58 protein-coding genes (2 of these 58 cut by a window edge) are annotated in these 55556 nt (G+C 71.8%); 22 read left to right on the forward strand and 36 right to left on the reverse strand.

Translation table 11 applies throughout. From position 1 onward, the window contains the following. The 7 genes from cobT to AVL59_RS34320 form a co-directional block, all read right to left on the reverse strand. On the reverse strand, window positions 1–1331 hold the start of the coding sequence (gene cobT / locus AVL59_RS34290) for a nicotinate-nucleotide--dimethylbenzimidazole phosphoribosyltransferase (protein WP_067312539.1). It extends 3178 nt beyond the left edge of the window; only the first 1331 of its 4509 coding nucleotides appear in the window; its start codon is at window positions 1329–1331; its stop codon lies off the left edge, out of view. A 394-nt stretch (window positions 1332–1725) separates the two neighbouring features. Then, window positions 1726–2970, reverse strand: a complete 1245-nt coding sequence (gene cbiE / locus AVL59_RS34295) for a precorrin-6y C5,15-methyltransferase (decarboxylating) subunit CbiE (protein WP_067312541.1) — start codon at window positions 2968–2970, stop codon at window positions 1726–1728. A 136-nt stretch (window positions 2971–3106) separates the two neighbouring features. Then, window positions 3107–3745 carry a GNAT family N-acetyltransferase gene (locus AVL59_RS34300; protein ID WP_067312543.1) on the reverse strand — a complete coding sequence of 213 codons (639 nt, stop codon included), beginning with the start codon at window positions 3743–3745 and terminating at the stop codon, window positions 3107–3109. A gap of 142 nt (window positions 3746–3887) precedes the next feature. Further along, window positions 3888–4718 carry a MetQ/NlpA family ABC transporter substrate-binding protein gene (locus AVL59_RS34305; RefSeq protein ID WP_067312545.1) on the reverse strand — a complete coding sequence of 277 codons (831 nt, stop codon included), beginning with the start codon at window positions 4716–4718 and terminating at the stop codon, window positions 3888–3890. A 59-nt stretch (window positions 4719–4777) separates the two neighbouring features. Further along, on the reverse strand, window positions 4778–5506 hold the full coding sequence (locus AVL59_RS34310; RefSeq protein WP_067312547.1) for a methionine ABC transporter permease: 729 nt from the start codon (window positions 5504–5506) through the stop codon (window positions 4778–4780). Further along, entirely contained in the window at window positions 5503–6537 is a 1035-nt protein-coding gene (locus AVL59_RS34315) for a methionine ABC transporter ATP-binding protein (RefSeq protein ID WP_067312549.1), read from the reverse strand. The genes AVL59_RS34310 and AVL59_RS34315 overlap by 4 nt, the downstream gene beginning before the upstream one ends. A 390-nt stretch (window positions 6538–6927) precedes the next feature. After that, entirely contained in the window at window positions 6928–7578 is a 651-nt protein-coding gene (locus AVL59_RS34320; RefSeq protein WP_067312550.1) for an HAD family hydrolase, read from the reverse strand. Between the two features lie 69 nt (window positions 7579–7647). Between AVL59_RS34320 and AVL59_RS34325 the strand changes: the two genes are divergently transcribed. Both AVL59_RS34325 and AVL59_RS34330 read left to right on the forward strand, forming a co-directional pair. Continuing rightward, window positions 7648–8007: a hypothetical protein gene (locus AVL59_RS34325; protein WP_067312552.1), complete on the forward strand. Its 360-nt coding sequence runs from the start codon at window positions 7648–7650 to the stop codon at window positions 8005–8007. Between the two features lies 1 nt (window position 8008). Further along, a complete protein-coding gene (locus tag AVL59_RS34330) occupies window positions 8009–8428 on the forward strand; it encodes a hypothetical protein (RefSeq protein WP_067312554.1) in 420 nt (139 codons plus the stop codon). Between the two features lie 95 nt (window positions 8429–8523). Here the strand turns inward: AVL59_RS34330 and AVL59_RS34335 are convergent, their stop codons facing one another. The 3 genes from AVL59_RS34335 to AVL59_RS34345 form a co-directional block, all read right to left on the reverse strand. Then, entirely contained in the window at window positions 8524–9021 is a 498-nt protein-coding gene (locus tag AVL59_RS34335) for a GNAT family N-acetyltransferase (protein WP_067312556.1), read from the reverse strand. 45 nt (window positions 9022–9066) lie between these two features. Next, entirely contained in the window at window positions 9067–9573 is a 507-nt protein-coding gene (locus AVL59_RS34340; RefSeq protein WP_067312558.1) for an RNA polymerase sigma factor, read from the reverse strand. A gap of 100 nt (window positions 9574–9673) precedes the next feature. Continuing rightward, entirely contained in the window at window positions 9674–10849 is a 1176-nt protein-coding gene (locus tag AVL59_RS34345; protein ID WP_067312560.1) for a glycerophosphodiester phosphodiesterase, read from the reverse strand. 367 nt (window positions 10850–11216) lie between these two features. Here AVL59_RS34345 and AVL59_RS34350 point away from each other — a divergent pair, with 367 nt between their 5' ends. Next, window positions 11217–11888: a lysophospholipid acyltransferase family protein gene (locus AVL59_RS34350; protein WP_067312562.1), complete on the forward strand. Its 672-nt coding sequence runs from the start codon at window positions 11217–11219 to the stop codon at window positions 11886–11888. Window positions 11889–11995: 107 nt separating this feature from the next. Here the strand turns inward: AVL59_RS34350 and AVL59_RS34355 are convergent, their stop codons facing one another. The 5 genes from AVL59_RS34355 to AVL59_RS34375 all read right to left on the reverse strand — a co-directional run bounded on the left by AVL59_RS34355 (window position 11996) and on the right by AVL59_RS34375 (window position 18029). Next, entirely contained in the window at window positions 11996–13519 is a 1524-nt protein-coding gene (locus tag AVL59_RS34355) for an MFS transporter (RefSeq protein ID WP_067312564.1), read from the reverse strand. After that, entirely contained in the window at window positions 13516–14082 is a 567-nt protein-coding gene (locus tag AVL59_RS34360) for a TetR/AcrR family transcriptional regulator (protein ID WP_208870489.1), read from the reverse strand. Before AVL59_RS34360 ends, AVL59_RS34355 begins: the two co-directional genes overlap by 4 nt. 83 nt (window positions 14083–14165) lie before the next feature. Then, the gene (locus tag AVL59_RS34365) at window positions 14166–15137 is read right to left on the reverse strand and encodes an aldo/keto reductase (RefSeq protein ID WP_067312567.1); all 972 of its coding nucleotides are present in this window, start codon (window positions 15135–15137) and stop codon (window positions 14166–14168) included. Between the two features lie 161 nt (window positions 15138–15298). After that, window positions 15299–16732, reverse strand: a complete 1434-nt coding sequence (gene argH / locus AVL59_RS34370; RefSeq protein WP_067312569.1) for an argininosuccinate lyase — start codon at window positions 16730–16732, stop codon at window positions 15299–15301. Window positions 16733–16835: 103 nt separating this feature from the next. Beyond that, a complete protein-coding gene (locus tag AVL59_RS34375) occupies window positions 16836–18029 on the reverse strand; it encodes an argininosuccinate synthase (RefSeq protein ID WP_067312571.1) in 1194 nt (397 codons plus the stop codon). 167 nt (window positions 18030–18196) lie between these two features. Here AVL59_RS34375 and AVL59_RS34380 point away from each other — a divergent pair, with 167 nt between their 5' ends. From AVL59_RS34380 to AVL59_RS52780, 3 genes are all read left to right on the forward strand, one after another. After that, window positions 18197–18784, forward strand: a complete 588-nt coding sequence (locus tag AVL59_RS34380) for a pyridoxamine 5'-phosphate oxidase family protein (protein WP_067312573.1) — start codon at window positions 18197–18199, stop codon at window positions 18782–18784. A gap of 3 nt (window positions 18785–18787) precedes the next feature. Then, a complete protein-coding gene (locus AVL59_RS34385; RefSeq protein WP_067312575.1) occupies window positions 18788–19489 on the forward strand; it encodes a L,D-transpeptidase family protein in 702 nt (233 codons plus the stop codon). Between the two features lie 478 nt (window positions 19490–19967). Beyond that, window positions 19968–20162 (forward strand): wHTH domain-containing protein, encoded by a 195-nt coding sequence (locus AVL59_RS52780; RefSeq protein WP_159400176.1) that lies wholly within the window; start codon window positions 19968–19970, stop codon window positions 20160–20162. Here the strand turns inward: AVL59_RS52780 and AVL59_RS34390 are convergent. Both AVL59_RS34390 and AVL59_RS34395 read right to left on the reverse strand, forming a co-directional pair. Then, the gene (locus tag AVL59_RS34390; protein ID WP_067312577.1) at window positions 20134–21603 is read right to left on the reverse strand and encodes a sensor histidine kinase; all 1470 of its coding nucleotides are present in this window, start codon (window positions 21601–21603) and stop codon (window positions 20134–20136) included. The two genes, AVL59_RS52780 and AVL59_RS34390, sit on opposite strands and share 29 nt — an antisense overlap. Beyond that, window positions 21600–22340 carry a response regulator transcription factor gene (locus tag AVL59_RS34395; protein ID WP_067312579.1) on the reverse strand — a complete coding sequence of 247 codons (741 nt, stop codon included), beginning with the start codon at window positions 22338–22340 and terminating at the stop codon, window positions 21600–21602. The genes AVL59_RS34390 and AVL59_RS34395 overlap by 4 nt, the downstream gene beginning before the upstream one ends. Window positions 22341–22494: 154 nt before the next feature. Between AVL59_RS34395 and AVL59_RS34400 the strand changes: the two genes are divergently transcribed. The 8 genes from AVL59_RS34400 to AVL59_RS34435 all read left to right on the forward strand — a co-directional run bounded on the left by AVL59_RS34400 (window position 22495) and on the right by AVL59_RS34435 (window position 30497). After that, window positions 22495–23841 carry a ferredoxin reductase family protein gene (locus AVL59_RS34400; RefSeq protein WP_067312581.1) on the forward strand — a complete coding sequence of 449 codons (1347 nt, stop codon included), beginning with the start codon at window positions 22495–22497 and terminating at the stop codon, window positions 23839–23841. Window positions 23842–23849: 8 nt separating this feature from the next. After that, on the forward strand, window positions 23850–24299 hold the full coding sequence (locus tag AVL59_RS34405; protein WP_067312582.1) for an FMN-binding protein: 450 nt from the start codon (window positions 23850–23852) through the stop codon (window positions 24297–24299). Window positions 24300–24358: 59 nt separating this feature from the next. Then, on the forward strand, window positions 24359–25741 hold the full coding sequence (locus AVL59_RS34410; protein WP_067312584.1) for a ferredoxin reductase family protein: 1383 nt from the start codon (window positions 24359–24361) through the stop codon (window positions 25739–25741). Between the two features lie 17 nt (window positions 25742–25758). Beyond that, window positions 25759–26568 carry an FMN-binding protein gene (locus AVL59_RS34415; protein ID WP_208870490.1) on the forward strand — a complete coding sequence of 270 codons (810 nt, stop codon included), beginning with the start codon at window positions 25759–25761 and terminating at the stop codon, window positions 26566–26568. Beyond that, window positions 26561–27364 carry an FAD:protein FMN transferase gene (locus tag AVL59_RS34420; RefSeq protein WP_237281763.1) on the forward strand — a complete coding sequence of 268 codons (804 nt, stop codon included), beginning with the start codon at window positions 26561–26563 and terminating at the stop codon, window positions 27362–27364. Before AVL59_RS34415 ends, AVL59_RS34420 begins: the two co-directional genes overlap by 8 nt. A 105-nt stretch (window positions 27365–27469) precedes the next feature. Continuing rightward, window positions 27470–27664: a hypothetical protein gene (locus AVL59_RS34425; RefSeq protein WP_067312586.1), complete on the forward strand. Its 195-nt coding sequence runs from the start codon at window positions 27470–27472 to the stop codon at window positions 27662–27664. A 74-nt stretch (window positions 27665–27738) separates the two neighbouring features. Next, the gene (locus tag AVL59_RS34430) at window positions 27739–29574 is read left to right on the forward strand and encodes an ABC transporter ATP-binding protein (RefSeq protein ID WP_067312588.1); all 1836 of its coding nucleotides are present in this window, start codon (window positions 27739–27741) and stop codon (window positions 29572–29574) included. Further along, the gene (locus tag AVL59_RS34435) at window positions 29571–30497 is read left to right on the forward strand and encodes a serine/threonine-protein kinase (protein WP_079147151.1); all 927 of its coding nucleotides are present in this window, start codon (window positions 29571–29573) and stop codon (window positions 30495–30497) included. Before AVL59_RS34430 ends, AVL59_RS34435 begins: the two co-directional genes overlap by 4 nt. 43 nt (window positions 30498–30540) lie before the next feature. Here the strand turns inward: AVL59_RS34435 and AVL59_RS34440 are convergent, their stop codons facing one another. The 11 genes from AVL59_RS34440 to AVL59_RS34490 form a co-directional block, all read right to left on the reverse strand. Continuing rightward, entirely contained in the window at window positions 30541–31311 is a 771-nt protein-coding gene (locus AVL59_RS34440) for a hypothetical protein (RefSeq protein WP_067312590.1), read from the reverse strand. Further along, window positions 31301–31888 carry an RNA polymerase sigma factor gene (locus AVL59_RS34445; RefSeq protein ID WP_067312591.1) on the reverse strand — a complete coding sequence of 196 codons (588 nt, stop codon included), beginning with the start codon at window positions 31886–31888 and terminating at the stop codon, window positions 31301–31303. Before AVL59_RS34445 ends, AVL59_RS34440 begins: the two co-directional genes overlap by 11 nt. 96 nt (window positions 31889–31984) lie before the next feature. Further along, window positions 31985–32530 carry an arginine repressor gene (locus tag AVL59_RS34450; RefSeq protein WP_067312593.1) on the reverse strand — a complete coding sequence of 182 codons (546 nt, stop codon included), beginning with the start codon at window positions 32528–32530 and terminating at the stop codon, window positions 31985–31987. A gap of 7 nt (window positions 32531–32537) precedes the next feature. Continuing rightward, window positions 32538–33755, reverse strand: coding sequence for an acetylornithine transaminase (locus tag AVL59_RS34455; protein WP_067312595.1), 1218 nt, complete (start codon window positions 33753–33755; stop codon window positions 32538–32540). Beyond that, window positions 33752–34678 (reverse strand): acetylglutamate kinase, encoded by a 927-nt coding sequence (gene argB / locus AVL59_RS34460; protein WP_067312597.1) that lies wholly within the window; start codon window positions 34676–34678, stop codon window positions 33752–33754. Before argB ends, AVL59_RS34455 begins: the two co-directional genes overlap by 4 nt. Further along, window positions 34675–35826, reverse strand: coding sequence for a bifunctional glutamate N-acetyltransferase/amino-acid acetyltransferase ArgJ (argJ, locus tag AVL59_RS34465; RefSeq protein ID WP_067312599.1), 1152 nt, complete (start codon window positions 35824–35826; stop codon window positions 34675–34677). The genes argB and argJ overlap by 4 nt, the downstream gene beginning before the upstream one ends. A gap of 88 nt (window positions 35827–35914) precedes the next feature. Further along, window positions 35915–36943 carry an N-acetyl-gamma-glutamyl-phosphate reductase gene (argC, locus tag AVL59_RS34470; protein ID WP_067318092.1) on the reverse strand — a complete coding sequence of 343 codons (1029 nt, stop codon included), beginning with the start codon at window positions 36941–36943 and terminating at the stop codon, window positions 35915–35917. A gap of 56 nt (window positions 36944–36999) precedes the next feature. After that, window positions 37000–37383, reverse strand: a complete 384-nt coding sequence (locus AVL59_RS34475; RefSeq protein ID WP_067312601.1) for a GtrA family protein — start codon at window positions 37381–37383, stop codon at window positions 37000–37002. Further along, a complete protein-coding gene (locus AVL59_RS34480) occupies window positions 37383–38333 on the reverse strand; it encodes a glycosyltransferase family 2 protein (RefSeq protein WP_067312603.1) in 951 nt (316 codons plus the stop codon). The genes AVL59_RS34475 and AVL59_RS34480 overlap by 1 nt, the downstream gene beginning before the upstream one ends. 21 nt (window positions 38334–38354) lie before the next feature. Continuing rightward, a complete protein-coding gene (locus tag AVL59_RS34485) occupies window positions 38355–40970 on the reverse strand; it encodes a YfhO family protein (RefSeq protein WP_067312605.1) in 2616 nt (871 codons plus the stop codon). A gap of 248 nt (window positions 40971–41218) precedes the next feature. Next, window positions 41219–41821 (reverse strand): ABATE domain-containing protein, encoded by a 603-nt coding sequence (locus tag AVL59_RS34490; RefSeq protein ID WP_237281764.1) that lies wholly within the window; start codon window positions 41819–41821, stop codon window positions 41219–41221. Window positions 41822–41903: 82 nt separating this feature from the next. On the opposite strand from AVL59_RS34490, the gene AVL59_RS34495 reads away from it, so the two are divergent. The 4 genes from AVL59_RS34495 to AVL59_RS34510 all read left to right on the forward strand — a co-directional run bounded on the left by AVL59_RS34495 (window position 41904) and on the right by AVL59_RS34510 (window position 44710). Continuing rightward, the gene (locus tag AVL59_RS34495) at window positions 41904–43136 is read left to right on the forward strand and encodes a cysteine desulfurase (protein WP_067312608.1); all 1233 of its coding nucleotides are present in this window, start codon (window positions 41904–41906) and stop codon (window positions 43134–43136) included. Between the two features lie 51 nt (window positions 43137–43187). After that, window positions 43188–43613 (forward strand): MerR family transcriptional regulator, encoded by a 426-nt coding sequence (locus tag AVL59_RS34500; protein WP_067312610.1) that lies wholly within the window; start codon window positions 43188–43190, stop codon window positions 43611–43613. After that, entirely contained in the window at window positions 43610–44053 is a 444-nt protein-coding gene (locus tag AVL59_RS34505) for a carboxymuconolactone decarboxylase family protein (RefSeq protein WP_067312612.1), read from the forward strand. The genes AVL59_RS34500 and AVL59_RS34505 overlap by 4 nt, the downstream gene beginning before the upstream one ends. 213 nt (window positions 44054–44266) lie before the next feature. Further along, on the forward strand, window positions 44267–44710 hold the full coding sequence (locus AVL59_RS34510) for a DUF6314 family protein (RefSeq protein ID WP_067318096.1): 444 nt from the start codon (window positions 44267–44269) through the stop codon (window positions 44708–44710). Here AVL59_RS34510 and AVL59_RS34515 read toward each other — a convergent pair. The 3 genes from AVL59_RS34515 to AVL59_RS34525 all read right to left on the reverse strand — a co-directional run bounded on the left by AVL59_RS34515 (window position 44692) and on the right by AVL59_RS34525 (window position 47300). After that, on the reverse strand, window positions 44692–45285 hold the full coding sequence (locus AVL59_RS34515) for a histidine phosphatase family protein (RefSeq protein ID WP_067312614.1): 594 nt from the start codon (window positions 45283–45285) through the stop codon (window positions 44692–44694). The two genes, AVL59_RS34510 and AVL59_RS34515, sit on opposite strands and share 19 nt — an antisense overlap. Window positions 45286–45358: 73 nt before the next feature. Beyond that, window positions 45359–45796 carry a GNAT family N-acetyltransferase gene (locus AVL59_RS34520; RefSeq protein ID WP_067312616.1) on the reverse strand — a complete coding sequence of 146 codons (438 nt, stop codon included), beginning with the start codon at window positions 45794–45796 and terminating at the stop codon, window positions 45359–45361. A gap of 46 nt (window positions 45797–45842) precedes the next feature. Next, window positions 45843–47300, reverse strand: a complete 1458-nt coding sequence (locus AVL59_RS34525) for an aminotransferase-like domain-containing protein (protein WP_208870491.1) — start codon at window positions 47298–47300, stop codon at window positions 45843–45845. Here AVL59_RS34525 and AVL59_RS34530 point away from each other — a divergent pair. Next, on the forward strand, window positions 47299–48210 hold the full coding sequence (locus tag AVL59_RS34530; protein ID WP_079147152.1) for a DMT family transporter: 912 nt from the start codon (window positions 47299–47301) through the stop codon (window positions 48208–48210). The genes AVL59_RS34525 and AVL59_RS34530 overlap by 2 nt on opposite strands. 16 nt (window positions 48211–48226) lie before the next feature. Continuing rightward, on the forward strand, window positions 48227–48424 hold the full coding sequence (locus AVL59_RS34535) for a DUF1918 domain-containing protein (RefSeq protein ID WP_067312622.1): 198 nt from the start codon (window positions 48227–48229) through the stop codon (window positions 48422–48424). A gap of 2 nt (window positions 48425–48426) precedes the next feature. On the opposite strand, the gene AVL59_RS34540 is transcribed toward AVL59_RS34535, so the two are convergent. Then, on the reverse strand, window positions 48427–49671 hold the full coding sequence (locus AVL59_RS34540) for a glycoside hydrolase family 10-like protein (protein ID WP_208870492.1): 1245 nt from the start codon (window positions 49669–49671) through the stop codon (window positions 48427–48429). 170 nt (window positions 49672–49841) lie between these two features. Here AVL59_RS34540 and AVL59_RS34545 point away from each other — a divergent pair, with 170 nt between their 5' ends. Continuing rightward, complete coding sequence (locus AVL59_RS34545; protein ID WP_079147153.1) at window positions 49842–50717, forward strand: 3-hydroxybutyryl-CoA dehydrogenase; 876 nt, start codon at window positions 49842–49844, stop codon at window positions 50715–50717. Between the two features lie 194 nt (window positions 50718–50911). Then, window positions 50912–51169, forward strand: a complete 258-nt coding sequence (locus tag AVL59_RS34550; RefSeq protein ID WP_067312628.1) for a hypothetical protein — start codon at window positions 50912–50914, stop codon at window positions 51167–51169. Here AVL59_RS34550 and AVL59_RS34555 read toward each other — a convergent pair. The 4 genes from AVL59_RS34555 to pheT all read right to left on the reverse strand — a co-directional run. Continuing rightward, window positions 51166–51702, reverse strand: a complete 537-nt coding sequence (locus AVL59_RS34555) for an NUDIX hydrolase (RefSeq protein ID WP_079147154.1) — start codon at window positions 51700–51702, stop codon at window positions 51166–51168. The genes AVL59_RS34550 and AVL59_RS34555 overlap by 4 nt on opposite strands. A 65-nt stretch (window positions 51703–51767) precedes the next feature. Continuing rightward, entirely contained in the window at window positions 51768–53108 is a 1341-nt protein-coding gene (locus AVL59_RS34560; protein ID WP_067312632.1) for a transcriptional regulator, read from the reverse strand. 166 nt (window positions 53109–53274) lie between these two features. Further along, complete coding sequence (locus tag AVL59_RS34565) at window positions 53275–54321, reverse strand: PP2C family protein-serine/threonine phosphatase (RefSeq protein ID WP_067312634.1); 1047 nt, start codon at window positions 54319–54321, stop codon at window positions 53275–53277. Window positions 54322–54570: 249 nt separating this feature from the next. Next, on the reverse strand, window positions 54571–55556 hold the end of the coding sequence (pheT, locus tag AVL59_RS34570) for a phenylalanine--tRNA ligase subunit beta (protein ID WP_067312635.1). 1528 nt of this gene lie beyond the right edge of the window; 986 of the gene's 2514 nt are visible here — the last part of the coding sequence; the start codon falls outside the window, past its right edge; it ends in the stop codon at window positions 54571–54573.

Here is a 55556-nt window from a genome sequence, read left to right on the forward strand (position 1 = left end):
ACAGCCCCAGCCGCAACCGCGTCCACTGTCTGAGGCAGAACCCCAGCCGCAACCGCGTCCGCATCCTGCGGCACGGCATCGACCGGCACGGCGCCGGTCGGCGCGTCCGTGCCCTCGGCGCCCTGTGTCTGCGTGGCGTCGGCGGGCTCGGCGCCTTCGACCGGCTGCGGCTGCACGTTCTCGCTCGGCGCGACGGGCTCGGCCACCCGGACCGCGTCCGGGGCCTGTACGACCGGCGCCGCCTGTACCGGTACGGCCTCCTCCTGCGCCTGCTGGACCGGGACAGGAGTCACCTGGGCACCGGCCGGAGTCTCCGCGCCGCCCACGGCCTCGGCACCCGGGTCGGCAGCTGCGGCCTGCGGGGCCGGTACGACGCCGTCCGCCTGCTGTCCGGCCTCGGGCGCCGTCGGCGTCCCGGTCACGGGCGCGGCCCCGCCGTCGGCGGCGGTCACGGCCTCGGCCGGCTCCTGCGCGACCGGCGCGGGCGGCGCGACCGGCGCCTCCTGCCCGGCCTCCGGCGGAACGTGGACGCCCTCGGGGGCCTGCCCCGCCGGGGCGGTGTACACACCGTCGTGGCCGTGCTGCACCGGCTGTGTGCCGTCATGGCCGTGGACGACCTCGGCCCGGGCCGGCTCCTGGACGCCCTCGCCCGGCGCCTGCGCCACCGCCTGTACCGCCAGAGGGGGCGCGGCGGCCTGGGCGGCGACGGCCGCGTCGGCGAAGGGAGTGACGGCCGGACTAACCGTTTCCGCAGCCTGGGCCCCTGCACCGACCTGGGCCACGGCCGCGGGTGCGGCGCCCCAGGGAGCCGCGCTCTGCGGGGCCATGTCGCGCAGCGGCTGGGCGTCGAGGTACTCGGGCCCGGTCGTGGGCGGCCCCGGCTGCCGTACCGGCGCGCCCGCGGGACCGCGGTCGGCGAGGGAGCGGACCGGGCTGGCGGAGGTGTCGGGGATCGGCGGCCCGAGGTGCAGCGGCCGACGCGGCTGGGCGGCCACCGCCGGATCGTGCGGGGCCGAGAGAATGGGAGACGGAGGCACGGACGGCGGCGCCGGATTCGGCAGCCGGACACCGTTGAGGTCGACGGAACCGCTGTCCCGGCCGCCCGTCTCGTGCGCGCCCGGCTCGTGGATGGCCTCGACGACCGGTTCCGGGGCCGGCGGCTGCACTTCGTTGCCCCACGCGCCCTGGGCACCCGGCAGCAGCAGCTCTTCGTCCTCGGCGGGTGCTTCGGAGAGGTAGGTGTACGCGCCGTGCGCGGGGGCGCCCGGCTGTTCCACCATGCCTACGCTCTCCGGCTGCCCCTCGGCCGGGACCTGGCCGGTGTCGGTCATGCGTACCCCTCGCCCATCGGTTAGTGCTCCTACGACCTGCATCACCCGGGACGGCGCACCGACCGCCCCGTAGTGAAGAACGAGCGTGCGTGCCCAGCGGCACGAACGACCCGCCCCAAAAAGGCGACAAAGCCATTCGGTGGCATTGTCCCGGCCGTTCCGCCATCGCGACAGCATGATCCGCGACAGCCCGCTGTGGACTGCGCCACGTTGCGCGTCCTCGGGTTCCGCCGTACCACACCCACCCCAAAACGGGCGCGTTTTCCGGACATTGGCGAACGAAGTTCCGGGCCACCGGTGCGGTACAACGATCGGCCAGCCTACCGCGCGCGGTACGACAACAGGATCACGGGGCGCCATCCGGCAGGCCCTCCCGTCGCCCGGCCACCACCCCTCAACGAGGCGCTTCGCGCCGCAGCAATTCCCCCGTGAGCAGGAACGCAACGTTCCGCTCGGTCTCCCTCCAGGCCCTGGTGTCGAGTTCCACGGACTGCAGCAGGGCGCACTCGACCCGGTATCCGTGTTCGCTCAGACCGCGGCCGACGAGTTCGGCCTCGTCGCGGGTCGCGGCGTGGGTGACGATGCGCTGCGGGCGCCGGTCGGCGACCGCGGAGACCACCGGCGCTCCCCCGCCGCCGACCCGTACGACGTCCGGTTCGGGCAGGTTCTCCAGGACATGCGGGGCGGTGCCCTCCACGATCTGGAGCTGGACGCCGTAGCGGCGTGCGGCCGATTCGGTGCGTGCGCAGGCGCCGGGATCGCGGTCCACGGCGATGACGGCCGCTCCGGCGCGCGCGGCCTCGGTGGCGAACGCTCCGCTGCCCGAGCCGATGTCCCAGACGAGGTCGCCGATCCGGGGTCCGAGGCGGGCGAGTTGGGCGGCCCGCAGCAGCCCCGTCTCCCCTTCGCCGAGGCCGCCGCCGTATCCCGCGTGCTGGGCGTAGTCGGCGTCGGGCTGCACCCAGCCGCGGGGGCCGGCGCCCGGGTCGCGCCCGGCGATCCAGCCGCCGCCCTCGGCCCCGGCACCCGGTCCGGCGGGTCCGCCGATGACGATGACGACGTTCGGGTCGCGCCAGGTGTGGTCGGCGGCCTTGTCGGAGGTGACGACGGTGACCTGCTCGCGGTCGGTGCCCAGTTCCTCGCAGATGACGAAGGTCCGGTGGACCCCGTCCAGGAGCAGCCCGAGTTCGGCGGGCCCGGCGCCGGGTGAGGTGAGGACGGCGACCTTGGTGTGGGCTCGGCACACGTTCACGGCCCGGCGCAGGGTGCGCGGGTGGGCGACGACGACCTGGGCGTCGTCCCAGGGCATACCGGCGCGGGCGAAGGCGCCGGCGACGGAGGAGACGGCGGGGACGACCTCGACCTCCAGGCCGAACTCGGGTGCGCGCAGGGTCCGTACGACACCGAAGAAGCCGGGGTCGCCGTCGGCGAGCACGACCGCGGTGCCGCGGTGGGCGGCGATCCGGCGGGCGGCGAGCGCGAGGCTGCCGAGCCGGATGCGTTCGGCGGCGGGCGGGACCTCGGGCAGCGCCAAGTGGTGGGCCGCGCCCGCCACGAGCGTGGCGGCGCCGAGGGCGGCGCGTGCCGCGTCGGTCGGCGGCGAGCCGTCCCAGCCGATCACCGTGACCCGGTCGGCCATCGTCGTCAGTCTCCAGGTTTTCGCAGGTCGTCAGGGGTGCGGGTGCCTTGGGCGGGCTCCGTGAGCGTACCTGGTGAAGGTAGCGGGCGCGCGGTGGGGCGGGTCCGCGGAAGGTGCCGGGGGCGCCTCGCGGACGTCAGTTCCAGCTGGAGTACGACCCGAAACCGCTGCTGTCGGCGAACTGCTCGTCGGCGCCCTCCAGGTCCTCCGGGAGCAGGCTCCACACGATGTAGTCGGTCCGCACGTCGGCCCAGGTGCCGTTCTCGGTGCGGTGGCGGACTATGCAGGCGTTGCGCAGCACTCCCTCGCTGATGCAGCCGATCTTCTGGGCGACCTGCTGGGAGGCGGTGTTGTCGGCGGCGGTACGGATCTCGACGCGCTCGAACTTCTGGTCGCCGAAGACCCAATGCGCGGTGGCGAGCGCGGCCTCGGAGGCGTAGCCCTCGCCGCGCGCCCAGGGGGCGATGATGTACGACAGCTCGGTGGACCGGATGTGCCAGTTGGTCTTGGCCAGCTGGACGACGCCGACCAGGCGTTGGGTGAGGAACTCGGTGACGGCGAGGTCCAGGCTCCGGCCGGCGGCGCGCTCGGTGGGCGCGTACTCGGTGATCCAGTGCCGGGCGGCGTCCTCGGTGAACGGCTGGGGGACCGAGGTCCAGGCGGCGACCTGCTCGTCGTTCATCATCTCGGCCAGGGCGGGCACGTCGTCCTCGTCGAGGGGACGCAGCACCAACCGCTCCGTGCTGATGGAGATGGTGGGGAAGGTGCTAGTCATGCGCCGCTCCGTAACCTTCGGAAAACCTTCAGGGCCTGCTGAACTGCCCAGCATGCAGCATGAAACCACTGAACGGCACAACAGGGCCCACCCCCCGTGAGGGAGTGGACCCCGTGCGTGGCGATACGCGGTATACGCCCCGTCAGAAAGAGGGGATGACCGAGCCCTGGTACTTGTCCTCGATGAACTTCTTGACCTCGGGCGAGGTGAGGAGCTTCGCGAGCTTCTTGACCCGCGGGTCCTTCTCGTTGCCCTTCTTCACGGCGAGGAAGTTGCCGTACGGGTTGTCCTTCGCGGACTCCAGGACGAGGGCGTCCTTCGCGGGCTTGAGGCCCGCGGAGATCGCGTAGTTGCCGTTGACGACGGCCGCGTCCACGTCGTCCAGGGAGCGCGGGGTCTGGGCCGCCTCGACCTCCTTGAACTTGAGGTTCTTGGGGTTCTTCGCGATGTCCTGCGGGGTCGCCTCGTTGCCCGCGCCGGACTTGAGGGTGATGAGCCCGTTCGCGGCGAGCAGCTTGAGGGCGCGGGCCTCGTTGACGGCGTCGTTCGGGACGGCGACGGTCGCACCGCTCTTCAGCGCGTCGGCCTTCTTGACCTTGTGGGAGTAGAGGCCGAGCGGCTCCAGGTGCACCGTGACGACGGGCACGATGTGGGTGCCGCGCTTCTTGTTGAAGTCGTCCAGGTACGGCTGGTTCTGGAAGTAGTTGGCACCGACCGAGCCGTCCTCGGTCGCCGTGTTCGGCGTGATGTAGTCGGTGAACTCCTTGACCTCCAGGTCGAGGCCCGCCTTCTTCGCCAGGTTCTTCTTGACGAAGTTCAGGATCTCGGCGTGCGGGGTCGGGCTCGCGGCGACGACCAGCGGGCCGCTGTAGTCGTGGGAGCCGGAGGAGTTGCCGGAGCCGCAGGCGGTGAGCCCGAAGGTGAGGGCTCCGGCGGCGAGGACGGCGGTGGTGAGCTTGGCGGTGTTACGCACGAAAAGTGCCTTTCCTTAAAGGTGGTGCGACCCCGGATTACGGGGAGTCCTGGTGGCGCTCAGGCGGCCTTGCCGAGGTCGGTTTCCTCGGTCTTCAGCAGGCGCAGCTTCGGAGCGGGGCCGGAGCGGGCGCCGCGCTTGTGCAGGGAGCGGGCCGCGTAGTCGCCGGCGAACTGGATGAGGGAGATGACGACGGCGAGGACCGCGACGGTGATCCACATCAGCTGGGTCTCGAACCGCTGGTAGCCGTAGCGGACGGCGAGGTCGCCGAGGCCGCCGCCGCCGACCGTGCCGGCCATGGCGGAGTAGCCGATGAGGGCGATGATCGTGGTGGTGGTGCTGGCGATCAGCGAGGGCAGCGCCTCGGGGACGAGGACCTTGCGGACGATGGTCCAGGTGTTGCCGCCCATGGCCTGCACGGCCTCGACGAGACCGTTGTCCACTTCGCGGACGGCCGTCTCGACCAGGCGGGCGAAGAACGGGATGCCGCCGATGGCGAGCGGCACGATCGCGGCGGTGGTGCCGATCGTCGTGCCGGTGACCCAGCGGGTGAAGCTCATCAGTGCGACCATCAGGATGATGAACGGCATCGACCGGCCGATGTTCACGATCTGGCCGATCACCTTGTTGGCGACGACGTTCTGCAGCAGGCCGCCCCGGTCGGTGAGGACGAGGAGGATGCCGAGCGGAAGGCCGACGGCGACGGCTATCAGGGTGGACCACAGCACCATCGAGAGCGTCTCGGAACACGCCTGCGACAGCAGCGGCTGCATCTCGGACCAGGTCACTTGGCACCTTCCTTCACCAGCGGAGCCGCCTGGCCCACCACGTCGATCTGCAGGCCCTGTTCGCGCAGGAAGCCGATCGGCACCACGTTGTCCTCGTAGCGGCCGGGCAGTTCGATGCGCATGCGGCCGATCTGGAGACCGCCGACGGTGTCGATGGCGGCGCCGAGGATCGAGATGTCGATGTTGTAGGTGCGGGAGAGCTGGGAGATGACCGGCTGGGTGGCGGCCTCGCCGTGGAAGGTGACGTCGAGGACGGTCCGGTCGTCGCCCGTGCGCTCGCCGCTCACCGGGAACAGCGCGGCGGCGAGCTCCGAGCCCGGGGTGGCCAGCAGTTCGCTGACCGTGCCGGACTCCACGATCCGGCCCTGCTCCATGAGGGCGGCGGAGTCGCAGACCGACTTCACCACGTCCATCTCGTGCGTGATGAGCAGGACGGTCAGGCCCAGCTGCCGGTTCAGGTCGCGCAGCAGCTGGAGGATGGAGCGGGTGGTCTCCGGGTCGAGGGCGCTGGTGGCCTCGTCGGAGAGCAGCACCTTGGGGTCGCCGGCGAGGGCACGGGCGATGCCGACGCGCTGCTTCTGGCCGCCGGAGAGCTGGGCGGGGTAGGCCCCCGCCTTGTCGGCGAGGCCGACCAGGTCGAGCAGTTCGAGCGCCTTGCGGGAGCGCTCCTTGCCGGACTTGCCGAGGATTTCGAGCGGCAGCTCGACGTTGTCCCGCACGGTCCGTGAGGAGAGCAGGTTGAAGTGCTGGAAGACCATGCCGATCCGGCTGCGCGCCTGCCGGAGTTCCCGGCCGGCGCGCGGGCCGCGCCCGGCGAGTGCGGTGAGGTCCTGTCCGGCGACGCTGACCGTCCCGGAGGTCGGACGCTCCAGCAGATTGACGCAGCGGATGAGCGAGGACTTGCCGGCGCCGGACTGGCCGATGACGCCGTAGACCTCGCCTTCGCGGACGTGGAGATCGACGCCGTCGAGGGCGGCGACCTCGCGGCCGCGGGAGCGGTAGACCTTGGTGAGGCCCGATGTGGTGATCACTGGGGTTTCCGTCACTGTCGAGTGCGCGGGCGTGGGTGTGCCCGGGCACGGGTGCATGCGTTGCATTCGTTCAGGGACGCGGCACGGTTCTCGCTGGGGCGGCGAACCGGGGAGAACGTCGTGTGCGCGGGGCGGCCGTCGGTCACAGAGGCCGGGGATCCGGCGTCGGACAGGCCACGGCTCTCGCTTCGGGGCGCGAGGCTCAGGTGGTGCTGGGGCCCTCTAGAAGGCGCACATTCGGCGCGGACACAGACAACGAGCACCGGGCGTCATGGTCGCCTCGGTCGTCGCAAGGGTGCGGCTGCTCGTCGTGGTCATGCGATCAGTAAAGCAGACCCATGGTGCTGACCGGCCGCCGCTGTCCGCATGCTGGACAGCGGCGGACAGTTCTCAGCCGCGAACGGAGATCTCCACTCCCGCGTCGGTGACCAGTGCGGACAAGCCCGACAGGTCGTCGACCACCAGGTCGGCGTCGAGCTCCTCGGCCCGGTGGGTTGTGGCCAACGCCACGGTGGTCATACCGGCCGCTCGGCCCGCCCGGAGTCCGGCCGGGGCGTCCTCGAAGACGACGCAGCGGGCCGGGTCCACACCGAGCTGCCGGGCGGCGAGCAGATAGGGCTCGGGGTCGGGCTTGCCGCGGGTGATGTCGTCGGCGGTGATCAGGGTCTTGGGCAGGATGCCGACGGCGTCGAGGCGGGCCTCGGCGAGCCGGCGGGTGGCTGAGGTGACGACGGCCCAGCGGTCGGCCGGCAGCGCGTCGAGGAACTCCCGTGTCCCGGGCAGAAGCCGCACGCCCCCGTCGGGTACGTCCTCCACCTCCAGCTGTTCGACCCGCGCGACCGCCTCGGGCACGAGGCGGGCGGGCAGCAGATCGGCGACTATCTCGGCCGCGGGCCGGCCGTGCAGTGCCACACGCCGGAACTCCTCGGCGGTGATGCCGTACTCCCGCGCCCAGCGCGTCCAGCAGCGCTCGACGGAGTCGAGGGAGGAGACGAGGGTGCCGTCGTTGTCGAACAGGAGGGCGTGCGCGTGGATCGTCATGGTCTAGACCCTACGGCGTACGGCGGGGTCGGCGGCGTCGGGCCATTTCGGCCGTAATAAGGTCACCGCATGCTCAATGCCCTGACGCTGGTGACCGGGGTCGCCGCGCTGCTGCTCGCCGCCTGGTGCGGCTGGGCCGCCTACCGGGACCAGCCGACCAAGGACTGGCACTTCATCGGCATGGCCGTGGTGTCGCTGCTGGCCGTGATCCAGCTGGTGGTCGGGATCGTGCAGCTGGCGCGGGGCGAGAAGCCGGAGCAGGGCACGACGATCTTCGTGGCGTATCTGCTGGGCGCGTTCGCGTGCGTGCCGACGGCGGGCTTCATGTCACTGGCCGAGCGCACGCGCTGGGGTTCGGTGACGGTGGCGGCCGGCGGTGTGGTGCTGGCCGTGCTGGAGGTGCGGCTCTATGACATCTGGGGAGGCTGAGATGACGGCGGTGGAGGAGAAGCCGACCCGGTTGATCAGCGGGCCGGGGATGCTGCTCGTCTGGTTCTACGGCGTGATGGTGGTGGGCGCGGTGTCGCGTTCCGCGTACCAGATCGCCACGGACTTCCAGCGGGCGCCGCTGGCCTATGCGCTGTCGGCCGTGGCCGGTGTGGTGTACGGGTTCATCACGTACACGTTGATCCGGGGCGGGGAGACCGCCCGCAGGGCGGCACGAGTCTGCTGCGCGGCCGAACTGGTGGGAGTGCTGGTCGTCGGCACGTGGACCCTCGTGGAACCCTCGGCGTTCCCCGACGCAACCGTGTGGTCGGACTACGGCATGGGCTACATCTTCATTCCGGTTCTGCTGCCGCTTTCCGCGATGTACTGGTTGCGGAAGACGGCCACCGGGCGGGTCGCCTGAGGCACGCCCGCGGGCGCGGGGGTGGCGTGGTTGCTCGCGCCCACACGGCGAAGCCGCATACGGGCGCTGCCCCGCGCCCCTTCAGGGCGCTTCCCTCACGCCGTTTGAACGAACGCCCCCGCCTGCTTCTCCAGGACGATCATCTCCACGCCGTCGGCGCCCTTGGACCTGCCCACCGTCTGGTAGCCGACGCGGCGGTACAGGCGGAGGTTGCCCTCGCTGCGGTGGCCGGTGAAGAGGCGGAACTTGGTGGCTCCCCGCTCCTCGGCCAACGCCGCTTCGGCCGCGCGCAGCAGCCGCGCGCCGATGCCGTGGCCCTGCAGGCGCGGGTGGACGCAGAGCCTGCCGATGGCGGCCGCTCCGTCCTCGGTCACCTTGCCGCGCACCGAGCCGACCACCTCCTCCCCGAGGCGGGCCACGAAGACACAGTCCGAACCGACCTCCTCGCGCACCGAGTCGAGGGTTTGGACGAGCGGGTCGATGCGGTAATTGCCGTACAGCGCCGCCTCGCTCTGGAAGCACAGGTACTGGAGCTTGAAGATCTGCTCCGCGTCCTGCTCGGTCGCCACCGAGATGGTCACGCTCATGCCCATGTGCGCATGCCTCCCGCTCACCTGATCGCCTGTTGTTCCCCACTCCTATCCCCGCGCTTCGCGAGCCGCAACCTCCGGTGTGAGCAAACGCCGCAGACATCCAAGACATCTGGAACGTTCCGGTCCGAGACTGCCCTGTGAGATACCCAACTCCCCCGCGATCTCCCGGTATGTCAGGTCTTTCGGAGAGAGCAGCGCCTCCATGAGGCGGGGGCATCGGCCGGGCAGGCGCCGGACCGCCTCGCGCAGGGCGCGATGGCGAGCGGCGGTGAGGGCGAGCTGCTCGGGGCCGGGGCGGATGACATCGGCCGGCTCGGTGCCGTAGGGGCGTTCCAGGCGAGCGGTGCGGCGGCTGCGGCGGGCCTCCGCGCGGACGGCCTTGCGCAGCCAGCCCTGCGGATCCGGCGGCGGCCCCTCGGACGCCATCCGCTCCAGGAGGCGGAGCCAGACGGCCTGTTCCAGGTCGCCCGGCTCCCCTCCGGAGGCATATGCCTCGGCGGAGGCCTCGGCGGTGAGCAGCGGGTGCAGGTCGGCCACCAGGTCGTACGTCATATGCGGAACGACGCGCCGCCCCGGCGGCGGGTTTCCGGGGCGGCGTCGAGTCAGCCCGAACGGGGTGCCGTACGGCCCCGCCGTTGACGGGCGGGCGGGCTCAGCCGGCCAGGAAGTCGGCGCGGGCGAGCACGCCGGTGTCGGCGTTGTCGGTGAAGACGCCGTCGATGCCGGTCGCGAAGTACGTCTTGAAGGCGCCGAAGACGTCGCCGTAGGCGTCCGCCGCGGTGCCCTTGCGGTACTCGGCCGGGAGGAAGGGGTTCTCGTTGCGCATGGTGTAGGGGTGCAGGATCAGGCCCACCTTGTGCGCGTCGGCGACGAGCGTGGTCGGCTCGGCCAGGGTGCCGTCGGCGTTCTTCGGTATGACGAGGTCCAGCGTCGGGCCGATGCCGTTCGCGTAGCCGGCCATCTCCCTGAGGCCCTTCGGCGTGATCAGGTCGGCGACCGTGCGCGGGTCGCCCGCCTCGACGAAGTCGTAGGGGCGGCTGTCCGCCGTGGAGAGCAGGACCACCAGCGGGTTGTCGATCAGCTGGTTCAGCTTCTGGATGCTGCTCGGCTCGAAGGACTGCAGGATGACCGGCGAGTTCCGCTCGTCCTTGCCGTACTTGCGCAGCAGCTTGGCCACCCGCTCCTCCAGGCCGAGGCCCAGCTTGCGGAAGTAGGTGGGGTGCTTGGTCTCGGGGTAGATCCAGACCTGCCGGCCGCGCTTGCGGGTCTGCTCGTCCTGCCACTTGAGGACCTCTTCGAACGTGGGGATCTCCCAGCGCCCGTTGTAGAGGGTGTTGTGCGGCCGGTTGGCCGGGATGCGCTCGACGGCGCGCAGCGTCTTCAGCTCGGCGAGGGTGAAGTCCTCGGTGAACCAGCCGGTGGTGGGGACGCCGTCCAGGACCTTGGTGGTCTTGCGGCCGGCGAACTCGGGGTGCGAGGCGACGTCCGTGGTGCCGCCGATCTCCGGCTCGTGGCGGCAGACGAGGTGGCCGTCCCTGGTGGGCACCAGGTCGCCCGCCTCGACGACGTCGGCGCCGAGGTCGAGGGCCAGGTTGTACGAGCCGAAGGTGTGCTCGGGACGGTAGCCGCTGGAGCCCCGGTGGCCGATGATCGTCGGCTTGGGCAGGCTCTTCAGCCCGCGCCCGCCGTGCGCGGCGGTGCGGGGCTCGGCGGCTCTGGCGGCGCCGGGCAGTCCGAGGACCGCTCCGCCCGCGCCGAGGACCGCGGCGCCGAGGAGCGCCCGCCGTCCCGTTCCCTGCGTCTGCCCGTTCACCTGGTCGCTTTCCATCAGCGCTCTCCTGCCGTCTGCCCTTTCGATGCGCGTCGATCTTAGAGGGGTGCACATGACGGAGGAGAGACCCTGGCTCGAACACGCGGGTGACGCCGTATGGCTGATGCGGGGCGGGAGGTGACGATCCGTCGGCATGGGAGGGAGCGGGGCGGGCAGCCGGACCACGAGGGCCCCGCGCGATGTCCGTCACACCGCCGCCGGCCGTCACGGACCGGCTCCGGCACGTCACCGCAGGTAAAGCAATGTCAACAGTGTGTAAGACCTCGGTGAACCGGCCGCACCCGATGTGCGCACGCACCGGAGCCGCGAGTAATGTCCTCACCTGCACATACACATATCGCTTCCCTCGACATCGGAGGACCCGTTGTCCCGCTTCGCGCTCATCAAGGCAGTGCTCGGACCGATCATGCGCCTGATGTTCCGCCCACAGGTGGAGGGCGTGGAGCACATCCCCGGGGAGGGACCGGTCATCCTGGCCGGCAATCACCTGACCTTCATCGACTCGATGATCCTGCCCCTGGTCTGCGACCGTCAGGTCTTCTTCATCGGCAAGGACGAGTACGTCACCGGCAAGAGCCTCAAGGGCCGGCTCATGGCCTGGTTCTTCACGGGCGTCGGCATGATCCCGGTGGACCGCGACGGCGGTCGCGGCGGTGTGGCCGCGCTGATGACCGGCCGCCGCATCCTCGAAGAAGGCAAGATCTTCGGCATCTACCCGGAGGGCACCCGGTCTCCCGACGGCCGCCTCTACCGCGGCCGCACCGGTATCGCGCGCCTCACGCTGATGACGGGCGCGCCCGTGGTCCCCTTCGCGATGATCGGCACGGACAAGCTCCAGCCGGGCGGGGCGGGGATCCCCCGTCCCGGCCGCGTGACCGTTCGGTTCGGCGAGGCCATGGAGTTCTCGCGGTACGAGGGCATGGACCGGGATCGGTATGTGCTGCGGGCTGTGACCGATTCCGTGATGGCCGAGGTGATGCGGCTGTCCGGACAGGAGTACGTGGACATGTACGCGACGAAGGCCAAGGCTGCCTAGTGCCGCCGGCGGTTCGGCGGGTTTCCGGGTGCGGGTGCGTGAGGGCTGATCGCGCCCACGCGGCGGAGCCGCATATCGATACGCCCCGCACCCCTGGGTGACTCACCTCACCCGGCGCTCTCCAGTTTCTGGCCCTTCAGCAGGAACCAGGCCACCAGCGCCGTTGTCAGCAGGACCGCCGCTCCCGCGCCGGAGGCCAGTTGCAGGCCGTGGACGAAGGAGCCCCGGGCCGCGTCGAGCAGGGCCTGAGCCGTGTGCGGGGGCAAACTCGCCGACGCCTCCACCGCCGCCCCCAGTGACTCATGGGCCCCTGCCGGGGTTCCGGCCGGGCCGGGGAAGTCGCGGTAGACACCCGTCACGATCGACCCCAGCAGGGCGATGCCGAGGGCCGCGCCGAGTTCGTACGCCGTCTCCGAGACGGCCGATGCCGCGCCCGCCTCGTCCTTGGGCACGCTGGAGAGGATCACGTCGGCCGTCACCGTGAAGGAGAGGCCGGCGCCGATGCCGACGACCAGCAGCGCGGCGCCCAGGACCGGGTAACCCGTCGAGCGGCCCACGGTCGTGAGGACGGCGAGTGCGATGCCCACGGCCGCCAGACCGCCCGAGACCACGGCACGTACCGAGAAACGGCGGGCCGCGCGGCCCGCGACCAGACCGGCCGCCACCGCGCCGACGGCGGCGGGCAGTTCGGCCAGGCCCGCCTCGAACGGGCGCCTGCCCTGGACGAGTTGCAGGTACTGGGAGAGGAAGAACACCAGGCCGGACATGCCCAGCACGGTCAGCAGGTCGGCGAGGACCGCCCCGCTGAAGCCACGGCGCCTGAACAGGCGCATGTCCAGCAGCGGGGCCGGCATGGTGAGCTGGCGGCGCACGAAGCCGTAGAGGGCCGTCGCGCCCAGCAGGGCCGTGGCGAGCGTGGGCCAGGTGAAGCCGTGGGTGGCGGCCTCCTTGACCGCGTACACGAGGGCGATCATGCCGATGAGGGACAGGACGACGCTGATCAGGTCCCAGGGGCCGGGGTTCGGGTTGCGGGACTCGGGCAGCGTGCGGATGCCGACGAGAACCAGGACCGCCATCACCGGCAGGTTGATGAGGAAGACCGAGCCCCACCAGAAGTGTTCGAGCAGGAAGCCGCCCGTGATCGGGCCGACGGCCGTACCGGCGGAGGCCGTGGCGCCCCAGATGCCGACCGCGAGGCTGCGCTCGCGCGGGTCGTGGAAGATGTTGCGGATCAGGGCGAGGGTGGCGGGCATCAGGGTGGCGCCCGCGACACCGAGCAGCGCCCGCGCCAGGATCATCAGTTCGGGCGTCGTCGCGTAGGCGTTCAGAACGGATATCGCGCCGAACGCCGTGGCGCCGCCGAGGAGGATCCGCTTGCGGCCGATGCGGTCGCCGAGGCTGCCCATGGAGACCAGCAGACCGGCGATGACGAAGGAGTAGACGTCACCGATCCAGAGCAGCTGGGTGCCGGAGGGGTCGAGGTCTTCGCTGATGTAGGGGGTTGCCAGGCCGAGGACGGTGGCGTCGACGGCCACCAGCAGCACGGCCAGGACGAGGACGGAGAGCGCGAGCCAGCGGCCCGGGCGCTTCTCCACCTCCGCCGCACGAGCCGGCTGCAGGGTGCTGGTCATGATTCCTCTCTCCGTGGTGCGTCTGTGCGCCGTGCGCCGCCGAGCAGCAGCTCGACGATCATGTAGGTGAAGTCCTTCGAGGCCACCCGGCCCTCCGCCACCGCCCAGGCGCCGGAGGCCAGCAGGCCGTACAGCGCCTCGGTGAGCCAGGCCGGGGTGAGGTCGATGCGGAACTCGCCGCTCTCCTGGCCGCGCCGGAACAGAGCCGTCAGGCGTTCGTCGATGCGAGCCCAGCCCTGGTTCTGCTGCTCGCCCTCGAACAGCTGGTTCTCGGTGTAGAGGAAGGCGAGCAGGGCGGCCGAGGGTTCGATCGCCCGGACCAGGCGGCGTACGGCCTCGCCCGCCGGGCCCTCGTCCAGGCGGGCCGTGTCCAGAGCCGCCTCGCACTCCGCGATGCCGAGCGCCTCCAGCGCCCGTACGAGCGCGTCACGTCCGGCGAAGTGGCGGTGCAGCGTGGCCCGGCTGATCCCGGCGGCCCTGGCGACCTCGTCCATGGTCGCCGTGGACTTGCGGGTCAGCAGGGCGGCTGCGCTGCGCAGCACGTGGTCACGATCCAAGGCCATGAGACAAGGATAGCCCATGTGAGACATCTCTGTCTCATCATGGGCACGAGTGACTCATCTCTGCTGGTCAGTGGGGGTGCCCGTCAGTGCCAGGGCAGCTGTCCGCGCCGCTCCCAGTAGGCGCGCGGCTCCTCGACCAGGGTGGCGAGGCGGGTCAGCTGGTCCACGTCCAGATCCACGACGGCCGCGTGGAGGTTGGAGGCGAGCTGGGTGACGGTCGCGGCACCGGAGAGAACGACGCCCGCCCAGGGCTGACGCAGGATCAGGGCGAGGGCGACGGCGTCGCAGCCGAGGCCCGCCTCGTCGGCGATGGCCTTCAGGACGTCCGGGGCGTGCGGCGCGGCCAGCCGGCCGTTGGCCATGCCCTCCTTGACGATCACGGTGAGCCCGGCGTCATGGGCCTCGGCGAGGGCGGGGGCGGCCGAGGTCTCCAGGGCGTTGTACGTCGACTGGACGGTACGGAAGAGGGGTGCGCCGTCGACGGTCACCTGGAGGGCGGCGCGGATCGCGTCGGCCTGGGCGGGGCCGCTCGTGGAGAAGCCGATGCTGAGTCCCCCGGCGGCGGCCTCGGCGAGCTCGGCGTGCAGGTCCTTGTCGGTGAGAGCCGGGCTGTCCGGGGTCACCGAATGGATCTGGTAGAGGTCCAGCCGGTCGCCGAGCAGCGCGTCGGTCTCGGCGCGCTGGCGCTCGTAGGTCGCCAGGCCGTGGTCCTTCACCTCGTGCTGTTCGGCGTCGGTGGACCAGCCGGCCGTGTAGGTGTAGCCCCATTTGCTGCCGACGACCACGTCGTCGATGTCCGGGCGCGCGTTCAGCCAGTCGGCGAGGAACTCCTCGGAGCGGCCGTAGGAGCGGGCGACGTCGAAGTAGCGTACGCCCTGGGCGTAGGCGGCGTCGAGGAGTTCGTGGGTACGGCTTCGGAGCGCGTCGACGCTGCGGTTCTCTCCCAGGTCCTCGTCGCGGCCGAGGTTGATGTAGCCGGGGCGGCCGACGGCAGCCAGGCCGAGGCCGATGTGGCAGGTCGGCGTCGTGGCGTGCGCGAGACGGGCGAAGGGCATCGGGGGCTCCGTTCGGTCGGCTCCGATGGGGCTTTCGACCAACGTAACCCCGCGATGCCCTTCGCTCCCGCAGGAGATCCCGGGGCGTGCGGTGTGCCTGCGAGGGCGGATGCCTCGTGGCTGCCCGCGCAGTTTCCCGCGCCCCTTACGGGGCGCCGCCCTCAGCCGTGCTTCTTGGCGTCCGCCCACTCGTGCTGCCGTGCCACGTCCGCCTTGACCTCGGCGAGCTGTACGGCGACCGCGCTGGGTGCCGTACCGCCGCGCCCGTTGCGGGAGGCGAGGGCGCCGGGCACGTTGAGGACCGTACGCACCTCCGGAGTGAGATGGGCCGAGATCTTCGCGAACTGCTCGTCCGTGAGCTCGTCCAGTTCCTTGCCCTCGCCCTCGGCGATCTTCACGCACTCGCCGGCGACCTCGTGCGCCACCCGGAACGGCACGCCCTGCTTGACCAGCCACTCGGCGATGTCGGTGGCGAGCGAGAAGCCGGCCGGGGCCAGTTCCTCCATGCGCTCGCGGTTGACGGTGAGGGTGGCGATCATGCCGGTGAAGGCCGGGAGCAGCACCTCCAGCTGGTCGCAGGAGTCGAAGACCGGCTCCTTGTCCTCCTGGAGGTCGCGGTTGTAGGCGAGGGGCAGGGCCTTGAGGGTCGCCATGAGCCCGGTGAGGTTGCCGATCAGGCGGCCGGACTTGCCCCGGGCCAGCTCCGCGATGTCCGGGTTCTTCTTCTGCGGCATGATCGACGAGCCCGTGGAGAACGCGTCGTGCAGGGTCACGAAGGAGAACTCCTTCGTGTTCCAGATGATGATCTCCTCGGAGACCCGGGAGAGGTTGACCCCGATCATCGCGGTGATGAAGGCGAACTCGGCGACGAAGTCGCGGGAGGCCGTGCCGTCGATGGAGTTGCCGACGCTGCCGTGCTCGAAGCCGAGGTCCTTGGCGACCGCCTCCGGGTCCAGGCCCAGGGAGGAGCCCGCGAGGGCGCCCGAGCCGTACGGCGACACCGCCGTCCGCTCGTCCCACTGGCGCAGCCGCTCGGCGTCCCGGGACAGCGACTGGACGTGGGCCAGAACGTGGTGGGCGAAGAGCACCGGCTGGGCGTGCTGCAGGTGGGTGCGGCCGGGCATCGCCACGTCCGGGTGGGCCTCGGCGAGGCCGATCAGCGCGTCCTGGAGCTCGGCGATCAGGCCGCCGATGGTACGGGCGTGGTCGCGCAGATACATGCGGAAGAGGGTCGCGACCTGGTCGTTCCTCGACCGGCCGGCGCGCAGCTTGCCGCCGAGGTCCGGGCCGAGGCGCTCCAGGAGGCCACGCTCCAGGGCCGTGTGGACGTCCTCGTCGGCGATGGTGCCGACGAAGGAGCCGTCGGCGACGTCCGCCTCCAGCCGGTCGAGCCCGGCGATCATGCGCGTCAGTTCGTCCTCGGTGAGCAGGCCCGCCTTGTGCAGCACGCGCGCGTGGGCACGCGAACCGGCGATGTCGTAGGGCGCGAGCCGCCAGTCGAAGTGGACGGACGCGGACAGCTTCGCCAGGGCCTCGGCGGGACCGTCGGCGAAACGGCCGCCCCAGAGCCGTACGTCACCGCTGTTGCTGCTCACTTGCGTTGCTCCTCGGAAGATGGCTGTGGACGACCGACTCCCCACCCTTCCAGGCGGGGAGTCGGCTGTCAGGCTGATGCGGATGAGGTGAACCCGTACGGGGTCAGGCCAGATCCCGCTTGGCCGCGATCTTCGACGACAGGCTGTAGATGTCGATGAAGCCCTTGGCCGCCGCCTGGTCGAAGGTGTCGCCGGTGTCGTAGGTGGCGAGGTTGAAGTCGTACAGGGACGACTCGGAGCGCCGGCCGGTGACGACCGCGCGGCCGCCGTGCAGGGTCATCCGGACGTCGCCGCTCACATGCCGGTTGGCCTCGTCGATGAAGCCGTCCAGGGCGCGCTTGAGCGGGGAGAACCACTGGCCGTCGTAGACCAGCTCGCCCCAGCGCTGCTCGACCTGCCGCTTGTAGCGGGCCAGCTCGCGCTCGACGGTGACGCTCTCCAGCTCCTGGTGGGCCGTGATGAGCGCGATCGCGCCCGGGGCCTCGTACACCTCGCGGGACTTGATGCCGACGAGGCGGTCCTCGACCATGTCGATCCGGCCGATGCCCTGGGCGCCGGCACGCTCGTTGAGCTGCTGGATGGCTTGCAGGACGGTGACGGGCTTGCCGTCGACCGCGACCGGGACGCCCTCCTCGAAGGTGATGATCACCTCGTCGGCCTCGCGGGTCACGGCCGGGTTCTGCGTGTATTCGTAGATGTCCTCGATCGGGGCGTTCCAGATGTCCTCCAGGAAGCCCGTCTCGACCGCGCGCCCGAAGACGTTCTGGTCGATGGAGTACGGGGACTTCTTGGTGGTGGCGATCGGGAGCCGCTTCTCCTCGCAGAAGGCGATTGCCCTGTCGCGGGTCATCGCGTAGTCGCGGACCGGCGCGATGCACTTCAGGTCGGGGGCGAGGGCGACGATGCCGGCCTCGAAGCGGACCTGGTCGTTGCCCTTGCCGGTGCAGCCGTGGGCGACCGTGGTGGCGCCGTGCTTCTGGGCGGCGGCGACCAGGTGCTTCACGATCGTCGGCCGGGAGAGGGCGGAGACCAGCGGGTAGCGGTCCATGTAGAGGGCGTTCGCCTTGATCGCCGGGAGGCAGTACTCGTCGGCGAACTCGTCCCTGGCGTCCGCGACCTCGGCCTCGACGGCACCGCAGGCGAGGGCGCGCTTGCGGATGACGTCCAGGTCCTCTCCGCCCTGGCCTACGTCCACCGCGACGGCGATGACCTCGGCGCCCGTCTCCTCGGCGATCCAGCCGATGGCGACGGAGGTGTCCAGACCGCCCGAGTAGGCGAGTACGACGCGCTCGGTCACGGGTTTCTCCTCACGCTGCGTTCACTGACATGCATGAGTATGCAGAACTCTGCATGATTCGTCAATCGCCCTCCGGTCGGGACGGAGATTCCGCGGTGTCGGGTCCAGACCTACAGGTCCGACATTTCCTTAGACGGGCGAACGGCTTTCGTCGATAATCGTTAGACATGGGAAAGATCTATGAGCGCATAGACGGCAGGCTCCGGACGTTCATCGAGGAGCAGCCCCTCTTCTTCACCGCGACCGCGCCGCTCTCCGGCGACGGTACGGTCAACCTCTCCCCCAAGGGCCTCAAGGGCTCCTTCGCCGTGCTCGACGAACTCACCGTGGCGTACCTCGACTTCGCCGGGTCCAACGCCGAGACCATCGCGCACCTGCGGGAGAACGGGCGGATCACCCTCATGTGGTGCGCCTTCCAGGGGCCGCCGAACATCGTGCGGGTGCACGGCCGGGGCGAGCCGGTCTTCCGGGACGACCCGCGCTTCAGGGAGCTGCTCTCCCACTTCCCGGACATCGACCCGAGCCCGCACGGCCTGCGCGCGATCATCGTGGTCCACACCGAACTGGTGCGGGACACCTGCGGCTACGCGGTCCCCTACATGGCCTACGAGGAGGACCGCGACCTGCACGGCAAGCGCTTCGCGCGCGAGGACGACACCTCGCTGAGCACGTACTTCACGAAGAAGGAGCATGTCGCGGCGAGCCTGGATGGACTACCCGGGCTGCCGTTGCCGCTGCCGCCCTCTAGCTTCTGAGTCATGCGCCCCGTTGTCGCCCTCGCCCTCGTGTCCGCGTCCGTCTGCCTGCTCGGTGCCGCGCCCGGTCGCGAGCCCGACCCGTTGCCCGCGCGGATGGCGGACACCGGGGGCGGTACCCAGCTGATCACCGCCGAGGCCCCGGCCACCGACGCGACGTCGGGGACTCTCACCTGGTGGGACCTGCGGGACGGGCAGTGGGTCGAGGCCGGCTCCGCACCGGCGCGGTTCGGGGCGAACGGGCTGGTGGAGGGGGGTACGCGCAAGCAGGGGACGAACACGACGCCGACCGGGCTGTACGACCTTCCGTTCGGGTTCGGGATCAAGGCGGCGCCCAGCGGGACGCGCGTCGAGTACCGGACGGTGAAAGAGAGTTCCTGGTGGTGCGAGGACAACAACTCCTCGGCGTACAACCGGTGGGTGGACCCGCTGCCCGCCGACTGCCGTGCCACCGAGTCCGAGCAGATGTTCTCCTACACGGATCAGTATGCGTACGGGCTCGTCATCGGGTTCAACTACGAACGGCCGGTGCACGGGCACGGAGCCGGGATCTTCCTGCACGTCAACGGGAAGGCGGCCACGGCCGGTTGTGTGTCGGTACCGGAGGACGCGATGCGCGCCGTCCTCGCGTGGGCCGACCCGGCGGCCAAGCCGCACATCGCGATCGGAACGGCGAGCGGAGCGACGGCGACGACGCGCTACTGACGGTCTCGCGGCTCGGTGGCCGCCAGGTGGGAGCCGGCGCTCTCCGACGCCGAGAACGAGCTGGGACGGTGGACGGATCGCCTCCGCCTGGCGTTCCGCCGGCGCTACGACGGGTCCTGCGAGGCGGGTTGCGTCGTGCGGATTGGGTCTCCGAGACCTGTCGTATGTACAACGGCTGCGGGCGGACCGGAAGAAGCCGGCCCACGCGGCCGAAGTCCGGGCCGGGCCGAGGGCAGCGCCCTTCTCGACCGGGCACAAGACGACATCGAAGAGGAGTGGACCGACCCCCCGCGGTGGAAGGCCCTTACGGCCGAGGATCTCGCGGCCTACGCCCTGTCCCAGCGGGTGAGCGCACTGTCCGCGTACCAACTCCTCGCACCCTTGCGGGAACTGGGCGCTCTCATCCCCGAACTCACCCCCTCCGAAGTGACCCGCCTCCCCTCCGGGATCCCGGACGCCCGGGACCTCGTCGCCCTCAATGCCGAGCACCGCGTCTCCGCCCCGGGGGCCGGTGGGCGCGGCGCACATACGGTTCGCGGCGCATGCCGTCGACGCGGACGAGGAGTGGGTGCGGGAGCGGCTCGCGTTGTACGCGGAGTTCTTCCGGCTGGAACCGTCCGGAACGGTGACGACCGTCCCGGCGGCTACCGGGCGGCCGGCAGCCGGACCGTGAACGTCGTCGACCCGGGCTCGCTCCGCAGGCCCACGCTCCCCCCGTGCGCCTCCACCACGCCCGCCACGATCGACAGCCCCAGCCCGGCACCGCCGCCGGAGGCGTCCGCCCGGCGGCGGTGTTCCGCCCGGGTGAAGCGTTCGAAGGCGCCCGGCTGGACGTCCTCGGGGATGCCGGGACCGTCGTCGTGGACCAAAAGGCGGGCCGAACCGTCCTCGGTCGCCAGGGTCACCGTCACCTTGGTGCCGACGGGCGTGTGCAAACGCGCGTTCGCCAACAGGTTGGCCAACACCTGTTGGAGGCGGTGGGCGTCGCCCGGGACCGTCACCGGGTCCTCGGGCAGGTCGAGGGTCCAGCCGTGCTCGGGGCCCGCGGCACGGGCGTCGGTGACCGCGTCCAGGACCAGGTGCGTCAGGTCGACCGGCCGGCTCTCCAGCGGGCGGCCCGCGTCGAGCCGGGCCAGCAGGAGCAGGTCGTCGACCATCTCGCCCATGCGGGAGGACTCGGCGGCGATGCGCTCCAGGGCGCGGTTCACCTCCGGCGGCACCGGGCCGGGGTGGAGCAGGGCCAGTTCCGCGTGTCCGCGGACCGAGGCGACCGGGGTGCGCAGCTCGTGGCTGGCGTCGGCGGCGAAGCGGCGCAGCCGCTCCTCACTGGCGTGGCGCTTGGTCAGGGCGTCCTCGACATGGCCCAGCATGCGGTTGAAGGCCGCCGCCACCCGGCCGACCTCGCTGCGGGCGTCGGGTTCCGGGGCGCGGGGCGGCAGGGCCACCTCGCCGCTGGCCAGGGGGAGCTCGCTGACCCGGGTGGCGGTGGCCGCGACCCTGCTGAGCGGCCGTAGCGACCAGCGGACCCAGAAGGCCCCCGCCACGCCGGTCACCACCAGGGCCAGGCCGAAGACGACGGCGGCCACCAGTTCGAGGCGGCGGACGGTCGCCTGCACGGGCTCCAGCGGGAGGCCGACGATCAGGACGTCCCCGTCCCGGCCCGGGGAGGCGACGACCCGGTAGTCGTCCAGGGCGGAGAGGCCGATGGTGTGGGGCCTGCCGTCGGCCCGCACACCGGCCAGCCGCTTGCGGTCCGCGGCGGACAGGTCGACGTTCAGCTCCGCGGACGGGTCGCCGGAGCGGATGAGGCCCTTGTTGGTGACGGCGCCGTTCAGCAGGCGGGCGCCGAAGGTGCCGGTGGCCAGGCGGCGGGTGTCGCCGTGTTCGTCGCCGTCGTGATCGTCGGGCACCGACCCGTTGTGCTCCAGGCTCTCCGGGAACCGGGTGCCGACCTGGACGAGCTGTTCGTCGAGGCGCTGGGTGAGGAAGCCGTTCAGTTCGACGACCGCGGCGAGTCCCACGGCCGCGCAGCTCACCGCGAGCAGGACCACCAGGCCGAAGGTGAGGCGGGCGCGCAGCGTGCGGGGCCGGGGCAGGCGTCGTACGGGACTCACCTGGACACCGGCTTCAGGACGTAGCCCGCGCCGCGCACCGTGTGGATCATGGGTTCGCGGCCCGCGTCCACCTTCTTGCGCAGGTAGGAGATGTACAGCTCGACCACATGGGCCCGGCCGCCGAAGTCGTAGGACCAGACCCGGTCGAGGATCTGGGCCTTGCTGAGGACGCGGCGCGGGTTGCGCATGAGGAAGCGGAGGAGTTCGAACTCGGTCGGTGAGAGTTCGATCAGCTCGCCGGCCCGGGTCACCTCGCGGGCCTCCTCGTCCATGACCAGGTCGCCCACGGTCAGCCGCGGCCCCTCCTCCTGCTGCCGGGCCATGCCCGCGCGACGCAGCAGTCCGCGCAGCCGGGCGACGACCTCCTCCAGGCTGAAGGGCTTGGTGACATAGTCGTCGCCGCCCGCCGTGATGCCGGCGATGCGGTCCTCGACCGCGTCACGGGCCGTGAGGAAGAGCACACACACGTCCGGCTTCACCTCGTGCAGCCGGCGCAGCACCGCGAAGCCGTCGGTGTCCGGGAGCATCACGTCCAGGACGACGGCGTCGGGCAGCAGCTCACGCGCGGCCGAGAGCGCGGAGGCGCCGTCGCCGGCCGCGCGCACCTCCCAGCCCTCGTAGCGCAGGGCGCCGGTGAGCACCTCCGCGAGGTCGGGGTCGTCGTCCACGACGAGGACGCGCAGCGGAGTGCCGTCGGGGCGGGTGACGGCGGGGCGGCCGGAGCGGGTGGTGTTCATCGCATCTACCAGCATCGCTCGTGCCGCGGGTGGCGGGCCGCCCGGGCACCTCTGAGTTTCCTCTGAGTCGGCCGGGCGGGGCGGCCGCTCAAAGGTCCCTGAGAGCTTCGGCACGCACAGTGGCCGGGTACGGCAGACGAAGGGACGGCCATTCATGACCACCGTGGACTCGAGCCCGGCGGCCCCGCCTCGGCCCGCACGGCGCTCCCCCGCCGGCCTGGTGCTCGCAGTGCTGTGGGCGGGGGCGGCGGCCGTGGTCGCGCTCTGGTGGGCGGACACGGGGTCCGTGGTCGCCGCGGCGGGCTGGCTGACCGGGGCCGGGCGCATCGCCGGACTGCTGTGCGGGTACGCCTGCGCGGTGCTGGTCGGCCTGATGGCGCGGGTGCCGCTGCTGGAGGCGCGGATCGGATCGGACCGGGTGGCGCGCTGGCACGCGATGGCCGGCCGGTACACGGTCTGCCTGCTGCTCGCGCACATCGTGCTGATCCTGGCCGGGTACGCCGCCCAGGACCGGGTCTCGCCGTGGCACGAGGCGGTCACCGTCGTCCTGGACTACCCGGAGATGCTCAAGGCGACCGCCGGCACGCTGCTCCTGCTCGCGGTCGGTGTCACCTCGGCGCGGGCCGTGCGCCGCCGGACCAGCTACGAGTTCTGGTACTACGTCCACCTCTTCACGTACGCGGCCGTCTTCCTGGCCTTCGGGCACCAGGTGGCCCTCGGCGACCAGTTCAGCGGCGATCCGGCGGCCACCGCCGTGTGGTACGCGCTGTACCTGGGCGTGGCCGCCCTGGTGGTGTGGTTCCGGATCCTCGTGCCGGTCCGGCTGAACCTGCGGCACCGGCTGCGTGTGGAGTCGGTGCACCCGGAGGCGCCGGGCGTGTACTCGGTCGTCGTACGCGGGCTGCGCCTGGACGAACTGGGCGCGCGGCCGGGGCAGTTCTTGCGCTGGCGGTTCCTCGGCGAGGGCATGGGCTGGACGTCGACGCCGTACTCCCTGTCGGCGCCGCCGCGCCCGGACCTGCTGCGGATCACCGTCAAGGCGCTCGGCGACCACAGCGCGGCCGTCGCGCTGCTGCGGCCGGGCACCCGGGTGTGGGCGGAGGGACCGTACGGCTCCCTGACCGCCGACCGGGCCGGCGGCCACCGGTCCCTGCTGATCGCGGCCGGCGTCGGCATCACCCCGCTGCGCGCGCTGTTCGAGACGCTGCCCGGCGAGGTCACCCTGCTCTACCGGGCGCGCGGCGCGGAGCACCTGGCGCTGGGCGGCGAGCTGGAGGCGATCGCCGGATGGCGGGGCGCGCGGGTGCTGTACGCGCTCGACGGGCCGCGCGGGGAGCGGCCGGGCATCACGGCACAGTCGCTGCGCGCGACGTTCCCGGGGCTCGCGGGCCACGACGTGTACCTCTGCGGCCCGCACGGCTTCGCCCAGGACGTGTACGGGGCGCTGCGGGCGGCCGGGGTGCCGGACCGTCGTATCCACCACGAGTCGTTCGAGCTGTGAGGCTTTCTGTGCACGCGTTGAAGAAGAATCGTCCCCTCCGCCGCATCGTGCTGGCGAGTGCCGCCACCGTCTCGGGGATGGTGCTGCTGCTGTCGCTGAAGCCGCACACGAATTCCGTGGTGGCGGCGAGCGCCGAGTCGCACGCGCCGTCGAGCGGTTCGAGCACGGCACCGGGCACCGGCACGAGGACCGTCACCGGCGACACCGTCCAGACGCGGTGGGGACCGGTCCGGGTGCGGGTCACGATCGAGGGCGGAAGGCTCACCGACGTCACCGCGCTCAGCTACCCGCAGGACAACCCGCGCGACCAGGAGATCAGCGGCTACGCCCTCCCCCAGCTGCGGAGCGAGGCGCTGGCCGCCCAGAGCGCGCGGATCGACACGGTCTCCGGAGCCACGTACACCAGTGGCGGCTACCGCCGGTCGCTGCAGTCCGCGCTGGACTCCGCGGGCCTCTGAACACTCAGCGCATGCGCCACGTATCTCTGGGCCAAGGGTCAAGTCCCCACGGAGGAACCGTGACCACCACGCTCGCAGGCGGACGTGCCGCCCGCCGCCAGACGATGCGCCGCATCCGCCCGCGCCGCTCCCCGGCCGTACCGCTGCTGCTCGCGGTCTGGGCGGGCGCGGTGGCCGTGCTGTGGCTCTGGTGGCACAACACCCCGTCCATCGCCGACGACAACGGCAAGATCCTCAACGCGGGCCGGATCACCGGTCTGCTGGCCGGCTACCTGATGGCGCTGGTCGTGCTCCAGATGGCGCGCGTACCGGCGCTGGAACGCCGCGTCGGCTCCGACCGGGTGGCTCGCTGGCACGCGATGAGCGGCCGTTACACGCTCTGTCTGGTCCTGGCGCACGTCTTCCTCACCATGTGGGGGTACGCGCTGCAGGCCGGCAAGTCGCTCGGCGACATCGTGCAGCAGACCATCGACTCCATCAACCAGCTGCCGGACATGGGCAAGGCCGCCATCGGCATGGCCCTGTTCCTGCTCATCGGCCTGACGTCGATCGGCCCGGTCCGCCGCCGGCTGCCGTACGACACCTGGTACCACGTCCACCTGCTCACGTACGCGGCGGTGTTCCTGACGTTCTGGCACCAGATCACCACCGGCAACGACTTCGCGGTCGAGCCCACCGCCAAGACCTTCTGGTACGTGCTGTACGGGTCGGTCACCGCGCTGGTGCTCTGGTACCGGATCCTCACCCCGATCCGGCTGAACCTCCGTCACCGCATGCGGGTGGAAGCGGTGATCGAGGAGACGCCGGGCATCGTGTCGGTGCTGATCGGCGGGCGGAAGCTGCACCGGATGGGCGCGGAGGCGGGGCAGTTCTTCCGCTGGCGGTTCCTCGCCCCGGGAATGCGGTTCAGCTCGCACCCGTACTCGCTGTCGGCGGCGCCCCGCCCCGACATGCTGCGGATCACGGTGAAGGCGATCGGCGACCACAGCGAGCGGCTGCGCGAGCTGACGCCCGGCACCCGGGTGTGGGCGGAGGGCCCGTACGGCGCGCTGACCGCGCAGCGGCGCAGCGCGGGGAAGGTGCTGCTGGTCGCGGGCGGGGTCGGCATCACGCCGATGCGGGCGCTGTTCGAGACGCTGCCCGGGGCGGCCGGTGACATCACCCTGCTGTACCGGGCCAACACCACCCAGGACCTGGCGCTGTGGGACGAGCTGGCCGCGATCGCCAAGGAGCGGGGCGCCCGGCTGATGTACGCGGTCAACAGCCCCGAGGGCGAGCGTCCGGACATCTCCGCGGAGAACCTCCAGCGGAAGATCCCGGACATCGATCGCCACGATGTGTTCATGTGCGGCCCGCCCGGGTTCGCGCAGTCGGTGTTCGAGGCACTGCGCGACGCGGGAGTCCCCGCGCGGCGTATCCACCACGAGTCGTTCGAGATGTGAGCGGGAGCTGCGAAGCGATGAGGAAGAGCCACCCCATTCGGCGCGTCGTGCTGGCCACCGCCGCCACCGTGTCCGGTGTCGTGCTGCTGCTGTCGCTGAAGCCCGCGTCGGATCCGGCCGCGGCCTCGGCGGCGGGCGCGGCCCCGCAGCAGACCGCGGCGGGGCAGGAGTCGCCGCAGGGCGGTCAGCAGGGCGGTGGGCAGTCCGCCGGGACGGTGACCGGTGACGCGGCCCAGACCCAGTACGGGACCGTACAGGTACGGCTGACCGTCGCGAACGGGAAGATCACCAAGGCGGAGGCGGTGCAGGCGCCCAAGGGCGGCCTCAGCGACCAGAAGACCGCCCTCTCCGTGCCCAAGCTCAACCAGGAGGCCGTCACGGCGCAGAGTGCGCAGATCGACGCGGTCTCCGGGGCGACGTACACGAGCACGGGGTACAAGAAGTCGCTGCAGTCGGCGCTGGACAAGGTGAAGGCGTCGTCGGCCGCGTCCGGCGGTTCGTCCTCCGGTTCCGGTTCGTCCTCGGGCGCCGGTTCCTCGTCCGGGTCGGCCCAGGCCCGTACCGTCACCGGCAAGGCCGTCCAGACCCAGTACGGCACGGTCCAGGTCCGGATCACGGTCAGCGACGGGAAGATCACCAAGGCGGACGCGGTGCAGGCGCCCAAGGGCGGCCTCAGCGACCAGAAGACCGCCCTCTCCGTGCCCAAGCTCAACCAGGAGGCGGTGGCGGCCGGGAACGCGAACATCGACGCGGTCTCCGGGGCCACCTACACCAGCACCGGCTACAAGCAGTCGCTGCAGTCGGCGCTGGACCAGGCCGGTGGCTGACACGGTGACCGAGCCGGCGAAGGCTCCCGCCGCGGTGCGTCATGCGGAGGAGGTCATGGGGACCGTCTTCTCCTTCGACGTCCGCGGCGGGGAACGCGATGCGGTACGGCAGGCCCTTCAGGAGGCGGTCGCGGGCCTGCACCGGGCCGACGCGCTCTTCTCCACGTACCGCGAGGACAGCGAGGTGTCCCGGCTGGCCCGGGGCGAGCTGACCGTGGAGCGGTGCGCTCCCGAGATGGCCGAGGTGCTGGACCTGGCGGCCGAGGCCGAGCGGGCGAGCGGGGGATGGTTCAGCACCCGGTACCGGGGCTCGCTGGACCCGACCGGCATCGTGAAGGGCTGGTCCGCCGAGCGGGCCGCGCTGCAGCTGGCCGCCGTGGAGGGGGTGTGCGGCGTCAGCGTGAACGGCGGTGGTGACGTCCAGATGCTGGGCGCGCCGGAGCCGCAGCGGCCGTGGCGGGTGGGGGTGGCCGATCCGCTGCGCCCGGGCGGTCTTGCGGCGGTGATCTCGGCGGCCGGGGTGGACGAGCTGTCGGTGGCCACCTCGGGTACGGCCGAGCGCGGGGCGCACATCGTGGATCCCCGTACGGGCCGGCCGGCGGTGACGGACCTGGTGGCGGTGACGGTGGTGGGGCCGCGGCTGACCTGGGTGGACTGCTGGGCCACGGCGGCGTTCGCGATGGGGTCGCGGGCGGGGCTGGACTGGCTGGAGTCGCTGCCGGACGTCGAGGGGCTGCTGATCACCGCGGGCGACGAGGTGCGGTGCACCGGGGGCCTGGCCGCGCGACTGGGCTGAGGGAAACGATGCCGCAGTGGGAGTTTTCCCCCTTTTGCCCAAAAATGCCATCCAAGTTCCACCCTGAGCCGTATCTCCTGTGAAGCAAGTTGAAGGAGGAACGGCATGGCCATCTTCAGCAGTCTCATGCCCGCCATGCGCCGGGACCATGGTGACCGCTCGTCGGAGCACGACCACGGTCACGACCATGACCACGGCCACGACCACGGTCACGACCACGGCGGCCACGGGGGCCACGGAGGTCACGGTGACCATGGCGGCCACGGCGGCCACGGCGGCCACGGTCACGGCGGCTACTGATCACACCCGAGGGCTGAGCGGACCGGGGCCGGGGGGACCCGGCCCGCTTCGCCGATCCCCGAGGAACGCATGCCATGGCGCATGTCCTGCGTCGTCTGCTGTCGGTGGGCGAGACCTCCGACGCCGTGGTCGCGCCCGCGCCCGCTGTGGCCCCCAGCGCGGTGTTCCGGCGGTTCTGGCCGTACACCCGCGGCGCCCGACGCTGGCTGGCGCCGGTCGTCTTCTTCAGCGTGGCCGGCCCGGTCGTGGACGCCACGGAGATCTGGCTGTTCAAGATCGTCGTGGACGATGTGCTCGTCCCGCGGGACCTCAGGCCGTTTCTGTGGATCGCCCCGGCCTATCTGGGGCTCGTTCTGTGCTCCGGCGTTCTGGGGTTCGCCGACGACGTGACGTCCACCTGGGTGAGCGAACGCTTCCTGCTCTCCTTGCGCGCCGATGTGTTCCGGCACGTCCAGGGGCTCTCACTCGGCTTCTTCGAACGCCGGCGGCTCGGGGACGTGCTCTCCCGGGTCACGGGCGATGTCGACGCGGTCGAGACGTTCCTGCTCTCCGGCGTGGCCGACGCGCTCTACTACGTGATCCGGCTGAGCCTCTTCCTCGGCCTGCTGTTCTACCTGCGGTGGGACCTCACCCTGCTCGCCCTCGCCATCGTGCCGCTGTTCTGGGGCACCGGCCGGCACTTCTCACGACTGATCAAGGAGGCGTCGCGGGAGCGCAGGCGGCTCAGCGGCTCGATCAGCGCGATCGCCGAGGAGTCACTGGGCAACGTCGCCCTCGTGCAGGCGTACAACCGGCAGGGGTGGGAGGAGCGCCGGTTCGAGCGGGAGAGCGCCGGCCGCTTCCGGGCCGCGATGGCCTCGGCGCGGATCCGTGCCGTCTACGGACCCGTCGTCGAGATCATCGAGGTGACCGGCGGCCTCGCGGTCATGGGTCTCGGCACCTGGAAGGTGGCCCAGGGACAGCTCACCCTCGGCGGGCTGCTGGTCTTCGTCGCGCTGATCGGCGAGATGTACGGCCCGGTCCGCGGCCTGTCCCGGCTCGGCACCACCTTCTACGCGGCGTCCGCCTCGGCCGAGCGGATCATCGAGTTGCTGGACCAGCGGCCACAGGTGGCCGAGGCCCCGCATGCCCGGCGGATCGGCCGGACGCGGGGTGAGGTGGAGTTCGACGGCGTCTGGTTCCGCTATCCCGGCACCGCCGGCCGGGCGCTGTCGGACGTGTCCTTCCATGTGGCACCCGGCGAGACGGTGGCGCTGGTCGGGGCCAGCGGGGCCGGCAAGTCGACGGTGGCCAAACTCCAGCTGCGCTTCTACGACCCCGACCGGGGAGCGGTCCGCCTCGACGGGGCCGATCTGCGCTCCCTGCGCCTGCCTGACGTACGGGAGAACGTCGCGGTGGTGCTGCAGGAGACGCTCGTCTTCCACGGCACCGTGCGGGAGAACATCGCCTACGGCCGGCCGGAGGCGAGTGAGGCGGACATCGTGGCGGCGGCGCGCGCCGCGGACGCGCACGAGTTCATCGCCTCGCTCCCGGACGGCTACGACACCCTGGTCGGCCAGCGCGGCCGGACCCTGTCCGGCGGGCAGGGCCAGCGCCTGGCGATCGCCCGCGCGATGATCAGGGACGCGCCGGTGCTGCTGCTCGACGAGCCGACCACCGGGCTGGACGTCCGGTCGGGCCTGCGGATCATGGACCCGCTGCGCCGGCTCATGGCCGGGCGGACGACCGTCGTCATCTCGCACAACCTGCTGACCGTGCGCGACGCCACCCGGATCGTGGTGCTCGATCACGGCCGGGTCGTCGAGCAGGGCACCCACGGCGATCTGCTCGACCGCGACGGGACCTATGCCCGGCTCCACCGACTGCACGGCACGGCCGGATCCACGACCCCGGGGACGGTGCCGTCGTGAGTGCCTCCGCTGCCCGGTCGGCCCCGCCGCTGGCACCGGGCAGCAGACCGGTCCCGGGCTACGAGGTGCTGGCGCATCTGACGCGCACCGGCTGGCTCGACGTCTACGACGCCTGGAGCGAGGAACGCGCCTGCCGTTGTGCGATCAAGACGGTGCGTCCCGACCGCCGGGGCGAGCGGCGCCTCGGCGAGCGGCTGCTGCGCGAGGGCCGGTGGCTGCGCGACTTCACCCATCCCCATCTGGTCCGTGCCTACGAGACCGTCGAGTCGCCCGAGCCGCTCGTCGTCCTGGAGACCCTGACCGGTGAGACGCTCTCCCACCTCCTGGACCGGTTGCGGCGCCGGCCGGCCGCCGCCGACGTGGCGCTGCTCGGGACGCAGCTGTGTTCCGCGGTGCACTACCTCCACCGTCAGGGCCTGCTGCACCTGGATCTGAAGCCGTCCAACGTGGTGGTGGACTGCGGTCATGCGAAGGTGCTGGACCTGAGCGTGGCGCGGCCGCCCGGGCCCGCGCCCGCGGGAGTGGGCACCCGCTGCTACCTCGCTCCGGAGCAGGCCCGCGGCGGGCCGCTCACGGCCGCGGCCGACGTGTGGGGCATCGGCATCACCTTGTTCGAGGCGGCCTGCGGTGACCGGCCGTTCGACCGGGGCGGGACCGGGGACGAGGAGCCCCGCGACGGGGAGCCCCGCGACGGGGAGAGGGCGGGCGAGGGCGGTTCCGGTGGCCCGGCCGGCCGGTATCCGCAGCTGGAGCGCAGCGCCCCGGCCGTCGGGTCCCGGCGGCGCCTGCCGCCCGCGCTCGCGGCCGCCGTCGACCGCTGCCTGCGGACCGACCCGTCGTCGCGGCCCACGGTCGCCGGACTGGCCGCCGCCCTGGCGGAGGCGCTGCCCGGCCCGCCGCGTCCCGCCTCCTCCCGGGTCTGAGGCCGGGCGCCGGATTCCCTCCTGCCGGGTCACGACTCCCCGGTCACGACTCCCGGGTCACGACCTGACCCGTCTGCAACTGGGCCTTGGCGAGGACGGTGCCGTCGGGGGACTCGACGCGGGCGCCGGAGACGGCCTTGGCGTCGATGGGGGTCGCCCCGCCCCAGGAGCCGCGTCCGTCGCGCAGCTCGAAGGAGCCGACACGGACGGCCGTGCCGTCGGAGCGTTCGAGCAGGCAGGCGACCCTGCCGTTGAACAGGGTGCCGGGACGGGAGAGGGCGACGGACATGAAGATCCAGCCGTCGGCCCCCGGGTGGGCGTAGACCTCGCCGACGGGATGCCGGCCGCCTCCGGGCACGGTCATGTCGCCGACCAGCACGGGCTCGGTCTCCACGGCGGCCGGGGGCGAGGCCGTGACCTCCTGGACGACGGTGCCGATCCCCCAGCCGGCGAACCCGACGGCGACCAGGAGCGCGGAGGCGACCGCCGCGATCCGCAGCCGGGCCCGGCGGGCGCGTCCGCGCAGGCCCTGGTGCGCGAGGCCGGACTCGCGGCCGTGCGCGCCCGCCTCGTGCGCCGCGTGCTGGGCGAGCCCGCGGGCCACCCGGGTCTCGAACCCGGGCGGCGGCTCGCGCTCCGGCAGCAGGCCGATCAGCCGGTCGCCGACCAGGGTCAGCTGTTCGACGTACTCCCGGCAGTCGGCGCACCGGTCCAGATGCGCGACCGCCATGGCGCGCTCACGTCCGGGCAGCACTCCCAGCGCGAGCTCGGCGCCGATCTCGCGCAGCTTCTCGCAGTTCACGTCACTGGACATGGTCGCCTCGGTTCGGAGACGCGAGCGTGGTCCGCAGTTTCGCCATCGCCGTCCGGATCCGCGTCTTGGCGGTGCCCAGCGGGACGTGCTCCCAGTCGGCGATCTGCTGGGCGGTCATGCCGTAGATGCCGGCCATCACCAGGGCACGGGCCTGCTCCCGCGGCAGCCGCGCCAGGGCGCCCCGGAGCTGGGACGAGGCCTCGTCGGCCAGCGCCCACTGCTCGGGGGTCTCCGTGACGACGCCGAGCAGGCCGTCGAGGTTCTCGGGCGCCATCGGCTCCGTCCGCCGCGCGCGGACGGCGTCGATCGCGAGGTTGTGCGCGATGGTGGTGAGCCAGGTCGTGACCGAACCTCGGCGCGAGTCGTAGATCTGCGCATGACGCCACGCACGCTCGAACGTCTGCTGAGCGATGTCCTCGGCGAGCTGCGGATCCCCGGTGACGGCCATGGCGACTCCGAAGACCTTGTGCTGGAATCTCCGTACGAAGGTGACGGCGACTTCCGGATCACCGGTGGCCAGCCCGGACAGCAGTGCTTCGTCCGGGAGGCGGTCCACAGGAGACCGGAAACCCGACACACCTCTGTATACGCTCGGCCGCCGCCCGGAGATTGCCCGCCCGCCGCGGAAGATCACATTCCTATTCTGCGCCGCGGGGCCGGGCCCTGCATGCGGTCAGTGCCCGTTCTGCGCCAGCCGCAGCAGATGGTCCGCCAGCGCCTGTCCCCCGGTCGGCTCCCGGCTGATCAGCAGCAGGGTGTCGTCACCGGCGATGGTCCCCAGGATGTCGTGCAGTTCGGCCTGGTCGATGGCCGAGGCGAGGAACTGGGCGGCACCCGGCGGGGTGCGCAGGACCACGAGGTTGGCGGAGGCCTCCGCGGAGATCAGCAGCTCCTGGGACAGGCGCCGCATCCGCTCCTCCTTCGCCGACTCGCCGAGCGGCGCGCGGGGCGTGCGGAAACCGCCCTCGCTCGGCACCGCGTAGATCAGGTCGCCGTCGTTGTTGCGGATCTTCACCGCGTTCAGCTCGTCGAGATCCCGGGACAGCGTCGCCTGGGTGACGTTCAGCCCGTCGTCGGCGAGCAGCTTCGCCAGCTGGCTCTGCGACCGCACCGGCTGCCGGTTGAGGATGTCCACGATCCGGCGGTGCCGTGCGGTGCGGGTCTGCGGTACGGCGGCCCCTGCGCCCGCCGCCTGCTCGTGGTCCTGCGCCTGGCTCATCGTCGTCTCATTCTCCGGATCGTCCGACCCCATCCACTGGGTTCGCTGCCTGGAGGATGCCGGGCAGCGCCTGGAGGAAGGCGCCTGCCTCGTCGTCGCGGAGGTTGAGCGGCGGCATGAGCCGTACGACGTCGGGAGCGGGCGCGTTCACCAGGAACCCGGCCTCCTGGGCCGCCTGCTGCACACGGGGTGCGTGCGGCCCGGTGAGCACGATACCGAGCAGAAGGCCCGCGCCCCGGACATAGTCGATCAACGGGTGGTTCAGGGCCTGGATTCCGTCCCGCAGCAGCTCGCTCTGCCGCTTGACGTTCTCCAGCAGTCCGTCGTCCGTGATGGTGTCGAGGACGGCGAGTCCGGCCGCGCAGGCGACCGGGTTGCCGCCGAAGGTCGTGCCGTGCTGGCCGGGCCGGAGCAGTTCGGCGGCCCGGCCGAAGGCCACGGTGGCGCCGAGCGGCAGCCCGCCGCCGAGTCCCTTGGCGAGCGTGACGACATCGGGCAGGACGCCTTCGTGGGCCTGGTACTCGAACCAGTTCCCGGTGCGGCCGATGCCGGTCTGCACCTCGTCCAGCACCAGCAGGGCCCCCGTGGCGGCGGTGATCGCCCGGGCCGCCTTGAGGTAGTCGGCCGGGGGCACCACGACGCCGTTCTCGCCCTGGACCGGCTCGATGACGACGAGAGCCGTCTCCTCGGTCACGGCCCGTGCCAGCGCCTGCGCGTCGCCGTACGGGACGTGGGTGACGTCGCCGGGCAGCGGCTGGAAGGGCGCCTGCTTGCCCGGCTGGCCGGTGAGCGCGAGGGCGCCCATGGTGCGGCCGTGGAATCCGCCCTGGGTGGCGACCATGTGGGTGCGGCCGGTCAGCCGGCCGATCTTGAACGCGCCCTCGTTGGCCTCGGCGCCGGAGTTGCAGAAGAAGACCTTGCCGTCGCGGCCGAAGAGCTGCAGCAGCCGTTCGGCGAGGGCGACGGGCGGCTCGGCGATGAACAGGTTGGAGACATGGCCGAGGGAGGCGATCTGCTTGCTGACGGCCTCGACGACGGCCGGGTGGGCGTGGCCGAGGGCGTTGACCGCGATACCGCCGACGAAGTCGAGGTACTCCTTGCCGTCGGCGTCCCACAGCCGGGCGCCGGCACCGCGCACGAGGGGCAGCCGCGGGGTGCCGTAGTTGTTCATGAGCGCGCCCTGCCAGCGCGTGGTCAGCTCTGCGTTGGTCGCGGTACCCGTCATGACTGCTCCCCCTCGGCTTCGTCGGGCACGACCATGGTGCCGATGCCCTCGTCGGTGAAGATCTCCAGCAGGATCGAGTGCTGCACCCGGCCGTCGATGACGCGGGCGGTGCGCACCCCGTTGCGTACGGCGTGCAGGCAGCCCCGCATCTTCGGCACCATGCCCGCGGACAGGTCCGGCAGCAGCTTCTCCAGCTGGGACGCGGTGAGGCGGCTGATCACCTCGTCGGAGTTCGGCCAGTCCTCGTAGAGGCCCTCGACGTCGGTGAGGACCATGAGGGTCTCGGCCCCCAGTGCCGCAGCGAGTGCCGCAGCCGCCGTATCAGCATTGACGTTGTAGACTTGGCCCCCTTTGTCGAAGGCGTCCTGACTGCGGGCGATCGAGGAGACGACCGGAATACGGCCGTCGGCGAGCAGGCTCTCGATCACGCCCGTGTCGATCTCGGTGATCTCGCCGACCCGCCCGATGTCGACCGGCTCGCCGTCGATCTCGGGCTGGTGCTTGGTGGCGGTGATGGTGTGGGCGTCCTCGCCCGTCAGGCCCACGGCGAGTGGTCCGTGCTGGTTGAGCAGGCCGACCAGCTCGCGCTGCACCTGCCCGGCGAGCACCATGCGTACGACGTCCATGGCGTCCTCGGTGGTGACGCGCAGGCCCGCCTTGAACTCGCTGACGATGCCGTGTCTGTCGAGGGCGGCGCTGATCTGCGGGCCGCCGCCGTGGACGACGACCGGCTTGAGGCCGGCGTGCCGCAGGAAGACGACGTCCTGGGCGAAGGCGGCCTTCAGCTCCTCGTTCACCATGGCGTTGCCGCCGAACTTGATGACGACGGTCTTGCCGTGGTGCCGGGTCAGCCAGGGCAGCGCCTCGGTGAGGGTCTGGGCCTTCGGCAGGGCCGTGTGCTTGCGCGTGGTTCCGGTGCTCATGACGAGTAGGCGCTGTTCTCGTGGACGTAGTCGGCGGTGAGGTCGTTGGTCCAGATGGTGGCGGTCTCGGAGCCGGCCGCGAGGTCGGCGACGATGTGCACCTCGCGGTAGCGCATGTCGACCTTCTCGCGGTCCTCGCCGACGCCGCCGTTCTTGCACACCCAGACGCCGTTGATGGCGACGCCCAGCCGGTCGGGCTCGAAGACCGCCCGCGTCGTACCGATGGCCGACAGCACCCGGCCCCAGTTGGGGTCCTCGCCGTGGATCGCGCACTTGAGGAGGTTGTTGCGGGCGATGGAGCGGCCCACCTCGACGGCGTCGTCCTCGGTCGCCGCGTTGATCACCTCGACCTTGATGTCCTTGCTGGCGCCTTCGGCGTCGCGGATCAGCTGCTGCCCGAGGTCGGCGCAGACCTGCCGTACGGCCTCGGCGAACTCCTCGTACTCCGGGGTGACGCCGGCCGCCCCGGAGGCGAGCAGCAGCACCGTGTCGTTGGTGGACATGCAGCCGTCGGAGTCGACGCGGTCGAAGGTGACCTTGGTCGCGGCGCGCAGGGCCCGGTCCAGCGCCTCGCTGTCGAGGCCGGCGTCGGTGGTGAGCACGACCAGCATGGTGGCGAGGCCCGGGGCGAGCATGCCCGCGCCCTTGGCCATGCCGCCGACGGTCCAGCCGTCCTTGGTGACGACGGAGGTCTTGTGGACGGTGTCGGTGGTCTTGATGGCGATGGCGGCCTTCTCGCCGCCGTGCTCGGAGAGCTGGGCCGCGGCCGTCTCGACGCCCGGGAGCAGCTTGTCCATGGGCAGCAGCACGCCGATGAGGCCGGTGGAGCAGACGGCGACCTCGATGGCACCGCGGCCGAGCACCTCGGCCGCCTTCTCGGCGGTCGCGTGGGTGTCCTGGAAGCCCTTGGGGCCGGTGCAGGCGTTGGCCCCGCCGGAGTTGAGGACGACGGCCGAGACCTGGCCGCTCCTGAGGACCTGCTCGGACCACAGCACCGGTGCGGCCTTCACACGGTTGGACGTGAAGACACCGGCGGCGGCGCGGCGCGGACCGTCGTTGACCACGAGGGCCAGGTCCGGGTTGCCGTTCTCCTTGATCCCGGCGGCGATGCCCGCCGCCCTGAATCCCTTGGCTGCCGTCACGCTCACGGTGTCTCCCAGTTCGCTTCTCCGCCCGCGCAGCGCGGCGGTGCGGCCTTCGTCGTCGTCTGCGGCCCGGTGGCTGCACGCGCGTCGCTCACGGTGCGACTCCGATCGTGGAAAGCCCGGTGGTCTCGTCGAGACCCAGGGCGATGTTCATGCTCTGGACGGCACCGCCCGCGGTGCCCTTGGTCAGGTTGTCGATGGCGCTGATCGCGATGATGCGGCCCACGGCGTCGTCGTACGCGACCTGCACCTGAACGGCGTTGGAACCGTAGACGGACGCCGTCGCGGGCCACTGGCCCTCGGGGAGCAGACGGACGAAGGGCTCGTCGGCGTAGGCCTTCTCGTAGGCGGCGCGGACGGACTCCGCCGTCACCCCCGCGACGGCGGACGCGCTGCACGTGGCGAGGATCCCGCGCGGCATCGGCGCGAGGGTCGGCGTGAAGGAGACCGAGACCCGCTCCCCGGCCGCCCGGCTGAGGTTCTGGATCATCTCGGGGGTGTGCCGGTGGCCGCCGCCGACGCCGTACGGCGTCATGGAGCCCATGACCTCGCTGCCGAGCAGGTGGGGCTTGGGCGCCTTGCCCGCGCCGGAGGTGCCGGACGCGGCGACGATCACCGCCTCGGGCTCGGCGAGGCGCGCCGCGTAGGCCGGGTACAGGGCGAGGGAGACGGCGGTGGGGTAGCAGCCGGGCACCGCGATGCGCTTGGACCCCGTGAGCCGGGCACGGGCGCCCGGAAGTTCGGGGAGGCCGTAGGGCCAGGTCCCGGCGTGCGGGGAGCCGTAGAACCGCTCCCAGTCGGCCGGATCCTCGAGCCGGAAGTCGGCGCCCATGTCGACCACGAGGACGTCCGGGCCGAGCCGCTCGGCGACCGCGGCGGACTGTCCGTGCGGCAGCGCCAGGAAGACCACGTCGTGCCCGGCGAGCGCCTCGGCAGTGGTCTCGGCCAGCACCCGGTCGGCCAGCGGCAGCAGATGCGGCTGGAGCGCGCCGAGCCGCTGGCCGGCGTTGGAGTTCCCGGTCAGGGCACCGATCTCGACCTCGGGGTGCGCGAGGAGCAGACGCAGGACCTCTCCGCCCGCGTATCCGCTCGCTCCGGCCACCGCCGCACGTACCGCCATGTCCATCCTCCTCTGGATGGCATGACTATACGTAGCCCTGCAGTTTTATGCAACGGCTATGCGGTCGGCTCGGCCTCGGCGCCGGGCAGCATCACCCAGCGGGACACGACGAAGGTGACCGGGATCGCCGCCGCCGAGGCGAGCAGCGGAGCGAAGCGGCTGCCGGCGTGCAGGACGTCGACGATCACATAGACCCCGACGGTCGTGATCAGGAAATTGGTGACGTTGGTCAGCGGGAACAGCAGGAATTTCCGCCAGGTGGGCCGCGTGCGATAGGTGAAGCGCGCGTTCAGAAAAAAGGATCCGACCATACTGATCAGGAATGCCAGAATGTGCGCGGCAAGATAGGGAAGCCAGGTGAGAAACGACAGGTAAAGACAGTAGTAGGTGGCCGTATTCACGGCACCGACCACAGCGAAGGTGAGGATCTGCCTCGACATCAGGGGATGAGATCTTTCGTCCGTTCCACATTGGTCGCCTTCACCAGGAAGTGCGGACGCCCCTTCACCTCGTAGTAGATGCGGCCGGTGTACTCCCCGATGACTCCCAGCATGACCATCTGAACGCCCGCCAGGGCCGTGACAGCGGTGATGATGGTCACATACCCCGGTGTCTGCACTCCGTTGACGAGCGCTGCACCCACGATCCAGGCGGTGTACAGCCCCGCGCACAGCAGCAGGCCCATGCCGAGCCAGAGGGCGGCGCGCAGCGGCCGGTTGTTGAAGGACAGCAGGCCGTCCAGGCCGTAGTTGAGCAGGCTGCGGAAGGACCAGGAGCTGCTGCCCGCCTCACGCGTGGCGTTCTCGTACTCGAAGGTGGTGCTCGGGAAACCCACCCAGGCGAACAGGCCCTTGGAGAATCGGTTGTACTCGGTGAGGTTCACGATCGCGTCCACCACGCGGCGCGAGAGCAGGCGGAAGTCGCCCACGCCGTCGACGAGTTCGACGTCGACCATGCGGTTGATGAGCCGGTAGTACAGGCGGGCGGTGAGCGTGCGGGTGAAGTGGTCGCCCGTGCGGGTGCGCTTGGCGATGACCTGGTCGTAGCCCTGGGCGCGCAGCCGCACCATCCGTTTGATCAGCTCCGGCGGGTGCTGCAGGTCGGCGTCCATGACGACGATCGAGTCGCCCGAAGCGTGCCTGAGGCCGGCGAGCAGAGCCGCCTCCTTGCCGAAGTTGCGGCTGAAGGAGACGTAGCGCACCCGGGAGTCACGGACGGAGAGGCTTTCCAGGACGGCGAGGGTGCGGTCGCGGCTGCCGTCGTCGACGTACACGAACTCCATGTCGTGGCCGAGCGGCAGCAGTTCGTCCGCGATCTTCTGGACCTCCTCGTGGAAGCGTTCGAGGACGTCTTCCTCGTTGTAGCAGGGCGCGACGATCGATATCAGCATGGCGGTCCCCCAGGGGCGCGGTCAGAGAGCAGCGGTCACGCGCTCGCGTCGTGGTGTGGTCGTGGACGGTGCCGGGACACGTCGGCGGCGGACGGCGGTGAGGGTGCCGAGCACGGCGAGCGTGAGGAGCGAAACGCCCCCGACGGCCGAGCCCAGCCGCAGGCCGGGTGGGTGGAAGGTGCAGGTGAGGCTGGTCGCGGAGCCGCCCAGGGGTACGGCGATCAGGCCGTGGTACTCCCCCGCGGGGGCGGCGGGGGCATCACCCGCGCCGCAGCGCCAGCCCGCGATCCGGGGGGCCGCGACGACGGCGGTTCCGCTGCTGCCGGGCGGGAGTTCGGCCCGGATCGTGCCGTCGGAGACGGTCACCCGGATGGCACCGGTGGCCTTGAGCCGTTCGACCGCGGTGTGCAGCCGGGCGGTGTCCAGGCAGCCGACCGCGCCGTCCGGGACGACGCTCGTCCTGTCCGGGGACAGTTCGATCCGCAGGCGGCCGGAGGCCGGGACCGTGCCGAGCCGCTGCATGGGCGCGATCTTGGTGACGGGGTGGTCGGACCGGAACCGTCCGATGGGGGCCCCGGCCGCGGCACCGGCGAGCCGCGCGGTGCCCGAGAGGTGCGGCGCCCACAGGTACACCTCGCCGCCGGCCGGGCACCGGGCCGTGATGACCGGCTTGCGCGCGGCACTCCCGGCGGGCGGCACGCCGATGCGCAGGCCCGGGCGGTCGTCGTCGCTGCGGCTCGGCTCCCGGCCCGCGCTGGTGCGTACGGTCAGGCGGGGCACGGTGTAGACGCGGGTGCCCAGCAGCAGTTCCTGGTTGCGGTACGGCGACGGACCGAACGCGGAGAGACCGGCGTGAGCGGCGGTACCGGCCGGGCGGACCGTCACCAGGGGCGGTACGTCCTCGCGGGAGACGGTCACCTTGCTGCCGTCCTGCGGGAACCAGTTCTGGTGCGGATCGGGCGGGGAGTGCACCCGCGCGCCCACCGAGAAGATCGCGTCGGTGACGGCGTTGTCGAGGCTCTGGAGGCTGCGGCCGCGCGAGGTCCAGCCGTCCCCGAGGGCGGTGAGCATGCGGCTGAGCACGTCGGAGGTCAGGCTGCTGTAGTACTGGGCGCCCTGGCCACCGACCAGCATCGGGTCGTTGCCGACGCTCTGCTCGCGTCCGGGGTCGGTGCGGTGGCGGGGCCAGCCGTCGGCCTCGGAGACCGCCGACGCCTGCCGCTGCTGGCGCTGCCCCCAGGGCGCGTAGTCGTCCATGTGCGCGAGGCGCATCCGGGTGGCCACGGCGGAGGTGGCGGCCATCTCGCCGATCTGCCCGCCGACCAGGAGGACGACGGCCAGTCCGGCCAGCCGTGTGCGCCGCCCGGCGTCGGCGCGGCCCAGCAGGGCCAGTCCGCCGAGCGCGCCGGCGACGGCGAGCAGCAGTACCGGCCAGGCGAAGATCCGCACCAGATGGCTGCCGCTCGCGACGAGGGTGATCAGGGCGAGGAGCCCGGCGGCCGCCGCGAGCGCGCGCCGGTCGGGCAGGCCGTACGACAGCGCGTGCCAGGCGGCGATCACCAGCAGCCCGCACAGCACGAACGCCTGGCGGTAGGCGCTGCCCTGCGGGGTGGCGAAGGCGTGCCAGACCAGATGGGTGGGCGCCCACTGCATGGACAGGGTCACCGCGCCGACGAGGAGCGTCCAGCCCGTGCGCACCCGGGCGGGTACCGCGCGGTGGAAGGGCAGGGCGAGGGCGAGCAGCAGGGCCGTGATGCCGACGTAGACGGCCGGGGAGCCGAAACCGTACGTCGCCGGCAGCAGCCGCGCGAACAGGTCCTCGCTCGGTGCCGGGACGAACTGGCGGACGCGGCCCGGGTAGGCGTGCTTGGTGCCGAAGTAGACGACCGTGACCAGCGGGGCGGCGAGGCCCACGCCGAGGGCGACGGTGAGGACGGCGCGGCCCGCCGCGGCGAGCGCGCGCCGGCGGGGCAGGTCCGCCAGCAGCAGCCGGAGCAGCAGGACGAGCCCGGCGCCGAGGGTGGCCATGTAGGCGGTGTAGAAGTTGGCGGTCCAGGCGAGGGCCACGACGAGGACACCGACGTAGCGACGGCGTCCGGCGATGGCCCACTCTCCGACCAGGCAGAACAGGGGCAGGGCGATGAGACCGTCGAGCCACATCGGGTTGTAGGAGGCGTCGGCGACGCTCCAGCCGCACAGGGCGTAGGAGACGCCCAGCAGACCTGCGGCCCACCAGCGCCCGGGCCGCAGGGTGAGCAGCAGAACCGCCATGGCGGCCGCGGCCGAGGCGGTCTTCAGGACGGTGATCACATAGACCGCGAGGTCGATCTCGTCCCGCGGGAAGAGGGCGACGAGCAGGGCGAACGGGCTGCTGAGGTAGGTGCCGAGGTCGGGCAGGAAGCTGGAGCCGTAGCCGGACTGCCAGTTGACGAGGAGGCCACCGTCGGCCCTGCCGTGCAGCAGGTCCCACAGATGGGCGTGGAAGGGCACGAACTGGTTGCCCAGGTCGTTGACGCTGCGGGTGCGGGGACCGAAGGGGTAGCTGCGGGCGAGGATGTCGGCGGCGCAGAGCGCCACGACCGTGACGGCCGCGGCGAGCAGGGCGGCGGCCTGCCTCGGTCGGGTTGTCGCTTTCACACCCTGTCCCTGTCCGGGAGTCGCCGCGCGTTGCTGTGAGCAGCGCCACTTTTACCGGGCGAAGTCGAGCAATGCATTTCTGGCGGTCCCCCACGGAATGTGTACCTCATCGATTCGCCGACTTAGACGGGGCACGTTTCCGATTGGTTGTGCGTGCACCGAAAACTGAGGCGACTTCTTCCGAATACGGGAAACACCGCGTGAATTTGATGACGACCAGGAAAACAGGGGCTTTCCGAAAGGTGTTTCTAAAGTGAATCGGCCTTGCGGGCCGCGTAGGCCCGCGCCGCCCGCACCCGGTTGCCGCACTTGGTGGTGCACCAGCGCCGGGCACCGTGGGAGCGCAGGAACCAACGGGCGCAGCCCTGGGCGGCGCACTCGGTGAGCAGACCGGTGTCGGCGCCGGTGAGCAGGTCGACGGCGTCCTCGGCGAGCAGGGAGAGGGCGGCGGCGACCGGGTTGCCGGCGTCGGGGACGTCGGCACGGCGAGGGCCGTCGGCCGTCCAGGCGAGACAGGGCGTCGGCGGTGCGGCGGCGAGGGCGGCATTGAGGGTGCCGAGGGCGTCGGGGGGCGGCTGCTCGCCGGAGCCGTGCGCCTCGAACAGGGTGCGCAGTGCCTCGCGCAGGGTGCGCAGCCGGGCGGACTGCCGGCCGCCGAGCGCCACCCGGTCGTCCAGCACCTCGTGCCGGACGAGCCACAGATGCGCGGCCTCGGCGTCCTCCAGGAGGTCGACCGGGCCGTGGCTGACCTTGAACCGCGTGTTGACCAGCGCCACGGAGAGGTAGCGGTCCTCTCCCGGAACCGGGAGCCGATGCAGGTAGACGGGGGCCTCGTGATCCACGGCCCTCATGGTAATCCTTGCGATTCTCCGTGAGGGGGACTTAGCGTGTCTCACGGAGAATGAATCACAAAACCGTGAGAGGTGAGATCCCGTGGCCTTCGACGCTGACGCGCTGCGCAAGGACTTCCCGATCCTGGAGCGGACGGTGGACGGCGGCGCCCGGCTCGTCTACCTCGACTCCGGGGCGACCACCCAGAAACCGCTGCAGGTCCTCGACGCGGAGCGGGACTTCTACCTCACCCGCAACGCGGCCGTGCACCGCGGGGCACATCAGCTCGCGAACGAGGCGACCGAGGCCTACGAGGACGCCCGGCACACCGTGGCCCGGTTCATCGGCGCCGCCGCCGACGAGGTGGTCTTCACCAGGAACACCACCGAGGGCATCAACCTCGTCGCCTACGCCCTCGGCAACGCCCGCAGGCTCGGCCCCGGCGACCGGATCGTGGTCACGGAGATGGAGCACCACGCCAACCTCGTGCCCTGGCAGCAGCTGGCCGAACGGACCGGTGCCACGCTCGACTGGTTCGGGCTGACCGACGACGGCCGGCTCGACCTCGGCAGGATCGACGAGCTGCTGGACGAGCGCACCAAGGTGCTCGCCCTCACCCACCAGTCCAACGTCCTCGGCACGATCAATCCGGTGCGTGAACTGGCCGACCGGGCGCATGCGCACGGAACGCTCGTCGTCGTGGACGGAGCCCAGTCGGTCCCGCACCGGCCGGTCGACGTCGGCGCGCTCGGCGCGGACTTCCTGGCGTTCTCCGGGCACAAGATGCTCGGCCCGAACGGGGTCGGCGTGCTCTGGGGCCGCGCGGACCTCCTGGCCGGGCTGCCGCCGTTCCTCACCGGCGGGTCGATGATCGAGATCGTGGAGATGGACCGCACCACCTTCCTGCCGCCGCCGCAGCGCTTCGAGGCGGGCGTGCCGATGACCTCGCAGGCGGTGGGGCTCGCGGCGGCGGTCGGGTATCTGGAGGCGCTGGGCATGGCCGAGGTGGCGGCGCACGAGGACGCGCTGACCGCCCGGGCTCTGGAGCTGCTGGCGGAGGTACCCGGAGTGCGGGTGGTCGGCCCCCGCGACCTCACCGACCGCGGCTCGGCCGTCTCGTTCACGGTCGACGGGATCCACCCCCACGACGTCGGCCAGGTGCTGGACGAACGGGGCGTGGCCGTCCGGGTCGGCCACCACTGCGCCCGGCCGATCGTGCGGCGCTACGGCATTCCTGCGACCACCCGGGCGAGCTTCTACGTCTACAACACCCTGGACGAGGTCGACGCCCTGGTGGAGGGTGTCCGGGCAGCTCAGAGGTATTTCGGAAGGTGATCGCGAACCGGGCTTGACCTGGAGCGCGCTCCAGGTTCTACCGTTCTTGTCATGACCAGCGGACAGCCCCTCCCGCGGGACCCGGAACCCTCGTTGACCATCGCCCAGGTGGCCGAGCGCACCGGCCTCACGCACGACACCCTGCGCTACTACGAGAAGGCGGGACTGATCGAGCGGATCGGCCGGACCACCGGTAACCAGCGCCGCTACCAGGCGACGGACCTGGCCTGGCTGGAGTTCCTGCTGCGGCTGCGCGAGACCGGCATGTCGATCGCCGACATGCAGCGCTTCGCGCGGTTGCGGTCCGAGGGGGACCCGACGGTCGCCGACCGGCTGGCGATGCTCCGCGAGCACCGCGCCGAACTGGCCGACCGCATCCGGGCGCTCAGGCGCAACGCCGCCGCGCTGGACGACAAGATCGATCACTACGAACGGCTGCTGGACGAGCGGCGGCCGGGGACGGACGAGCCGACATGAGCGAGAGCACCACCCGTGACGAGCGTTTCACCCATGGCCTGGAGGTTCTGAAGAAGGTCGACGGCGAGGCCGGGCAGCGGGTCGTCGACTCGCTCGCCGACATCAACCCGGAGCTGGGGCACCAGATCGTCGCCTGGGCCTTCGGGGAGATCTACGACCGGCCCGGCCTCGCCCCGCGCGACCGCCAGCTGGTCACCCTGGGCATGCTCACCGCGCTCGGCGGCTGCGAGGCCCAGCTGGACGTGCACGTGAACGCGGCCCTGAACGTGGGCCTCACGCCCGAGCAGATCACGGAGGCGCTGCTGCACTCCGCCGTCTACTGCGGCATGCCGAAGGCGCTCAACGCCACCTTCGCCGCGAAGAAGGTCTTCGCCGACCGCGGGCTGCTGCCGCTCGGACGGCAGCCCGCCGAGACGGCCCCGGTGTCCACGTCCGCTTGACCCTCGGGAAGGTGACCGAGTTCGCCGGGAAGGTCGGCCGACGGGAGAGCGCTTGCCGCGAGGCCGGGTCTCAGCCCGGTGCGGGTGGTGCGTGACCTGGATACTCCGCGGCTCTCACATTCGTTCGAAATATCAGATGATGGTCAGCACTTCGAACGGCAAGATGGGGAAGGGGTATCAGCGCGTCGACGGGGCGGACAGACAGGGGTGATGATGGGCGAGTTCTGGCCCGTGGCCGACGTCCTCGCCCACCTGGCCGGAGCCTGGCGGGTGGAGCGAACCGTGCGGGATCTGGCGAGCGGGGCCGAGGGGCGCTTCGCGGGCGTGACCGTCTTCGTCCCGCTCGACGGCGGCGGGCTGCTGCACGAGGAGTCGGGCACTTTCACCTGGCAGGGCGCGACGAGGGCCGCGACGCGGACCCTGCGGTTCCTGCCGGGGAGCGTGCGGGGCACGGCGGACGTACGGTTCGCCGACGGGCGGCCCTTCCACGATCTCGATCTGCGGTCGGGGCGGCACGTCACCGATCACCCCTGCTCGGCCGACCTCTACCGGGGCGAGTTCACGGTCGCGGACCCCGACCACTGGCGCACGGTGTGGCGGGTCGGCGGGCCCGCGAAGGACCTGCTGCTCACCACCGACTACGTGCGCGAGGGCTGAGCGAAGACGCCGTCCAGGCGGAGGTTCCAGCGGCCCGCGCGGCCCGTCACCGTGGTCGCCGACAGCGGGCGCACATCGATGTTCCAGTACGTCGAGGGCGGAGCCTTCAGCACGTACACCAGGGCGGCACGGATCACGGAGGGCTCGGCGACGGCGACGATCCGGCCGCCGTCGCCCACCGGGCGTGTGTCGAGCCAGCCGGCGACCCGGGTGATGAAGGCCAGCAGCGACTCACCGCCGTGCGGGGTCGAGCGCGGGTCGGCGAGCCAGGCGTCCACGGCGTCCGGTTCACGGGCCATCGCCTCGCCCAGCGTCAGCCCGCGCCAACGGCCCATGTCGCAGTCGCGCAGGGCGAGCTGGACCAGCGGGGCGTACCCGAGGGCGTCGCCGGTGGCACGGCTGCGCGGGGTCGGGGAGCAGTAGCGCAGCTCGGCCGCCGCCAGCGGCAGCAGGTCCCCGGCGACGCTCTGCACCTCGTCCCAGCCGGCCTGGTCCAGCGGCCGGTCGTCCTGGAAGCGCTCCGCGAGCAGGGGGGAACTGCGCGCGGCCGCGACGAACGTGACCCGAAGTGGCATGCGGTGATGGTGGGCCCCGGGTGTGCGCGGGTCAAGGGCTGCCGACTGTGAGCTACCCGGGGTGTGCGAGCGCTTACTCGAAACCGTGCAGCATCCACTGGTCCGGGCGGTCCAGCGGCCTGAAGCCCAGCTTCTCGTACACGCCGTGCGCATCCTCCGTGGCCAGCAGGATGCGGCGCAGCCCGAAGGGACGCAGATGGTCCCGGACGCGGCCGACGAACGCCGTGCCGACGCCCTTGCCGCGCACCGACGGGTCGACGTACACATCGGCGAGCCAGGCGAACAGCGCTCGGTCGGTCACCACGCGCGCGTACGCCACCTGCTCGCCCGAGGCGATGGCGTACACCCCGAAGTTGATCGAGGACGCCATCGCCCGCTCGTGCTTCTCCCGGGGCCGGCCGATCGCCCAGTACGCGTCGGTCGACAGCCAGCCGTGGACGCGGTCGACGTCGACACGGTCGGTGTCGGCGGAGAACTCGTAGCCGTCGGGGAGATCGGGTGCGTCGCTCATGCGGTGATCATCACAGCGCGGCGGAGCGGCGTCGACCCGGTTTTCCCTACCGGGCGGTCACGGGCCCGCACCGCAGCGCCTCGTCACACGCGACCCGCAGGCGCCGCACTCCCTCCACGATCTCCCCCGTGCCCGCCACCGCCGCGAAGCTCAGCCGGAGGTGGGCCGCGGGCGGTTCGGCGCTGAAGTAGGGGCGGCCCGGGATGAGGGCGACGCCGGCGCGCAGCGCGGCGGCGGTCACGGACGCCTCGTCGGCGCCGTCGGGCAGGCGGAGCCAGAGGTGGTAGCCGCCGGCCGGGATGTGCGGCAGGACCAGTTCGGGCAGGTGGCGGGCGAGTTCGGCGGTCATGACGTCACGGCGGGTCTTCAGCGCGGCCGACAGGGCCCGCAGATGGCGGGGCCAGGCCGGGGAGCCGACGAGTTCCAGGGCGGCCTCCTGCAGCGGCCGGGGGACGAAGAAGCTGTCCACGACCTGGATGGCGCGCAGCCGTTCCAGCACGGGACCGCGCGCGGCCAGCGCGCTCACCCGGAAGCTGGGCGAGGTCGCCTTGGTCAGCGAGCCGACGTGGACGACGACGCCGTCGGGGTCGTCGGCGGCCAGCGGGCGGGGCAGCGGGCCCGAGTCCGCGTGCACCATGCGCCGCACGTAGTCGTCCTCGATGACGAACGCACCGGCGGCGCGGGCGATGCGCAGCACCTCGGCGCGCCGGTCGGGGGCCAGGACGGCGCCGGTCGGATTCTGGAACAGGGGCTGGCAGACGAAGACCCGGGCGCCGGTGGCCCGGAAGGCGTCGGCGAGCAGGCCGGGCCGGACGCCGTCGGAGTCGACCGGAACCGGGACCGGGCGCAGGCCGGCCGCCCGGGCCAGGGCCAGCATGCCCGGGTAGGTGGGCGACTCCACGAGGACCTGGGCACCGGGCGGGGCGAGCGCTCGCAGGGCCGTGGCCAGCGCGGACTGGCCGCCTGCGGCGATCAGCACCTCGGCGGCCGTGACGGACCCGCCGATGCCCCGCGCGAACCACTCCCGCAGCTCCGGCAGGCCCTCCAGCGGGGGCCTGCCCCAGGCGCCCGGCCGCCGTCCGGCCCGGGCGAGGGCCGCGGCCATGGCCCGCTCGGGCTGGAGGGAGGGGTGGGGGTATCCGCCGTTGAACTCCAGCACGCCCGGGGGCGGTGCGGCGAGGCAGACCGTGACCCCGGAGGCGTCCACGGTGCGCGGTACGAGGTCGGCGGCACCGTCGGCGCTCAGCGCGACCTCCTGCCAGGAGGTGTCCCCGGCGGGATCGGCGGCGGGCCGCGGCCGGGCACGGAAGGCGCCGGCGCCGGGCCGGGTGATCACCAGTCCCTCGGCGGCCAGCTGGGCCAGGGCTCGGGAGACGGTCACCGGGCTCACCCGGAACCGCTCGACCAGCGCCCTGCTAGATGGGAGCTTTCCACCTGGGGAGTAGCGGTCCAGCTCCCGTCGCAGCTGTTCCGCCAGTTCACCCACACTGCTACGCTCGTGCATGAGAGCACAGAGTAGCGCTACTAGCACGACGGCGATAGCGGTCCCCGCCTCCCGCGACCACCGGACCCTCGGCACCGGGCAGGCCGCCCTCGGCGTGATCGCCTTCTCCCTCACCTTTCCGTCCACCGCATGGGGCCTGCAGAGCTTCGGCCCCTGGTCGCTGGTGGCCGTGCGCAGCGTCCTGGCGGCGCTCGTCGCGGGTGGCTGTCTGCTGGCGGCCGGGGTGCCGCTGCCCGAACGGCGGCACCTGCCGGGTCTCGCGGTCGTCGCCGGCGGGGTGGTGCTCGGCTTCCCGCTGCTGAGCACGCTCGCCCTGCGGACCTCGACCACCTCCCACGCCGCCGTCGTGGTGGGCCTGCTGCCGCTGACCACCGCCGTCTGCTCGGCCCTGCGCATGGGCCACCGGCCCCCGCGGCGGTTCTGGCTGGCGGCGCTGACGGGTGCGGCGGCCGTGCTCGCCTTCACCCTCGGTCAGGGCGGCGGCGGGCTCACGGCCGCCGACGGCTTCCTGTTCGGCGCGCTGCTGGTGTGCGCGGCCGGGTACACCGAGGGCGGGCGGCTGGCCCGGGTCATGCCGGGCTGGCAGGTCATCGGCTGGGCGCTGGTGCTGTGTCTGCCGCTGAGCGTGCCGGCCGCCGCGCTGGCGCTGTCGTACGAGCCGGTGCGGCTGACCGGGCACGGTGTGGCGGGTGTGCTGTGGGTCTCGGTGGTCTCGCAGTTCCTCGGGCTCGTCGTCTGGTACCGCGGCATGGCGGCCATCGGCATTCCGAAGGCCAGCCAGTTGCAGTTGGCCCAACCCCTGCTCACACTGGTGTGGTCGGCGCTGCTGCTGGGCGAACACCTCACGGCGGCCGCTCCGCTGACCGCCGTCGCCGTGCTCGTCTGCATCGCCGTCACTCAGCGGTCGTGACCGTGAGGAGGGCCTGATGCGCGCAACCGTGGGCGACCAGCTTGTCCAGCACGGCAGGGTGGTCGGTGAACACGACAAGATCGGCGAGATCGTCGAAGTGATGGGCCAGAAGGGCGAGCCGCCGTACCGGGTCCGCTTCGAGGACGGGCACGTGGGCGTCTGCTCCCCCGGCCCCGACACCGAGATCCGGCACAAGGAGATCCGACCCTCGTAAGCTCAGCGCGGTGGCTTCGCCGGCTGCCCGTAGTGGTCGGCGACCACCCGCGCCATCGCTCCGATCGGATCCGCCGCCACGTCCTTGGCGGCGAAGAACACGTGCCCGCGCACCTGCGGACGGGTCGCGGCCAGGGTGAGGTGCCGGGACAGCTCGACCGGGTCCCGCCAGGCCGACGGCTGCCCCTGGGCCCCCGCCCGGTAGAGCGCCTCCCCGATGTACAGATGGGTCTTGGTGCCCTCCGCGACCTGCGCCCACCAGGCGACCAGGGTCGCGTAGTCGGCGGCGGCGAAGCCGATGTGCCAGTACAGCTGCGGCACGATGTAGTCGATCCAGTGGTTGCGGACCCAGGTGCGGGTGTCCGCGTGCAGATCGTCGTACGTCTGCACGCCCGCCCGGGTGTCCGAGCCGCGGGAGTCGGTCGTGGCGTTGCGCCACACCCCGAAGGGGCTGATCCCGAACCGGGTGCCGGGGCGGACCTGCTGGATGCCCGCCGCCATCTCCTTCACCAGCTGGTCGATGTTGTCGCGGCGCCAGGCGGCCCGGCCGGAGAAATCGCCGCCGTACCGGTCGTAGGCGGCGTCGTCGTCGAAGGTCTGGCCCGCGACCGGGTACGGGTAGAAGTAGTCGTCGAAGTGGACGGCGTCCACCGGGTACCGGGCGACCGCGTCGAGCATGGCTCGCCGCACGAAGGCCCGGACCTCGGGCAGGCCGGGGTTGTAGTAGAGCTTCCCGCCGTAGGGCACCACCCAGTCCGGGTGCCGGCGCGCCGGGTGCCCGTCGGCCAGGCGGGCCGGGTCGGCGTGGTTCGCAATCCGGTACGGGTTGAACCAGGCGTGCAGTTCCAGGCCGCGGGCGTGGGCCTCCCGTACGGCCGTGCCGAGCGGGTCCCAGCCCGGGTCCTGCCCCTGGGTGCCGGTGAGGTACTCGGTCCAGGGCTCGTACGGCGAGGCCCACAGGGCGTCCGCGGTGGGCCGTACCTGCAGAATCACCGTGTTGAGCCGGTCACGGGCCGCGTGGTCGAGGTGAGCGATCAGCTCCGCGCGCTGCTCGGCGGGCGTGAGGCCCGCCCGCGAGGGCCAGTCGCGGTTGGCCACGGTCGCCAGCCACACGCCCCGCATCTCGGTGGCCGCGCGTCGCCGCGAGCGCCCCGGATCCGGCCGGCCGGGCGCCGCCGCGGCGCCCTGGGCCGTCGCCAGGGTCGACAGCGCCGCCCACGCGAACGCACGACGCGACATTCGCCCCATCTGCACACCCCCATACGCTCCGGATCCGTGTCGTCACGGATCGTTCCGGGCCCAGGATGCCCCCACCCGGGCGATCGATCATCGATACTTGGCGGTAACGTGCACGATCGGAGCAGGCGCCGAAACCCGGAGGTCCTGCCGAGGCGGAGAACACCAGCGAAGGGGACGATGTGACGGGCATCCCAGGTGGAGACATTGCACGCGTCGGAATCGTGGGCTGCGGCCAGATGGGCGCGGGCATCGCCGAAGTCTGCGCCCGCGCGGGACTGGACGTGAGGGTCGCCGAGACCACCGGCGAGGCCCTGGAGATCGGCCGTACCCGGCTGCACAACTCCCTGGCCAAGGCCGCCCAGCGCGGCAAGATCAGCGAGGAGGAGCGGGACGCCACGCAGGCGCGGCTGAGCTTCACCACCGACCTCGGCGAGTTCGCCGACCGCGATCTGGTGATCGAGGCCGTCGTGGAGAACGAGCAGGTCAAGACGGAGATCTTCCAGGTCCTCGACCAGGTGGTGACCCGCGCGGACGCGATCTTGGCCTCCAACACCTCCTCCATCCCTCTGGTGAAGCTGGCGGTCGCCACCTCGCGCCCCGACCATGTGGTCGGCATCCACTTCTTCAACCCGGCCCCGGTGCAGAAGCTGGTCGAGCTGATCCCGGCGCTCACCACCTCCGAGGGCACGCTCAGCCGCGCCCAGCTGTTCGCCGAGAAGGTGCTCGGCAAGCACGCCATCCGCGCCCAGGACCGCTCCGGGTTCGTCGTGAACGCGCTGCTGGTTCCCTACCTGCTGTCCGCGATCCGGATGTTCGAGTCGGGCATCGCGAGCCGCGAGGACATCGACAACGGCATGGAGATGGGCTGCGCCCACCCGATGGGCCCGCTCAAGCTGTCCGACCTGATCGGCCTGGACACCATCGTCTCCATCGCCAACTCGATGTACGCCGAGTACAAGGAGCCGCTGTACGCCGCTCCCCCGCTGCTGCAGCGCATGGTCGAGGCGGGCCGGCTCGGCCGGAAGACCGGCTCGGGCTTCTACACCTACGGCTGATTACGAAGAGCGACGCCCTACGGGCCCGGCACCGACATCGGTGCCGGGCCCATCTGTTTCACACACCGTGTGCACGCCGGGCACGCATATGCCCTTCGCACACTCTCCCCACGCGCCCACCAGGCGAGTTGACTCCTCATGCGCATGCAAGGGATGCGGAACAACCACATCCGACTACGGAAAGGAGTGGACCCGTGACCGCCGATCCAGAGCATCCCGTGGTCCATGGAGAACTCGCAGAGTTACGGCGCCGCCTCGACGTGGCGTACGCCCAAGTCGAGGGAGGACTCGCCCTGCTCAGTCACCGCGCCAAGGAGACCGCCAAGGAAGTGGACGAGCTGCACACCCGCTTGAGTTCACTGGAACACGCACGCTGGCCACTGCCCTCGGTCGCCGCGCTCACGGCTCTGGGAGCGCTCGTCGTGACGGTCTGGCAGGCGCTGGCCCACTAGGCATCGGCGAGCCTCAGGTGGTGCAGCAGGAGTAACGCGGCCGCCATGTTGGCGGCCGGGACCTCCCCTCGGGCGATCAGGTCGGGGACGACTTTGAGCGGGACCCATTCACGGCGGTCCGACTCGAAGTCGTCCACGGGATGTCCGATGTACTCGCCCCGGTCGGACCAGTAGATGTGGTGCCGGGCGTCGGTGAGGCCGTTGGACGGCTCCACGCTCATGAGGTGGTGCAGGGGTCCCGGCCGCCAGCCGGTCTCCTCCTCCAGTTCCCTGGCGGCCGCGCTCGCGATGTCCTCGCCGTCCTCCACCACACCCGCGGCCAGTTCCCAGCCCCAGCTGTCGGTGATGAACCGGTGGCGCCACAGGAGCAGGACCTCGTTGGCCTCGTTGACCACCGTGGCGACGGCGACCGGCCGCAGCCGGATCAGGAAGTGGTCGAGGTGCCGGCCGTCCGGCAGCTCGACATCTGCGAGATTGACGCTGAACCAGCGGTTTTCATACACAGTTTGTTCGTTCTGTTTCGTCCACTGCACGGTTCTGCCACCTTCCGCCGAGTAAGTGGCAATATCGCAGCAGGGACTGCGTACCTACAGTGCGCCTACAGCGGTACGCGCAGTGCACCGTCGATGAGTTCGGCGGCCTCGGCGGTTCCGGCCGAGCCGCAGCGCACCAGGTGCTCGCGTACCGCGCGGAGTCTGTCGCGCAGGCGCTGGGACTCCATCCCGCGGGCCTGCTCGGCCATCTGCACGGCGGTGGCCACCGCGTTGTCGGCGTTGCCCTGCCGCAGTTCGATCGTGCTGAGCATGGCGAGCCGGTGCACCCGTCCTCGGTCATGGGCGGGGTTGTCGACCGCGGCCGCCGCATGCTCCCGCGCTGCGGCGAGTTCACCGAGACTGAGCAGCGCCTCGGCGACCTGGACGTTGACCAGGCCGGGCTGGACGTAGCCGGTCTCGTCGGGCTCGTACCCGCGCCGGATGCGGTCGGCGGCCGTCTCGGCCCGGCGGATGCAGGACAGCGCGCTGCTGCTGTCGCCGAGGTGGGCGTACGCCTTGGCCTGCATCGCGTACAGGTCGGAGGCGAGGGCCGGGGTGATGTGCCTGCCCGCGGCGCGCAGCGCGGCCTCGGCGAAGGCCACGGCCTGCCGGTACTCCCGCATGAACAGCGCCTGGTTGACCAGCAGCGCGATCACGTAGGCCCCGAGGCCCCGGTCCCCGCTGGCCTTGGCCAGCCTGAGCGCCTGGTGGAAGTAGCGCTGGGCGAGACCGTGCGCGTCGGAGTCGTACGCGCAGATGCCCGCGATCGCCACCAACCCGCCGGTGGCGCGGTGCAGTTGGCGGCCGGTGGCGTCGGTGTAGCTGCCGCGCAGCAACGGCGCGGCCTCGGCGTTGAGGAAGCCGACGATGCGGGTGCGGGTCGCGATGCCGCCGGCCTTGCGGTACATCTGCTCGTAGTGGGTGCGGGCGGCGCGCAGCATCTCGATGTCGGCCGCCGTGACCCGGTGCCGGCCGCCCCGGGAGACGTCCACGTCCTCGGGCGGGTTCTCCCACTCCCACACCGGCATGACGGCGGGGGTACCGGTGACCGCGGGGGCGCCGAGCACATGTGGGCGCTGCTGTTCGTCGGAGCGCCACAGCGCGGTGGCCCGTTCCACGAAGCCGGAGAGCGAGCCGGCGTGCGGGGTGCTGGGCTCGCCCGGCACCCCGAGTCCGATGTCGTCCAGGGTGACCGGGCGGCGCAGTCGTCCGGCCAGCACCTCGCAGATCAGGTCGGGCACCTGGCCGCGTGGCCGTTGACCCTTCAACCACCTTGCCACGGCGGTGTGTTCGTAGCGGAGCGTCAGACCCCGCTTCCGGCCCGCCTGGTTCACATGGGCGGCGAGACCGGCGTGCGAGATCCCCGCCTCGTCCAGGATCGCGTCGAGCAGAGTGTTGGGCTGCATGGGATTGCCCCCCGGGTGGCCTGGTGCCGACAGCGTAGTGCGTCCGCTTTCACACGGGGTGTGAACGGAGTGCCCGCATCCGCAGTGTGTGCACGCTGTCGCGGAGAGTGGTGTGCCGGTTGACTGAAATCCCTCGCAAGAGGCCGGCCAAGCCGTCGGCTCCCCCTCAGAAAGCGGCGGCTTGGCCGTTTCCGTCCCGCGCCCCTGACAGTTCGGCGCTTCTTCGGCCGTTCCGCAGGACCAGTACCGCCACGTCGTCCGATGGCCGGCCCGCCGTATGGCGCAGGAGGGCCGTGAAGACCGTGCGGAGGACCTTCTGAGCCGTCACCGGGTGATCGTGTACGGCCTCGCCCAGTGCCGTGGGCAGGGAGAAGAAACGGCCGTGGGCATCTCGGGCGTCCTCGGCTCCGTCGGTGAACAGGACCAGGGAGTCTCCGGGGAGCAACTGCCCGCAGGGGTGCGTCTCCAGCTCGGCCGGCAGCGGGAAGGGGCCCAGCGGCGGGAGTGGATCGGCTCGGGTGAGCGGCTCCACCCGGGTGCCGCTGAGCAGATACGGCCAGGGATGCCCGCAGTTGAGGGCGCGCAGTTCGCCCTCGTCGCCGATTTCCAGGAGCAGAACGGTGACGAACTCCTCGGCGACCGGATTGTCGGGCTCCTGGGTGCCGCTCGACGGGTGTTCGGCACGGGCCCGCTCGCGCAGGTGGCGGGCCAGGGCGCGCTCCAGTCTGCGCAGCACGGCGCCGAGTTCGGGCTCGTCGTGCGCCGCCTCGCGGAAGCTGCCGAGCACGGCGGCAGCGGTGCCGAGGGCGCCGATGCCGTGGCCGCGTACGTCGCCCATCACCACCCGGACCCCGTGTTCGGTGGCGACCGCCTCGTACAGATCGCCGCCGATCGTCGCGCCGTGGTCGGCGGACAGCTGGGCCGCGGCGACGTTCAGACCGTCGACGCGAGCCGGCAGGGGCCTGAGGACCACGCTCTGCGCGGCGCCGGCGACCCGGCGGGCCTGCCTCAGTTCGCGCAGCAGGGCGCGACGGACATGGACCATCAGTCCGGTGCCGACGGCGAAGAACACGGCGCTGGTGACGATGCGCGCGCCGAGCCCGTGCTGCTGGGCGAGCGGGCAGCCGAACTTGTAGCCGACCGCCGTGGCTCCCCAGACCGTGGGCAGTACGGCTCCCCGCGCGGTGGGTGCCCGCGCCTTGATGCGGATCATGCCTCTGGTCCCCCAAGTGGGCCCTGACAGAGCAGACGGACCGACCCCGAAAGGCCGGTCCGATTCTGTCCAGAGGCATGGCCCGGAAGGGCCAGATCACCTCTGATTCCCACCCGAACGAGTGAGCACACCCCGGCCAACCCGCATTTATGCAGCTGACGGCAGGGTCGGCATCCTGGGGGCGCGGGAAACCGCGCGGCCGGCCACGACGAAGCCGCAGCCGGCCGACAGCAGAACCCCCGAGGGCGACTAGCCCCTCAGAACCGCACCGGTCCGCTCGCCCGCAAGGGCAACAGCAGCATCCCGGGCAGCCGAGGCCTCGTCCACGGTCAACGTACGATCCCCCGCCCGGAAGCGGAGCGCGTACGCCAGCGACTTCTTCCCCTCGCCAAGCTGCGCGGCATTCTCGTACACGTCGAACAGCCGGATGGACTCGAGCAGTTCGCCCGCGCCCTCACGCAGCGCCGCCTCGACCTGAGCGGCCGGCACCGGCTTGTCGACCACGAGGGCGACATCCTGCGTGGCGACCGGGAAGGCGGAGATGCTCGGCGCCTGCGGGACACCGTCGCCCACCGCCTCCAGCGCGTCCAGGTCCAGCTCCATCGCGCAGGTGCGCTCGGGCAGCCCCAGGGCCTTGAGGACACGCGGGTGCAGTTCTCCCGCGTGGCCCACGACCTGCTCCGTGCCGTCGGCGACGACCACCAGCTCGGCACAGCGGCCGGGGTGCCAGGGACCGTACTGTCCCTTGCGCACCACCAGGTCCGCGCCGGCCTCCTGGGCGACGGTCCGCGCCGCCTGGACCGCGTCGGCCCACCCGGCCGGACGGCCACCGCCCCACCAGCCGGCCTGCTCGCGAGCGCCCGTGAGGACGGCGGCCACGTGCCGGGGCTGCTCGGGCAGCGCCCCGTTCAGCGAAGCGATCTCCTCGTCGGTGGGACGCCGGTCGACGGGCAGGTGCCCGCCGGCGCGCCGCTCCTCGCGCGGCTGGAAGACCAGGCCCGTCTCGAAGAGCGCCAGGTCGTGCGAGCCACGGCCGTCGTTGCGCCGCAGCGCACCCAGCAGGCCCGGCAGCAGCGTCGTACGGAGCGCGGGCTCCTCGTCGTTGAGCGGGTTGACCAGCTTCACGACGCGGCGGGCCGGGTCGTCGGCCTCCAGGCCGAGCTGGTCGAAGACCTGCTCGCCGACGAACGGGTAGTTCGGCGCCTCGACATAGCCCGCGCCTGCCAGGGCCCGGC

It is taken from the genome of Streptomyces griseochromogenes (assembly GCF_001542625.1).
GTDB lineage: Bacteria > Actinomycetota > Actinomycetes > Streptomycetales > Streptomycetaceae > Streptomyces > Streptomyces griseochromogenes.

Coding starts and splice junctions, on each gene's coding strand:
- AVL59_RS34510 (WP_067318096.1), top strand. CDS start 44,267: ATGGGCGAGTTCTGGCCCGTGGCCGACGTCCTCGCCCACCTGGCCGGA.
- AVL59_RS34335 (WP_067312556.1), bottom strand. CDS start 9,021: ATGGGCATGAGCGTGACCATCTCGGTGGCGACCGAGCAGGACGCGGAG.
- AVL59_RS34425 (WP_067312586.1), top strand. CDS start 27,470: ATGGCCATCTTCAGCAGTCTCATGCCCGCCATGCGCCGGGACCATGGT.
- AVL59_RS34565 (WP_067312634.1), bottom strand. CDS start 54,321: ATGATCCGCATCAAGGCGCGGGCACCCACCGCGCGGGGAGCCGTACTG.
- cbiE (WP_067312541.1), bottom strand. CDS start 2,970: ATGGCCGACCGGGTCACGGTGATCGGCTGGGACGGCTCGCCGCCGACC.
- AVL59_RS34520 (WP_067312616.1), bottom strand. CDS start 45,796: ATGAGCGACGCACCCGATCTCCCCGACGGCTACGAGTTCTCCGCCGAC.
- AVL59_RS34500 (WP_067312610.1), top strand. CDS start 43,188: ATGACCAGCGGACAGCCCCTCCCGCGGGACCCGGAACCCTCGTTGACC.
- AVL59_RS34325 (WP_067312552.1), top strand. CDS start 7,648: ATGCTCAATGCCCTGACGCTGGTGACCGGGGTCGCCGCGCTGCTGCTC.
- AVL59_RS34340 (WP_067312558.1), bottom strand. CDS start 9,573: ATGACGTACGACCTGGTGGCCGACCTGCACCCGCTGCTCACCGCCGAG.
- AVL59_RS34430 (WP_067312588.1), top strand. CDS start 27,739: ATGGCGCATGTCCTGCGTCGTCTGCTGTCGGTGGGCGAGACCTCCGAC.
- AVL59_RS34505 (WP_067312612.1), top strand. CDS start 43,610: ATGAGCGAGAGCACCACCCGTGACGAGCGTTTCACCCATGGCCTGGAG.
- AVL59_RS34475 (WP_067312601.1), bottom strand. CDS start 37,383: ATGTCGAGGCAGATCCTCACCTTCGCTGTGGTCGGTGCCGTGAATACG.
- AVL59_RS52780 (WP_159400176.1), top strand. CDS start 19,968: ATGCCGAGCACCGCGTCTCCGCCCCGGGGGCCGGTGGGCGCGGCGCAC.
- AVL59_RS34360 (WP_208870489.1), bottom strand. CDS start 14,082: ATGGCCTTGGATCGTGACCACGTGCTGCGCAGCGCAGCCGCCCTGCTG.
- AVL59_RS34490 (WP_237281764.1), bottom strand. CDS start 41,821: ATGAGGGCCGTGGATCACGAGGCCCCCGTCTACCTGCATCGGCTCCCG.
- AVL59_RS34355 (WP_067312564.1), bottom strand. CDS start 13,519: ATGACCAGCACCCTGCAGCCGGCTCGTGCGGCGGAGGTGGAGAAGCGC.
- AVL59_RS34330 (WP_067312554.1), top strand. CDS start 8,009: ATGACGGCGGTGGAGGAGAAGCCGACCCGGTTGATCAGCGGGCCGGGG.
- argC (WP_067318092.1), bottom strand. CDS start 36,943: ATGGCGGTACGTGCGGCGGTGGCCGGAGCGAGCGGATACGCGGGCGGA.
- AVL59_RS34515 (WP_067312614.1), bottom strand. CDS start 45,285: ATGCCACTTCGGGTCACGTTCGTCGCGGCCGCGCGCAGTTCCCCCCTG.
- AVL59_RS34530 (WP_079147152.1), top strand. CDS start 47,299: ATGAGAGCACAGAGTAGCGCTACTAGCACGACGGCGATAGCGGTCCCC.
- AVL59_RS34400 (WP_067312581.1), top strand. CDS start 22,495: ATGACCACCGTGGACTCGAGCCCGGCGGCCCCGCCTCGGCCCGCACGG.
- AVL59_RS34455 (WP_067312595.1), bottom strand. CDS start 33,755: ATGACGGGTACCGCGACCAACGCAGAGCTGACCACGCGCTGGCAGGGC.
- AVL59_RS34560 (WP_067312632.1), bottom strand. CDS start 53,108: ATGCAGCCCAACACTCTGCTCGACGCGATCCTGGACGAGGCGGGGATC.
- AVL59_RS34380 (WP_067312573.1), top strand. CDS start 18,197: ATGGGAAAGATCTATGAGCGCATAGACGGCAGGCTCCGGACGTTCATC.
- AVL59_RS34395 (WP_067312579.1), bottom strand. CDS start 22,340: ATGAACACCACCCGCTCCGGCCGCCCCGCCGTCACCCGCCCCGACGGC.
- AVL59_RS34540 (WP_208870492.1), bottom strand. CDS start 49,671: ATGGGGCGAATGTCGCGTCGTGCGTTCGCGTGGGCGGCGCTGTCGACC.
- AVL59_RS34320 (WP_067312550.1), bottom strand. CDS start 7,578: ATGACGATCCACGCGCACGCCCTCCTGTTCGACAACGACGGCACCCTC.
- argB (WP_067312597.1), bottom strand. CDS start 34,678: ATGAGCACCGGAACCACGCGCAAGCACACGGCCCTGCCGAAGGCCCAG.
- AVL59_RS34415 (WP_208870490.1), top strand. CDS start 25,759: ATGAGGAAGAGCCACCCCATTCGGCGCGTCGTGCTGGCCACCGCCGCC.
- AVL59_RS34300 (WP_067312543.1), bottom strand. CDS start 3,745: ATGACTAGCACCTTCCCCACCATCTCCATCAGCACGGAGCGGTTGGTG.
- AVL59_RS34440 (WP_067312590.1), bottom strand. CDS start 31,311: ATGTCCAGTGACGTGAACTGCGAGAAGCTGCGCGAGATCGGCGCCGAG.
- AVL59_RS34365 (WP_067312567.1), bottom strand. CDS start 15,137: ATGCCCTTCGCCCGTCTCGCGCACGCCACGACGCCGACCTGCCACATC.
- AVL59_RS34450 (WP_067312593.1), bottom strand. CDS start 32,530: ATGAGCCAGGCGCAGGACCACGAGCAGGCGGCGGGCGCAGGGGCCGCC.
- AVL59_RS34345 (WP_067312560.1), bottom strand. CDS start 10,849: ATGGAAAGCGACCAGGTGAACGGGCAGACGCAGGGAACGGGACGGCGG.
- AVL59_RS34535 (WP_067312622.1), top strand. CDS start 48,227: ATGCGCGCAACCGTGGGCGACCAGCTTGTCCAGCACGGCAGGGTGGTC.
- AVL59_RS34385 (WP_067312575.1), top strand. CDS start 18,788: ATGCGCCCCGTTGTCGCCCTCGCCCTCGTGTCCGCGTCCGTCTGCCTG.
- AVL59_RS34525 (WP_208870491.1), bottom strand. CDS start 47,300: ATGCACGAGCGTAGCAGTGTGGGTGAACTGGCGGAACAGCTGCGACGG.
- AVL59_RS34480 (WP_067312603.1), bottom strand. CDS start 38,333: ATGCTGATATCGATCGTCGCGCCCTGCTACAACGAGGAAGACGTCCTC.